The sequence below is a fragment of the Pseudomonas sp. GW821-FHT04D07 genome, from assembly GCF_059420225.1.
In genome coordinates this window covers 137,960-194,918 of sequence record NZ_JBWKTH010000009.1, presented here as the reverse complement: position 1 = coordinate 194,918, position 56,959 = coordinate 137,960, and the positions used below count along the sequence as shown (strand labels likewise).

The following is a 56,959-nucleotide window of genomic DNA, read 5'->3' as shown; positions in this document are numbered from 1 at the left end:
GCATTGTTGGCAATGAAATCCTCGCGGGTAGCCCCGGAAAACTTGAACTCCTGGGCCAAGCCAAACAGGCTGCGCAATACATGCCCGCCCGTATTGATCCAGCGTTCCATATCCCGACGGCCCATCAAAGCCGTGTGGTGAGCCTGCAGCAACCGGCGAACGATGTTGTCGTAGTCGATCAGCAGGTACACGGCCAAGAAACCCAACTGGGTGTTGATGTAGAGCGGCACCGTGACGGGGAGAACATTGAGGTTGTCGCCTACGCGAATGGCAGTGGGCAGACAGCCCATCAGCTCATCCAGTTGATCCTTAATCAGGGTCAAGGCGTCTTTCGAGTCCTTGAGCTTCTCGTGGATACGGATCATCCAGAAGTCGGCATAGGGGTCATCCCGCTCGGCTCCACGTTTGATCTTGTTCATCAAGCCGACGAAACCGTTGAGGCTGATGATGCCGCTCTTCTCTTCACCAGCGGGTCTGCCTTGCCAAATGCGGGCAGCGTAGTGAGTGTGAAGCGTCAGCTCCATGGCACTGCGCAAAGGACCGAGAGTGAGTGGAAATGGATTGGACATGGAAGACTCCTGATAGCTTGAGGTCAGGGCATCAGTGTCATCAGGAACAGGCGAGACGTCAGTCGACAAACAGGTTTACGGACCATTCGTTTTAGCGGGCGAAGAGCGAGAAAAAACGCTGAAAAAAACAGGAATGACGCAAGCGAGCCACCTACTGAACCGGCTGAAAATACAGTAGCGCCCTGCCAGTATGATTCCAGTGGAATCACCTGGAGAACGCCCCCTCAGCCACTCTGCCCCCACTTGCCAGGATGAACGAGGTGGACTTACCCCTACCAGACCGGACACCAACTCCCCGTTAAATTGACGCTCAAGACCATCGCCAGGTTTAGCGTTGGCTCACGCACAGTCATCAGCATGGCCACCTCCAGAACGGAGCGTATGTCCCGTAGGTTATGCAGCTCGCCATTTTTGATGTTGTCCAATACTTGAAAGATGACTGCCAGATTCAAAGGGAGCACCTGTACCTTCACCATTCCATGGTTATCAAATGACCTGACTCACAGGCCGATCTTCCTGTCGTTCAATAAGGCGCCGAGCCAAGCGTATGACCCGGAACAGCTTGATCAAGGCGGCATCGCTGAGACGCTCAGCTCTCGATGCCGGTTGATCGCCAAGCGGCAAACCGCCCAGTAGTAATTGCCCGAGCTTGACCGCAAATCGGTCACTGGGCATTTCTAAGGGCAACGCCAGATTAACGTTGCCCCTGAGTGGTCCTGGCCCTGACGCCAGTCCACAACCGTCGCTCAACCCCTCCAAGAGATTGAGGAGAATGCACGCCTGAGGCGTGAGCCCCTCTGGTGCGACAGTAAACGAATCATTGCCCCAGTCCACCGGACGGACACACCGAAAACCGATGCCCTGGTCGCTCGCGCAGAAAGACTCAGGCGCCAGTGCCACCTCATCGGCGATGTCCTGCACCAAACTAAAAATCTCCTGGCGCAAACCCTCAGGATCATCGACAACGCCTTGGAGCTCATCACAGTCCATCACCCCATCGGATTCATCCACCTGCACCGCAACGAACGGTTCGGGGATAGGCTCGACATCGGCTATCGCATCACCTTCGTCGCTGACCTGCAGAAGCCCGATCACATCAGTGGACGGCAGCTGTTGCGGTATGGTCGAGCCTATATGGCTCTGAAGAGCTGTAGGCTGCTCCTCTGCAGCGAGCGTGAACGGAAGCCCACCAGGGAGCTCCGGCTCGCCCAAAGGCTCAGGCGGAACCAATTCGCCAACCCTCACGGGATTGTCCGACGCCAGCCCCCCTGACGGCCCAGGAACCTGGTCAGTGACCAACCCTACCTGCCCGGGCATCAACGGAGGCGGTAACGTAGGAGACGCCAGGGGGAGCCCCAACGAATGCTGTTGCGGTACCTGCCGTTCAGGTTCGAGGAAGTCCAGTTTTAGCGTGTTGTAATCCTGTCCCAGCAACTGCCCCATCTTGTGCAGCAACTCATCCTGGAAACGCTCGTAGTTGAAGTTCCCCTGGTCAAACAGGGCGAGGGTTTCCTTGAACAGTGGCCCATGATCCATTGGTTGAAACGCTGCCCTCGCGTGCTTCAACCAGGCTCTTTCACTCGAACGGCGCAGCGCGGCCAGCTTTTCGATCTGGGGCTTACCCAAGCCTGCATACAACGTATTGGGAATGGCCGGCAGCAAATAGCGCACCGTGTCCTGCATCTTGCTGATGTGGGACTGCGAAACCGGGTAACCATCGGCCATGAGACGTTTGGCCAACTCACGCTGGGAAAGCGACGCCTCCAGCTCCTGTTCATAGAACGCCTTCAGTCGCTCCACACCCAGCGCCCGCTCGATAAAGGTCAGCCCACCGTGCAGATCGCTCTCCGTCAAGTGCCCTGCCAGGGCAACGATTTCCCCCCGGGCCGGCCAGGGGCGAAAGAAGCAGTGAATACGAAAGAACTGCTCGTCTCGGGTTTCCTGCCAGAGGTCATTGAGAATCGCCAACCGCGTATTACCGCCGTTGCGGATGATGAAGTGTGCCTCTTCTGGCCGACGGGTGATGGGCGGTGGTGCATCCAAACCACGGCTGAGGATCGAGGCCCGTATCTCGTCATACAGTGGGTTGCGACTCACCCTAGGGTCGTATTCATAGGCCCGCAGCTCGTCCAACGTCACAATCATCGGGGTGTCGACAACGGGATCAGGTAATCGCGCTGTCATCGCCCTCTCCTTGTCGCCCCTCAACGTCCTCGAAAGCCTCTGCCAAGTCTTCAAGATCGGATTGAGACTCATAACTGTACCCCTCGAGCTGAATACGCAGTACCTCAACCCCTCCCCAGCCCTCCAGGCGACAAGCCAGCTCGTACAAAAAATCACGGCGGTCCAACAACTCTCTGCTGAGCTGGAACAGCACCGTGCAGGTGCCATCGAGACGCTCATCAAGACCCAAATCCATTTGTGCATTCTCCCTGTTGTAGCGATCGCCCACAGCGCCGACCGCCCTTCTACTTCGCCTTGTCGATGCGATGACTCAGCCATCCCACCGAACTTTCCTCCTGCAAGATCCGAATCCGCACCCACCGCGAATGAGTGCCATCGCGCGCCTCATCGGATCCATTTCGTAATGGCGCTTTAGATTTTTAGTTCATTTCCTCAGGGTTCTCTGTCAGTAAAGGCACCTCATCAAAAGGGAAAAACAAGCACACACGGTGGGACGCTCACTTATATATCCGTTCCTTTGAGGGGAATGTCGCTGCGGTCACTGACGCGAAAAAGCAACACAACACCCGCCTGCACCTCAGGCGCTGACGTTTGATGCAGTGCAATCCCGGGCCTCACGGGCACAAGACTCGGACGTGCACAACCCACCTGGCTATCCTGATGCCCGAGGTTGCTACAGGCGACTTCATGGATGATGTGGTTGCGTGAAACGTGATGAGTCCCGCCACTGCACAATGCCGATCAATACAATCTGAACTACGAGGTCATGAGCAGTGAGAGTTGCAATTGCGTTGTTGTTGAGCCTGCTACCGGTTCTGGTTCAGGCGACAGAGATCGGCGAACGCCTGGCCCCCTGGACCTTGCTTGATCAATATGACCGGCCCTACAGCCTGGATGAGAGCACCCAGATTCTGCTGGTCGCCCGCACGATGGACGGCGCAAAGCTGGTCAAGGCCGCCTTACAGGACAAGCCCAAAGGTTTCCTGGAGGCGCGGCATAGCGTATTCGTGGCCGATATCCAGCGCATGCCTGCTTTGGTCAGCAAACTCTTCGCCATCCCCGCCATGCGTGACTACAACTACCGCGTTTTGCTCGACCGCGAAAACCGCGTGGCGCCCCGTTACCCAGGCGCTGAGGAGAAGGTACTGTGGTTGCAGTTGGACAATGGCCGGCTGGTTGCACAACACGAATTCGCCAGCGCCGCCGACTTGCGCACAGCACTGGATACCGTGGCAAATCCATAATGGCTTGCACGCATTGAAGGCCATGCTGTTAGAACTGAAGACCCACAACACCGCAGACGACAGCGACATGGGCAGCATCGGGCTGGAGGTGTTTATCGTTCGTGAAATCGCCAGGCCCCATGGTAGTGATGTAACGGTCAGCTCGGATGCGCTGGGCGGCACGGCCTGCGATATCCACTCTCCGATCATCAGCCCATCGCCCTGACCCCTTCACAACCTTCCTACACTCTCTCTATTGAGCCGCGCTTGATCGGCGGCCTAAACTCGCCGGCCCTCCCACGAGAGATCCCCCATGACAGCACCTGCCTCCCCCGCAGCCGGGTCGGACCACCGCTGGCTCGCCTTGATCGTCCTGTGCCTCGGGGTGCTGATGATCGTGCTCGACACCACCATCGTTAACGTCGCGCTGCCTTCGATCCAGACCGACCTGCACTTCACGCAAACCTCCCTGGCCTGGGTGGTGAACGCCTATATGCTGACCTTCGGCGGCTTCCTGCTGTTGGGTGGTCGGCTAGGCGACCTCTACGGCCATCGACGCCTGTTCCTGCTCGGCATCGCGTTCTTCACCCTCGCCTCGCTGGCCTGTGGCCTGGCCCACAACCAGGAAACACTGATCTGGGCCCGAGCCTTTCAAGGCCTGGCCGCCGCCGTGGTGACCGCCGTGGCCCTGTCGCTGATCATGGACCTGTTCAGCGAACCGGCCGACCGGGCCAAGGCCATGGGCGTCTACGGTTTCGTCTGCGCCGGTGGCGGCAGCCTGGGCGCCCTGCTCGGCGGCGTGCTCACCAGCACCTTGAGCTGGCACTGGATCTTCCTGGTCAACCTGCCGATCGGCGTGGTGGTCATCGCGCTGTCCCTGCGCCTGCTCTCGAAAACCCTCAACCAGCATCCGTCCCGCAACCTCGATGTGGCCGGTGCCCTCAGTGTGACCGCCTCACTGATGCTGGCGGTCTACGCCATCGTCAATGGCAACGAGATGGGCTGGACCTCGCTACGCACGCTCACCCAATTGTTGATCGCCGTCGGCCTGCTGCTGCTCTTTCTGGTCATCGAGACCCGGGTGAAAGCGCCGCTGATGCCCCTGCGCCTGTTCCGCCTGCGCAACCTGGCCATCGCCAATATCATCGGCATGCTCTGGGCCGCCGCGATGTTTGCCTGGTTCTTTCTGTCGGCGCTGTACATGCAGTTGGTGCTGGGCTACACGCCCTGGGAGGTGGGGCTCGCGTTCCTGCCCGCGAACCTGATCATGGCGGTCTTTTCCCTGGGGATCTCGGCCAGGCTGGTGATGCGTTTCGGCATTCGCCTGCCACTGGCGGTCGGGCTGGCCCTGGCGACCCTCGGCCTGCTGCTGTTCGCCCAGGCGCCGGTCGATGGCCATTTCCTCCATCACGTCCTTCCGGGCATGCTGTTGCTGGGACTGGGCGCAGGTATCGCGTTCAATCCACTGCTGCTGGCGGCGATGAACGATGTCGCACCGTCTGAATCAGGACTGGCCTCCGGCGTGGTCAACACCGCCTTCATGATGGGCGGCGCGCTGGGGCTGGCGGCACTGGCCAGCCTGGCCGCGGCGCGCACCGAACTGCACCTCGCAGCGGGCGTGCCGGCGCTGTCAGCTCTCAACGACGGGTATCAGAGCGCCTTTCTGGTGGGCGCGGTGTTTGCCGCACTGGGTGCAGGCCTTGCCGCGACAATGATGCGCAGCAAGACCGGTGAACACCTCGACGGTGTCGAGGCCTAGCTCGCGGCCTGCCGTTCAAGCCGATCGATATCGGCCATGAATCTCTCCGCCGGCAAGGGGTGCCCCAGCAAGTAGCCTTGCAGGGAGTCGCACCCCAGGCGGGTGAGAAAGCTCTGCTGCATATCGGTTTCCACCCCTTCGGCGACGATCCGCAACCCCAGCGCCTGCCCCAGGGCGACAATCGCCGAGACGATCGCCGCGTCGTCGCTGTCATGCTCCAGGTCGCGGACAAAGCCGCGGTCGATCTTCAGCTCGTTGGCTGGAAGGCGCTTGAGGTACATCAGGCTCGAATAGCCGGTACCGAAGTCATCGATGGACAGGTCCACGCCCATGTCCGAGAGTTTCTGCAGCACCGCCATGCTCGCATCGGCGTCACTCATGGCGGTGGTTTCGGTGATTTCCAGGGTCAGGCTGTTGGCCGGCAACTGATGCCGCTCCAGAGCACTGGCAACGCTGTCGACCAGGCCCACATGGCAAAACTGCAGGGCTGAGAGATTCACCGCGATCCGCCAATGCTGGTAACCCTGCTCATACCACAGGCGCATTTGTCGGCACGCCTCGTTCAGTACCCATTCACCGATGGGGATGATCAGACCGGTCTTTTCCGCCAGGGTGATGAACTTGTCCGGCAGCAGCAGCCCCTCCTCCGGGTGCTCCCAGCGCAACAGCGCTTCGGCGCCGACCGGGGTGCCCTTGAGGGCATCGAACTTGGGTTGGTAATACAGGCGGAATTGCTCCTGTTCCAGGGCCTGGCGCAGGTCCTGCAGCAGTTGAAGCTGTTTGAGTGCGTTGTTGTTCATCGATACGTCGAAGAAGCTGTGGCCGTTCTTGCCGGCGCCCTTGGCGTGATACATCGCCGCATCGGCGTTCATCAGCAATTCCTCGGCGGTCTGGCCGTTACCCGGGTAGAGCACGATACCGAGGCTCGCGGAGATCAACAGGTCGTGGTTGGCCACCCGGAAAGGCCGGGAGATCAGGCTGACCTGACGCGACGCCACTTGCAGCGCATCGTCCGGCTCGGCCAGTTGCACCAGCAGCACAAACTCATCACCGCCAATACGCGCCAGGGTGTCCTGGCTGCGCAGGTCATCACGCAGACGAAGGGCGACTTCACGCAGCAATTGATCGCCCATGTGGTGACCGAACGCATCGTTGACCGGCTTGAAACCGTCCAGATCGATGAACATCAGCGCAAAGCAGCCGCCATCGGCCGTGGCCTTGTGCATCGCCTGGTCGATACGGTCCGCCAGCAGCACCCGGTTCGGCAAGCCGGTCAAGGTATCGTGCAATGCCAACTGGACGAGCTCCTGATTCGCCTGGCTCAGCGAGTTGGCCAGCACGGCGGTCCGGGCCTCGAGCCGCGCATCGAGCAGCGAGGTCAACAGCGCGATGGACAGCACCGCCAGGCTGGTCACCAGCACCAGATTGTCCAGGCCCGTGCCGGACAACCCGCTGCCCACCGCCCCGCAGAAACTACCCTCGCTGAAGTTGGCGGCCGCCATGCCGGTGTAGTGCATGCCGACAATCGCCAGGCCCATGATCACCGCGGCGCCGCTGCGGGCCAGGCGCACATAGGGGGTGTTGCGCCGCAGGCGAAAGGCGATCCACAAGGCCGCGGCGGAAGCGACCACGGCAATCACCAGCGAGGCGCCGAACAGGGTCGGGTCGTAATCGATGCCGGGCTGCATCCTCAGCGCCGCCATGCCGCAGTAATGCATGGCGCTGATGCCGGCCCCCATGACCAGAGCACCCAAAGCCAATTGGGCCATCGGTAGGCGGGGCTGGCTGACCAGCCACAGGGCAAAGCCGCTGGAAAGAATCGCGATCAACAGCGACAGGAATGTGAGTGGCCCGTCGTAGGCCAAGGCAATGGGCAGTTTGAACGCTAGCATGCCGATAAAGTGCATGGACCAGATGCCCACGCCCATGGCCAGGGCACCGCCGGCCATCCACAGGGACACCGCCCGACCGCGTGCCGTGGCAATGCGCCCGGTCAAGTCCAACGCGGTATAAGAGGCCAGGATCGCCACACAGAGGGAAATAAAGACCAGCACGGGAGAATAGCTACCAATGAGCATGACGAGTCTCTGAAACATCGAGTCGGGAAAGCCCCGGACTCGGTGAAAAAACGGCGGATTGTACCTGCTTCCCTGCGAGTGCGCGGTGGAGTATTGGCTACTGGCCATTATTCAGGAGGACCCGCTCGCCGTACAGGTCAATACCCCTGGAAGACCGACCAACGGCATGCTTTATGGGTGATGGCAGGTCCGACCGCAACGATATTATTTACCGTGCCGGTCGCTTCACCGATGATAGTCGATCATGGGGGGAGTCGCTCCGGCCTTCAGGCTCGATCAAGCCCCCTCTCCGGGAAATTCACGTTTGACCCGGTCGATATAACGCGCCACCGCCGGAGCTTTTTCGAAGCGTCGATATATCAGCGACAACCAGGAACTCGCCGCGCAACCATGGATCGGCCGATACAGCACATTCGGCAGGTTCACATGGCCGATCACCGACTCGGGCACCACCGCCACGCCCTGGCCCAGGGACACCGCCGCGATCACCGCCACCAGCCCTCCGGGCTGTGGCCCCAGCTTCGGCGCATAACCGCCCTGGGCGGCGACCTGCAGGGTACCGCTGATCTGCTCCGGGAGAATAAAGGTTTCGTTCTGCAAATGTTCGGCGCCGATCTGTTTCAAGCGGCACAACCAGGCATCGTCCGCCACGGCCAGCACAAACCCCTCGGCATTCAGGCGCACCGCGTCCACGCCCTCGGGCAAGGACATCGGCGAGCGCACGTAACCGATATCGAAACGGCCCTCGGCGATCAGTCCCGGCAACACCGCCATCGGGCTTTCCCGCACCGCCAGACTGACCTCGGCGAACTCCCGGCTGAAGGCCTTGACCTGACGCTGCAACACCCCGGAGTACACCGCCGACGCCACATAACCGAGTTCGATATGCCCCACCTCACCACGCCCGGCCCGCTGCGCATTGCGCTGGGCGAACTCGAACTGACGCACCGTCGCCTCGGCTTCCGGCAGCAGCGCCGCACCGGCTTCCGTGAGAGTGACTTCGCGCTGCCCGCGCAAAAACAGCCGGGTGCCGAGGGCCGCCTCCATGTCCTGGATCTGTCGACTCAGGGTCGGCGGCGCGATATCCAGCTGCTCGGCGGCACGGGTGAAATTGCGATGCCGGGCCACCGCCAGGAAATAACGGAAATGACGAATCTCCATACAAGCATTAGCTCAAAGGTAATGAAGTGCTGAAGCCCACCTAACAAAGCCACGCGCGACCCACGATAAGCTGCTTCTACCGCCACAGTAGAGAGCTTGCAGCATGCCCGTCAAATCCATTAACCCTTTGCCATATGCTTGCCTGAGCCTGCCGCTGGTGGCAACAGCCGATTCATCCCCCTGCATTGCCCACAAGGCAATCCTGGATCTGGAGCTGGCCCGCACGCGGTTCAAGGACGCCATCGCCGCCCTGCCGTCGCAGGCCCAGCCATGAGCCGGGCCAGCCCGCGCGTGACGCTGCTGACCGCCTCCGGCGTCTGCTCGCTGATTGTCCTCGACACCAACATCGTCGCCGTCACCCTGCCGAGCATTGCCCGTGACCTGGGGGCCAACTTCGCCGATATCGAATGGGTCGTCAGTGCCTACATGCTGGCCTTCGCCGCCCTGCTGCTACCGGCAGGGAACATCGCCGACCGCTTCGGCCGGCGCAAAACCCTGCTCTGGGGCCTGACCCTGTTCATCCTCGCCTCGCTGGGTTGCGGCGCGGCCCCCGACAGCCTGTTCCTCGATATCGCCCGCGCCATCAAGGGCATCGGCGCCGCGCTGCTGCTGACCTCCGCCCTCGCCTCCATCGGCCATGTCTTTCACGATGAGGCCGAGCGGGCCAAGGCCTGGGCATTCTGGGGCGCCTGCATGGGCGTGGCGATGACCGCCGCGCCAACGCTTGGCGGGTTGATTACCCAGTACCTGGGCTGGCGCTGGACCTTCTACCTCAACCTGCCGGTGGGCCTGTTGTTGATGGCGATGGTCCGTCACGCCGTGCCGGAGTCCCGGGACAGCCAGGCGGCGCGCCTCGATCCCTGGGGCAGCCTGGCCTTCAGCGGCGCGCTGCTGTGCCTGATCTGGGGTTTGATCGAAGCCAATCGCATCGGCTGGAACAACCCGCTGACCTACGCCCGACTGTTGGGTGGCGCCGCGCTGCTGGGACTGTTCGTGTTCGTCGAGCGGATACAGCAACGGCCGATGGTCGACCTGCAACTGTTCCGTCACCCGCGCTTTATCGGTGCCCTGCTGGGGATGTTCGCCTATGCCGGCTGCGCCCAGGTGATGATGACCCTGCTGCCGTTCTACCTGCAAAACGGCCTGGGCTTTTCCGCCGTGACTTCAGGCCTGGGCATGCTGCCGTTCGCCCTGGCCATGCTGATCTGCCCGCGCATCGGTATTCACCTGGCCTCACGCTTTGCCCCGGCGACAATGATGGCAAGCGGCCTGACCCTGGTCGGTTGCGGCAACCTGCTCAGTGCATGGGCGGTCGGCAGTGGCGCCTATCTGCCGTTCGCCCTGGCAATTACCGTGACCGGTGCCGGCGCCGGGCTGCTCAACGGCGACACCCAGAAGAACATCATGGCCTGCGTGCCGCGGGAACGAGCCGGCATGGCTTCGGGCATGAGCACCACCATGCGCTTCAGCGCGATCATGCTGACCATTGGTGTGTTGGGGGCCTTGCTGGCCAGCCATACCGAGCAATTGCTCCAGGCCAGCCTCGCCGCGCACGCCGCCCCCTGGCTCGATCAGGCCCAGGCGATTGCCTCGCGGGTGGTCGCCGGCGACATGCCGGCAGCCATGGCAACACTGCCGGAGTCAGCGCGCCAGATGGTCCAGCCTTTGGCTCGTGCAGCCTTTGTCGGCGGCTTTGGCACGGTGCTCTGGGTCGCGGGGTTGCTGGCATTGTCGGGGGCGTTGGTGGTGGGCAATTTGATGCGCCATCCCCTGCCGGTCAGCCGATCCTATTCATTGGCCAGGGAATAAATCCGCGCGGGGCTCGCCCTGCGCTACCAGGCCTTCGGCGACTCTTGCAGCAATGAGAATTGAAACTCGCCTACAAGGGCGGGCGCGATGGAGGCGACTGTATCGACGCCAATACCCGCTCGGTGTTTTCCGTACAACTGGTCCCTTCGGGCCGGTTGCGGATACTGTTGACGATCCCCAGCAACTGCAACTTGCTATGAGCCAGACGCGCCTGCATGGCTTCGATCTGATCGATCTTGCGCTCCAGGCTGTCGACCATGACCTCATGCCCCACCCCCCCGGTCTCGGCCACCGGCACCAACGCCCGCAGTTCCTCGAGGCTGAAACCTGCCTGTTGCGCGCACTGGATGATCGACAACGTCTGCAACACCTCGGCCGGGTACTCGCGGTAACCATTGGCCTGACGCTGTACCTTGCGAATCAATCCCTGGGCTTCGTAGAACCGGATCTTCGAAGCCGCCAGGCCGCTGCGCAGGGCCAGTTCACCGATTTTCATAAGAGGCCTCGAACGGACGCTTGACATTAAAGTTAGGTTTAAGCTTAGCCTGAACTCCCCACTACCCCGGAGTCAAGCATGTCACCCTTTCAAGCACTGCTCTTGCCCAATGGCGTACAGATCCCGAATCGCATCGCCAAGGCCGCCATGGAAGAGAACATGGCTGACCTGGATAACGCGCCCTCCGCTCAGTTGATGGAACTCTACCGTGCCTGGACCGACGGCGAGCCGGGGTTGCTGCTGACCGGCAATGTGATGATCGACCGTCGCGCCATGACCGGCCCGGGCGGCGTGGTGCTGGAAGATGAACGGCACCTGGAGAAATTTCGCCAGTGGGCCGCCATTGGTCGGGCCAAGGGCGCGCAGTTCTGGATGCAGATCAACCACCCAGGGCGCCAGACCATGGCCAACCTTGGCCAGATCGCCTGGGCACCGTCCGCCGTGGCGCTGGACCTGGGCGGGTTCTCGAAGATGTTCGCCGAACCGCGGCCCATGAGCGAAGCGGATATCGAAGAGGTGATCGGGCGCTTCGCCAACAGTGCCCGCCTCGCCGAGCAAGCAGGCTTCAGCGGTGTGCAGATCCACGCCGCTCACGGTTACCTGATCAGCCAGTTCCTCTCGCCGCTGAGCAACCAGCGCAACGACCGTTGGGGCGGCTCGCTGGAAAATCGCGCACGCTTGTTGCTGTCGGTGGTCGCGGCGGTCCGGGCAGTTGTCTCAGCGGATTTTTGCGTGGCGGTCAAACTCAACTCGGCGGACTTCCAGCGTGGCGGCTTCGACGCTGACGATGCGCGCCAAGTGATCGAATGGCTCAACGATTTGCCAGTGGACCTGGTCGAACTCTCGGGTGGCAGCTACGAGGCTCCGGCCATGCAGGGCGAAGCACGGGACGGTCGCACCTTGGCGCGGGAAGCCTATTTCATGGAGATGGCCGGCGCGCTGGCGAAGGTCGCGACCATGCCGGTGATGGTCACTGGAGGCATTCGACGCTTGCCCATCGTCGAGCAGGTGCTGGACAGCGGCATCGCCATGGCCGGTATCGGCACCGCGCTGGCCGTGGAGCCGCACCTGCCCCGGCACTGGCGCGAAGGCCGGAACAGCCATCCGCAATTGCCACCGATCCACTGGAAGAAAAAGCCGCTAGCGGCCTTGGCGAGCATGGCGGTGGTCAAGTTCCAGCTGCGGCGTTTGAGCAAGGGCCAACGCCCTCACCCCGAAGTCTCGGCGGTGTGGGCGCTGGTGCTGGATCGGCTGTTTATCGGCCGGCGGACGAAGCAGTATCGCGCGGCGATGAAACATCTCGCCACCTGACCGCACGCCCTTGGAGCCGGCTTGCTGGCGATGAGAACCGTGAGCCTTGCATCGCCCGATCAGACGCTATCGCCGGCAAACCAGCGCCTACAGGTAACGCAGCGTTATGCAGGCCCTGTACCCGGCTTCCCGGACGGGATTTCAGCGCCCGGCAAAGCGCAAGCGCGACAGCATTTTCAGATCGCCATCCTGGTAATACCCGTCGCTCCAGCTGTTGTCCGGTGACAGCGGCTGGACCTGCTTGAGCTCCAGCTTCTTCGCGTAATAGCGAAACCGGTAGTGCTCGTAGAAACGCAGAATCTCCAGGCCATAACGGTCGGCCAGATCGACATCGCCACGGATCACCAGGTAGTTCTCGTCGTTGCCGTCACTGGCCCCAACGCTGAGGTTGTGGCTGCCACTGATAATGGTCGGCGCATCCGTGGTGAAGTCGGTGACGATCGCCTTGGTATGCACCAGCAGGTTGCCCTTCTGGCCCAGCAGCCCTTCCTTGATCCAACCCTCCAGACCGGTATTGAGCAAGGCCGTGGCAACAAAATCGTCGGTACGGTCGGCGTGGATGCCCGAGATGCTGCTGGCGGTATTCTGCAGGCCGAAGCGCAACACATCGTCATGCGGCTTGCCGAGCAGGGCGTCGAGGATTTCCTGGGGCAAGGCGAAGGCCGTGGCGAACAGCACGTCCTTTTGCGCCGCGCTGATGATCTGCACGAACTCTTTCAGATCGCCCTGCCCGGTACGCGGGGAAAACCCGGCGAACAGCGGCTGGCTCGGGTCCATGGGATTATTCTGGGTAATCCACTTGCGGGTCGCCGCCACATCCGCCGGGGCCGCCCAGATTTCCTCGAAGACCTGGGTGTACTCGCTGGCCAGGCGGCTGTCATCGAGCACATGCACCACGTTGGCCTGGCGATACACGCCGTTGGCGGTGAAGTTGGTACTGCCACAGAGCACCGCTTCAGGCCGGTACTCGCCACCGGCATCGCGCTGGCTGAGAACAATGAACTTGTCGTGGAAGATATTGCTGGTGACCCGCCCGCGTTTGCTCTCGGCCGGAATCGGCGCCAGGCTCTGCTCGTTCAGGGTGGTGTCCTCATCACCGACCTTGGCGTGGTACAGCACGCGAATCCGCACACCGCGCTGCTGCGCCGCGTTCACCGCATCGACAATCGCCTTTAACTGATACTCATAGATGGCGATATCCAGGCCCCACTGCACATCCGTCGCCCGGGCGATAAAACCGAGCAGTTCTTCCAGCAGGCCGTTTTCCAACCACAGGCGCGCCGCATCGGGCCAGGCTTCGATGGGCAGGTTTTTCTGGGTACTGATCAGTTTGTCCAGGTCGGGAAACTTGCGCTCGAAACCCTGACTGGCCGCCACCGCACGGTTGAAGATCACCCGCTGGCCCTTGGGCAGACCATTGTCGGTGGTCACCGTCACCGCCAGCGATTCACCCAGTTGCGGTGCGTCGGGCGTGCCATAGGCCAGGTGCACCCGATAGTTGCAGGTGCTTCCGGGCTCGACGTTGTAGTCGGCCCAACGGAATTTCTGCAAAGGCGCCAGATTGCTCGGGGTCGCGTGGTACTGGGGGAAGGTGTGCGCCTTGCCAGGGAACGTCAGGCTGTTGAACAGGAACTCCCACGGCTGGGTGCCCTCCTGGCGTTCGATGGCAAAACCGAGCAGGCCGGCCCGCCGCGATTCGGCAAGGTCGATGGCCAGTAACACGCCACTGGTCCCGGCGTAGGCCTTGACCCGAAAATCGTCCTGGGCATTGCTCTGAAGTACGCGCATGCATCACATCCTTGGGAAGTTCGCTGAGGGGTTCGAGCGTAGCGAATTTTTATCACGCTGGGCACTTCACAGGCTGATTTGCGCCATGAAATTTTCCATCAAGCGTTTCAACCCTCGACCTTGATCAACGACAAGCGGCGAATTACCGTCTGGCTCAACCCGCTACTTGAGTGGCCTCAGTGCCCATGCGCCGAGGGATGAGTGTGAGCCTGCAATGAATCGGGTACACCGGTACGAACCAGCCCGCCCTCTTCGATCCAGGCGCGGGTTTGCTCATAGGCGCGCTGCAACAAGGCATCGGTCTGGCTGAAGTCAAAGACCGAGATCCCCAAGGGACACAAAGGTGCCACCACGTGAATACCCGCCCGGTGCGCGTAGAGTTCGATATCGCGCACCAATTGCCGCATGCTCATCAGGTTCAACGTGTGCAGCGCCAAGGCCACCAGGCCGGCGGGCGGTTGTGGGCAGGCGCAACCGAAGCCCGTCGGCACCACCACGATGCGGCTGGCCCCCAGGTCGACCGCGCTGGCAATCGGTGTATTACTCGCCACACCACCGTCGATCAACAGCTTGTCACCAATCCTCACACAAGGAAAAACCAGCGGGATCGCCGCGCTGGCCAGCAGCGCCTGCTCCACGCTGCCGCTGGACAACAGCTCTTCGGCCCCCGTCAGCAGGTTGGTGGTAACGATATGCAGCGGCAGGACCGTGTCCTCGATCCGTGCCACGGGCAAGGCGCGCTTGACCAGTCGTTCCAGCGCCGTGGCCTGCAATAGAAAGCCGCGCCGATTGAACAGCGCCCCGAGGGTGTCGAGCAACGACAAGGGAAACACATCGCCCTTGCGCAAGTTGCGCCAGAAGTCCGCCAGCTCCGCCACACCCTGCGCGGTGGGGCGCGCGGCGAAGTAGGCGCCGTTGATGGCACCGACCGAGGCGCCGATCACCAGATCGAAGCTCACCCCGGCCTCCACCAGGGCCTTGAGCATGCCCACCTGGACCGCGCCGAGGCTACCGCCGCCAGCAAGCACAAGGGCAGTTTTGACAGCGTGCATGGCAGGCCTCGCTCGTACTCAATGACGGTCATACAGGAGCATAGCTGGCGGCTTGAAACTCAACTCGATAGCCAACTAGTATTCGCCAGGACTCAATAGAACGACCAAGGTTTCTTCACCGTATCAAAAGGACAAGATCAATGAAGCTTATCGGTATGCTGGACTCTCCCTACGTGCGCCGGGTCGCCATCACCCTCAAGCACCTGGGTATTGCCTTCGAACACCAGTCGGTCTCGGTGTTTCGTGACTTCGAGCGCTTTGCGCAGATCAACCCGGTGGTCAAGGCCCCGACCCTGGTCTGCGACAGCGGTGAAGTGTTGATGGACTCCGGGCTGATTCTCGAGTATCTGGCGCTGATCGCCGGCCCTGGCCCGTCCTATGCCAACCTGGCCGAGCAAGTACGCGGGCTGCGGCTGATCGGACTGGCCCTGGCCGCCTGCGAGAAATCGGTGCAGATCGTCTACGAGAAGAACCTGCGCCCGGCAGAAAAGCAGCACGGTCCCTGGTTGGAACGGGTCACCGGCCAACTGCACGCCGCCTACACGCAAATCGAGCACGAACTGGCGCGCCAGCCGCTGCCGCAGGACGGTACGATTCGTCAGGAAGGCATCAGCCTGGCGGTTGCCTGGAGCTTCAGCAAGATGATGCTCCCCGAGCAATGTCCAGCGACACACTATCCGCACCTGGAACACTTTACCGCCTATGCCGAGCGCCTGGAGATTTTCGCCAGTACCCCGGCAACCTGATCCCCCTCGCGCTCTCCCGCAGCCGTTCATCCTGTCGGCGGTAGCGTCTACCTGACGGTCTACCGCCGCGACCGACTCCAATCATCGGACTCAAATCTGCCCCCTCCTATCGTATGAAACGGCTGTCTCCCAGAAAACCAGCAGTCAACATTTCATGCGCCAAATAGCTGAAAAACGTTTGCTTATAAACGCCAACACTCAGCCTCTTCCGAAAATCAACAACCCGGCTTGTATAGACCTCGTTTTTATCTAAACTTCAGGCCTTCAAATCCGTACCTTTCTCTAACCCAAGGCACAACAATGAAGTACTGGAAAGACCAATTATTACGAGACCTGCCTTATATCAAGGACACTGAAACACTATTCGCGGTGACAGAAACCCTGATTCAGCAACTTGGTTTTGAGCACTACGCTTACACCTTCTACCCATCACCCTCGCCCTTGTACGGCGCTGCCCAATCACACAACAACTATCCCCCCGCCTGGAACACGCTCTATCAACAACGTTATTTCCAGGCGATAGATCCGATTACCCTGCACGGCCAAAATTCATTGCTCCCCCTGCTCTGGTCGGACGAAGCTTTTCTCAAGCAACCCGACTTTAGAGCGCAACAAAAAAACCATGGCCTGATACACGGGCTGTCCCAATCCACCCATGACGCCCGCAGTCGAAAAAGCATTCTAAGTGTCGCGCGAGCGACCCCGGCACTTTCACTTGAAGAGTTCCATGAAAAATCGAACCATGCCATCTGGTTGTGCAATTTATTGCACATCATCATGACTGACCTACAATCGCCTATCGACAGCCCCCACAAACTCTCACCCCGAGAAATCGAGGTGCTCAGATGGTCCGCCCTCGGAAAGACAGTGGGGCAAATCGCTCAACTGCTTCAGTTGAGCGAGCGTACGGTGAATTTCCACATTGGCACCGCCATCAGGAAGCTAGGGGCTGCCAACAAGACCGCCGCGGTAGCGAGGGCAGCCCTGTACGGGCTGATTTGAAAGCCTTCACGGACCGTCACTCAAGCGCATCGAGCATCACCCATCCCAACACCCGCCCGCACACTTCAACGATCGGCGGCGAAGCCTCCACCAGGGTATTATTGTTTTTTGATGTATTGGCGTCGCTGTAGCGATGTAGACCCAGACTCCCATTCGGTTCAGGATAAAGGTAGTCTACCCGCTGTACGCCATCCAACATAAACACACACACGGTTTTTTCTTCAATCTTCGTCAGCGAAGGTTCAAAAGCAACAAGCGCTCCTCCTGGAACTCTCCCGCCCATATTATCGCCGACCATACGCACCCAACAGACAGGCGCACTCTTTACTTCGGTTCTCCAGGACACTTTGTCACAAACGACCTGATCGACCGGCTGTTTTTTATCGACCCGCTCCGGGTACTTGAGCCCCCGCCCCTCACGCAGCCAGCGAACATTGACCGACAACAAAGCGGCAATCGCTTCTTGCCGCCGCAACGGCACCCCCCGATTAAACCAATTATTCACATGCTGGGCCTTAACACCACAATAGAGTGCGAAATCCGTTGCCGTCAAATGACACTCTTTGAGAAGCGCTCTCAGACGCGCCCCTGATCCTACCTCCACATCCATTTGACGATGAGGCATTAACAATGAGAGATCCATTCAGTCACATTCCTTGCCAAACATCGTGTGAAAGTTACCACGCCGTTGATTTTATCGACCAAACAGAAACAATTACTAAAACTTATCCGGTTTAAAACGTTTAATCAGAGAAGGGTCATTCCCGGAAAATCAACCCGACCACCCTGACTTCGATTGACCTGGAAAACACCTCCCGCCTGAGAGGACGGCCGATTCAGCGGCGCCAGAACGCCCGATCGCGGCTAAGGTTTCAATTGATCGGTCAGGACTCGGCCCATTCGAAAAGCCGTAGTGGCAAACTGGCATTTCGACAAAACTCGACAATACTTGGTCGCGTTCCGAATCCTCAGTCACTCTCCTCGAAATGGAGTTCGCCATGAAGTCGCAAGAACTGGAACTTGACGTGGCCGTGGTCGGTGGTGGTGTCTCAGGCTGCTACAGCGCCTGGCGTCTGCAACAGGTCCATGGCGATACGCAGAACATTGCCCTGTTCGAATACGGTGAGCGAATCGGCGGACGCCTGTTCAGTATCCATCTGCCGGGGCTGCCCAATGTGGTCGCCGAGGTCGGCGGCATGCGCTACATCCCGGGGCCCGACGGCCATGTGGTCGTCGACAGCCTGGTCAAGCACCTCAAGCTGCCCAGCCAGGATTTCCCCATGGGCGCGCCCAAGCCGGTCTACTCGAAGAACAACTTGTTTTATCTGCGCGGCAAGCGCTTTCGCTATCGCGACTTCGTCGAAGCCCCGGAGAAGATCCCCTACGACCTGGCCTGGTCCGAGCGCGGCTTCTGCCCCGAGGACCTGCAGGTCAAAGTGATGAACTACGTGTACCCGGGCTTCGACAAGCTCAGCCTGTGCCAGCAGATGCAGGTCACGGTGTTCGGCAAGGAAATCTGGCGGTACGGTTTCTGGGACCTGCTCTACCGGGTGATGAGCAACGAGGGTTACCAGTTCATGAAAGACGCCGGCGGTTATGACGCCAACGTCGCCAATGCCAGCGCCGTGACCCAACTGCCGGCCACCGAATACAAGGACACCACCGAGTTCCTGACCCTGAGCAAAGGTTTCCAGAGCCTGCCCCTGACCCTCGCGGCGAAGTTCGCCAAGCTGCCGGGACAATTGCCGGGCAAGCAACGGGTGCACATGAACCAGCGGCTGACCGCCATCAACTACGCCAAGGACACCGACTTCCCCTACCGCCTGCACTTCCAGGCCACCACCACGGTGGACGGCAGCACCCACGACATCGGCGGCCAGTCCGTGGTCAAGGCGAAGAAAATCATCCTGGCCATGCCACGCCGTTCCCTGGAACTGATCGACTCGCCGTTCTTCAGCGACCCGTGGCTCAAGGACAATCTCGGTTCGGTGCTGGTGCAATCGGCCTTCAAGCTCTTCCTCGCCTATGAGCAGCCCTGGTGGCGCGCGCTCGGACTGGTGGCCGGGCGCTCGGTCACCGACCTGCCAGTGCGGCAGATCTACTACATGGGCACCGAATGCGAACAGAAAGGTGGCGAATCGACGCTCAACTCGTTGCTGATGGCCTCCTACAACGACATCGGCACCGTACCGTTCTGGAAAGGCCTGGAAGGCGGTGCGCCATTCGTTGGCCACACGCCCAGCAACCTGGCCGGGCTGCTCAAGAGCGAGCCGGTGGTGCCCAGGACCCAGTTCACCGTCAGCGATGAAATGGTCCGGGTGGCACAGATGCAGGTCACCCAGGTCCACGACCAGGTGGAACTGCCGCGCCCCTACTCGGCGGTCTATCACGCCTGGGATGCCGACCCGTACGGCGGCGGCTGGCATGAATGGAAGGCCAATTACCGACTCGACCAGATCATCTGCCGCATGCGCCGGCCGGTGGAAAATCAGCAGATCCATATCGTTGGCGAGGCCTACTCTTATGGCCAGGGCTGGGTCGAAGGCGCCCTGACCGTGGCCGAGTCGACACTCCAGGACTTCTTCGGGCTCAAGCGTCCGACCTGGTTATCCAAGCACTACGCCCTGCTACCGGTGCCGACACCCGACGGCTGTACCCTGCAACCGGGCCAGCGTCCGGCCTGCAAGGACTGCGCAGACACCCTCAATGAAGTGACTCAATTTGCCTATAAGGGGATCGACCATGGCAATACGTAGAGACTTTACTGTCGCTGACTACCTGCTGGCGCGGCTCCTTCAACTGGGGGTCCGCAAGGTGTTCCAGGTCCCCGGCGATTATGTGTCGGGATTCATGGACGCCCTGGAAAAATCCACCGATATCCAGCCGGTCGGCGAAGTCAATGAAATGAGTGCCGCCTACGCTGCCGACGGCTACGCCCGCTATGCCGGAATCGGCGCCGTGTCGCTGCAATACGGTGTCGGCACCTTCAGCGCGGTGAATGCCATTGCCGGCGCCTATGTCGAGCGCAACCCGGTGGTGGTCATCAGTGCCAGTCCGTCGGCGAAAAACCGCCAGATCATCTGGTCCGCGGACGTCCTGTTCCACCACTCCACCGGCGACCTGGAAGTTGGGCGCAAGGTGTTCGAGAACATCACCGTCGCCTGCGAACTGCTGGACGACAGCCGCACCGCACCGGCCCTGATCGATCGGGCGCTGGTCGCCGCCATCAGCCAGCGCCGGCCGATCTACCTGGAAGCCTGGCAAAACGTCTGGGGTGAACCCTGCGAGGAACCTGTCGGCGAACTGTCTGCCGTGCCGGCCGCCTGCGATCTGCTGTCGCTGGACGCCGCGGTCGAGACCTCGGTGCAACGCCTGCGCGAAGCGAAAAAACCGTTGATCATGCTCGGTATCGAGATCGCCCGTTTCGGTTTGCAAAAGCAAGCGCTGCACCTGATCGAAGCCAGCGGCCTGTCATTCACCACCTCATTGGAAGCCAAGACCGTTGTCGACGAAAACCACCCGCAATTCATCGGCACCTATGCGGGCACCGCCTCACGCCTGTGGACCCAGGAGCTGGTGGACCAGACCGACTGCATCCTGGCCATCGGGGTTATCTTCACCGACGACTACCTGCAATTGCTGAAAAAGGATTTCGGCCAGATCATCCTGGTCAACGCCCAGTTGGCCCGCACCGGGCTGCAGTATTACCCCCATGTTCCGCTGCCGCAGTACCTGACCGCGCTGACCAGCGCACTGGGCCTGGACGACGATTTCCCACTGCCCTTGCGGCCACGCGAGCCCCTCTCGCCACTACTCAGGACCAGCGCCAACGACACGCCCCTGAGTTATGAGCGGTTCCTCGACACCCTGAGCGATTTTGCCCGGGAGCAACGCCTGTGGGACAACAGCGCGCTGATCCTCGGCGAAAGCTCGGCGCTGTACGCCGCCAGTAATATCATGGGCATGCCGGAGAACAGCTTTGTCGCCGATGCCATCTGGGGTTCCCTTGGTCATGAGACCGGTTGCGCCCTGGGCGTGGCCATGGGCGGCCAGCGTCGGCCTCTGGTGGTCGCCGGCGACGGCGGTTTTATGATGATGTGTCAGTCGCTGTCGACCCTGGTGCGCAATCGCGTGAACGCTGTGGTGTTCGTCATGAGCAACGAGGTCTACGCCATCGAGCAGGCTTTCGTGAATATCAATGCGTTCAAGGAACATGGCGAGTTCGCGCCGTTCGACATCCTGCCCAGTTGGGATTACCTGGCCCTGGCCCAGGGCTTCGGCGCCAAGGGCTACAAGGTTTCGACCCTGGGTGAGTTGCGCGAACTGCTGCTCAAACTGCTGGTGATCGACGAGACCGTACTGGTCCAGGTGGTCATCCCGCAAAAAAACCTGGCGCCGCAGATCGAACGACTCGCATCCTGAAAGGAGCAATCATTACATGGCTGTATTGCGTCTTGCTGTCGCTGCCCTGCTGCTTACCGGCCTGTCCGTGGCCCAGGCCCATACCCACGGAGCCGAAACGGCCGAAGGTCCGAAGCGTTTCACCCCGGTCTCGCCCGACACCCCGTACCTCGAAGTCCTGCACCAATGCGTCAGCCAGAAAGACACCGACCAGGGCCAGTTGCTCTCGGGCCTGGGCGGCACACGCTACCCCATGGTCAGCCTGAAGGACGCCGATCAGGTCGAGGCGTTTTATAGCCAGGGCATCGCCCTGCAATACGGCTTCAACTTCTCCGAAGCGATCCGTGCTTTCTACCAGGCCAGCCGGTTCGACGAGGGCTCGGCCATGCCCTATTGGGGCATCGCCCTGTCGGCCAACTCCAATATCAACAGCGACGCCACCCCTGGTTGCGACCAGCTTGCCTATCGCTCGGCGCAGATCGCCCTGGAACACGCCAATGCCCGCTTCAAGGACCCGGCCGCCAAGGCCGCTTTCAGCGAACGACAATTGCAGCGTGAAGTCGATTACGCCAAGGCGTTCCTGAGCGCCTACACCCTCAAGGACGGCAAGGTCAGCCTCGACGACAAAGGTAAACAGCACTACGCCGACGCCATGAAAGAACTGTCGCAGACCTATTTCGACGACCTCGATGCCGCCACCCTCTACGCCGACGCGCTGCTCAATCTCACCCCCTGGAAGTGGTGGGATGGCGAAGCCGCGGTCTCCGATCAGGTCCACCCGACGCCAGCAGCCTATGAAGCGCTGCAAGTGCTCAACCGCGTGCTGGTGCAGGACAAGCTGCACACCGGCGCCAATCACTTCTATATTCATGCCATCGAGGAGTCGCCGTTCCCCGACAGCGGGCTGCCCATGGCCAATCGCTTCCGCGACCAGAACCCGGCCATCGGCCATCTGGTGCACATGGCCTCGCACATCTACCAGCGTACCGGCAATAACGCCCTGGCCAGCATCGCCAACTACACGGCGGTCTCGGTGGATCGCGCCTACGCCCATCAGGTCGACCCGCAGAGCCCCTACCCGCTGCACTACCTGGGCCACAACATTCACTTCCTGATCTGGACCCTGTCCATCGAGGGTCGCCAGAACGAAGCCATGAACATGGCCGAGGAACTGGTGGAAAACACCACGCAGTATTCGGCCCTGGCGTTTCTCTGCCAGCAGTACCCCGGCGAGATCCGCACCAAGTCCGACTATTTCTATGCCGTGCCCTATTACTTCGCCGTGCGCTTTCAGGACTGGGCCGCGCTGGAGCGTATCGAACCGAAGATCGAGCAGGGCTTGAAGGCCATCAACGACACCTGCACCCAGGCCGACAAGGATTGGCAGCCACTGACCGCGCCGTACACCCGGGTCATGGCCGCCTATGCCAAGGCCTATCGACAACTGGCCCGGGACGGGCTGGACAACGCGGCGAGCAACGATGCGCTCAAGGGCTATTGGCAGGCGGTGACGGACACCTTGAAAGCCACACCGGATCTGAACTACGGCAACAATAAGGCGACGGAATTGTTCCGCATCGCCAATCTGATCCTGCTGAACAAGGCCCAGGACAGCAGCCATGGCAAGCTTGATCTGGCGTCATTGCGGGAAACCGCCGCGAAGGTATTCGGCAAGGATCCGTCACAGGCCTTGGCCACCGATCTCAAGTCACTCCAGGGCGATAACCAGGAGCAGATCATCGCCGCCTGGCGCAAGGCGGTCGCCATCCAGGATGCCCTGAACTATAACGAGCCACCGGACTGGTATTACACCCTGCGCGAATCCCTGGGCTACGCATTGTTGGCCCAGGGCAAGGCGGCCGAAGCGGAAAGGGTTTTCCGTGAAGACCTGGCGGGCAATCGCCTCAGCGGTCGTTCGCTCAACGGGCTGAAGCTCAGCTTGCAACTGCAGCCGGACAAGAAGGTCCCGGCGCTGCTCGACGAACAGCTGCACAGCGCCTGGCGCAACGCGACCATCAGCGCCGCGCCGTCAGGCTTCACCACACAATAATTGCTCACACCGTTCTGTAATTGGAGCAGGGCTTGCCCGCGAAGCTTTTGGCGCCATCAAGGGCCTCTTCGCTGGCAAGCCAGGCTCCTGCAAGGGACCGGGCTCTACGATAGTTTGCGGTGAAACACGGACCTATGTAGGAGCTGGCTTGCCGGCGATGACGGCAGTGAATCCACTATCGCCATCGCTGCCAAGCCCGGAACCCGGCTTAGCCCGGCATGCACTGGAAGTCGCCGGTCTCGGCGACTTGCTTGCCATGGGAATCCATCAGCCGCGCGTTGATTTCCTGACCCAGGCTCGACTCCACCAACTGGTAGTGCTCGCCGGCCTTGAACTGGTTGTAGCTGACTTCGCCCGAGCAGTCCTGCTGGTTGCCATCGCCCCAGGGCGTCTCCACCAACATCACGTCCAGTTTGTGCGCACCGGGTGGCACTTCGAAGAAACGCCCGTCATTGATTTTCCGGCCATCGACCTTCTCGGCAAGCATGTCGCTCGGCGCCTCATCTTGCAGACCGATCCAGGCCTCGCTCGGATCCGCCTTCGGCATCGGGCCGGCACATGCGGAGAGCAGAAAAGCCAGGCCCAGGGTTGGAATCAGCATCAAGGGTTTGAATGTCATGGTGTTCTACCTTAAAGATGAAAAAGTCTGTCAGCGGTTAAATGCAGGAAAACTTCCTGGACTGGGCCACCGTCACGCCGTGGTCGTTCACCAGCTCGGCGCCCACATCGACGCCGGATCCCGACTCCACCAGGTGATAGCGCTTGCCAGCCTTGAACTGGTCGTATTCCACCTGGCCGGTGCACTCGGGCTGCTCGGTATTACCGTTGGCGCCCTGGACCAGGAGCACTTTCAGATCGTGCTTGCCCGGCGCCACTTCAAAGTAGCGGCCGTCGTCGACGCGCTTGCCATCCACACGCTCTGCCAGCAGGTCATCGCTCGACGCCTGTCCCAGGCCGATCCAGGCTTCGCTCGGATCAGCCTTGGGCACCGGCGCCGCACAGGCGGACAGCAGGCAAACCAGTCCAAGGGTCGAAATCAGCATCAGCGGCTTAAGTGTCATTGAATGAATTCCTCTCATATTCAAGTGCTATATCGCTGGACGGAAAACCCGTCTAATCGAGGCCAAGAGTGGTGAAATAGAGGCGTTTGTACAAATGAACACACATGAAGGGATTTTCAGTACTTATCTAAAAGATCCTTCATGTTGGTGAAAGCCAAACGTTAAGTTCCAGACGCAAGACTGCCGGTGTTTGCAATTCCACTCCCCGGAGGTTCAGGCATGCTCGGGCTGGTAAAGACCGCACTGCTCAAGCCCTACACGTTTATCGTGTTGGCGATATTCATCTGTATCATCGGGCCGCTGGCGGCCCTGCGTACCCCCACCGACGTGTTTCCCGACATCGGTATCCCGGTGGTCGCGGTGGTCTGGCAATACACCGGCCTGTCCCCCGAGGACATGGCTGGCCGGGTGATCTACACCTACGAACGCTCCCTGAGCTCCACGGTCAACGACATCGAACATATCGAGTCGCAATCGCTGCCGGGCATGGGCATCGTCAAGATCTTCTTTCAGCCGGGTGTGGACATCCGCACCGCCAACGCCCAGGTGACCGCGGTCTCGCAGACCGTACTCAAACAGATGCCGCCGGGGATCACCCCGCCGCTGATCCTCAACTACAGCGCCTCGACGGTGCCGATCCTGCAGATGGCGTTTTCCAGCCCGACGCTGTCGGAAGCGAAGATCCGCGACCTGGTGCAGAACAACATCCGCCTGCCGCTGACCGCCGTTCCAGGCCTGGCGATTCCAACCCCGATGGGCGGCAAACAACGCCAGATCACCCTCGACCTCGATCCCCAGGCGCTGGCCGCCAAGGGCCTCTCGGCGCAGGATGTGGGCAATGCCCTGGCCGCGCAGAACCAGATCATTCCGGTGGGTACCGCCAAACTCGGCCCCTACGAATACACCGTGCTGTTGAACAACAGCCCGAAAATCATCGAAGAACTCAACGACCTGCCGATCAAGACCGTCGACGGCGCCCTGATCACCATCGGCCAGGTGGCCCACGTGCGTGACGGCTCGCCGCCGCAAACCAACATCGTGCGGGTCGACGGCCGACGCGCGGTGCTGATGCCAGCGATGAAGAACGGCAACATCTCCACCCTGTCGATCGTCGACGGCATCCGCAACATGCTGCCGCTGATCAACGAAACCCTGCCGCCGGAGCTCAAGACCTCGCTGCTCGGCGACGCCTCGGTGTTCGTCAAGCAGTCGGTGGGCAGCGTCGCCCGCGAAGGCATCATCGCCGCGCTGCTCACCAGTGCGATGATCCTGCTGTTCCTCGGCAGCTGGCGTTCGACCCTGATCATCGCCGCCTCGATTCCGCTGGCAGTCCTCTCGGCCATCGCCCTGCTGGCCGCCACCGGCCAGACCCTCAACGTCATGACCCTGGGTGGTCTGGCGCTGGCGGTGGGGATCCTGGTGGACGATGCGACGGTGACCATCGAGAACATCAACTGGCACCTGGAACAGGGCAAGGCGGTCAACGACGCGATCCTCGACGGCGCGAAACAGATCGTCGGCCCGGCCTTTGTCTCGCTGCTGTGTATCTGCATCGTGTTCGTGCCGATGTTCATGCTCCAGGGCATCGCCGGCTTCCTGTTCCGGCCGATGGCGCTGGCGGTGATCTTCGCCATGGCCAGCTCCTTTATCCTCTCGCGGACCCTGGTACCGACCCTGGCGATGTTCCTGCTCAAGCCCCATGTGGTCGAGGGCGGTAGCGGTCATCATCCCGAGGATGAATTCATCAACCATCACGAAGGCGAACAGCACCGCAAGCCACGCAATCGCCTGCTGCAAGGCGTGCTGAATTTCCAGCAGGGTTTCGAGCGCGGCTTTTCCACGGTGCGCGACGTCTACCACGGCCTGCTGCAACTCGCGCTGGGTTGCCGCAAGCGTTTCCTGCTGGGTTTCCTGGCCTGCGTGCTGGCGTCCTTCAGCCTGCTGCCGAGCCTGGGCGAAGACTTCTTCCCCGCCACCGACGCCGGTGCCCTGGCCCTGCACGTACGCCTGCCACTGGGTACGCGAATCGAAGAAAGCGCCGCCACCTTCGACCGTATCGAAGCGCGGATCCGCGAGGTGATTCCCGCCGAGGAACTGGACAACATCGTCGACAACATCGGTATTCCATTGAGCGGTATCGACATGGCCTATAGCAGCAGCGGCACCATCGGCCCGCAGGACGGCGATATCCAGGTCACCCTCAAGGCCGATCACCAGCCCACCGCCGACTATGTGAAAAAGCTGCGCACGGCCTTGTCGGAAAGCTTCCCCGGCAGCCAGTTCGCGTTCCTCCCGGCAGACATCAGCAGCCAGATCCTCAACTTCGGCGCACCGGCCCCGCTGGACGTGAAAATCTCCGGACGCAGCGCCGAGGAAAACCGCGTCTTCGCCCTGGAACTGCAACGACGCCTGCAACATGTACCGGGGATCGCCGACCTGCGGATCCAGCAATCGGTCGGCTACCCGTCGCTGGAGGTGAAGGTTGACCGCATGCGCGCCAAAGGCCTGGGCATTACCGAGCGTGACGTCACCAACAGCATGGTCGCCTCGTTGGCGGGCAGCTCCCAGGTGGCACCGACCTTCTGGCTCAACCCGGCCAACGGCGTGTCCTATGGCGTGGTCGCGGCTACCCCGCAATACCGCCTGGACAGCCTGCCGTCACTGGAAGCGCTGCCGGTCACCGGCAGCAACGGCCAGTCGCAGATCCTTGGTGGCCTGGCGACCATCAATCGGGTGCAGAGCCCGGCGGTGGTCACCCACTACAACATCCAGCCGACCCTGGACATCTACGCCAGCGTGCAAGGCCGCGACCTCGGCGCGGTGGCCCATGACATCCAGAAGATCCTCGACGAGGCCTCGTCCTTGCGGCCCAAGGGCGCGATTGTCAGCCTGCACGGCCAGATCGACGCCCTGCATGAAGCCTTTGGCGGCCTGAGCTTCGGCCTGCTCGGCGCGGTGGTGCTGATCTACCTGCTGATCGTGGTCAACTTCCAGTCCTGGGTCGATCCGTTCGTGATCATCACCGCCCTGCCCGCGGCCCTGGCCGGAATCGTCTGGATGCTGTTCCTGAGCGGCACCTCGCTGTCGGTGCCGGCCCTGACCGGGGCCATCCTGTGCATGGGCGTGGCCACCGCCAACTCGATCCTGGTGGTGAGCTTCTGCCGCGAGCGCCTGGCCGAACACGGCGATGCCCTGAAGGCCGCTCTGGAAGCCGGCTATACCCGTTTCCGCCCGGTCTGCATGACCGCCCTGGCGATGATCATCGGCATGTTGCCGCTGGCCCTTTCCGAAGAACAGAACGCCCCTCTCGGACGCGCCGTAATCGGCGGTCTGATCCTGGCGACCACTGCCACCCTGCTGTTCGTCCCCGTGGTGTTCAGCCTGGTGCATGGCCGCCAACCTATTCGCGCCGTAGCTGGAGAACACACCCATGACTGATCGCAAACCCTCGAGCAAACGCCTGCTCTACATGGGCATCGGCGGGCTGACCCTGGCCGCCTTGCTGGTCGCCAACGGGATTGCCGCGCGAACCCGCCATGAAAAAGCCGTGACCGCCTGGACCGAAACCGCCGCCGTGCCCATGGTCAGTGTCTTCAAGCCGGCACAGAACGCCGCCGGCGATACCCTGCGCCTGCCGGCCCACCTGGAAGCCTGGAGCAAGGCACCGATCCATGCACGGGTCAGCGGCTACCTGAAAGACTGGAAAACCGACATCGGCAGCCAGGTCCAGGCCGGCCAGATACTCGCCGAAATCGACAGCCCGGACCTCGACCAACAGGTCGCCCAGGCCCACGCCCACCTGGTGCAGGAACAGGCCAATGCGCGCCTGGCCGAGACCACCGCCAGCCGTTGGCAGAACCTGGTGGCGACCCATTCGGTGTCGCGCCAGGAAGCCGATGAAAAAAGCTCCAACGCCGCCGCGGCCAAGGCCAATGTCGAAGCCGCCGCCGCCGACTACGCGCGGCTGTCGGCCCTGGAAGCCTACAAGATCATTCGCGCGCCCTTCGCCGGCACCATCACCGCCCGCAACACCGATATCGGCCAGTTGATCAAGGCCGACAACGACAGCGATCCGGAGCTCTTCGACATTGCCGACACCCATCAGCTGCGGCTCTACGTGCCCATCCCGCAGAACTACGCCAGCGTGATCCGTCCCGGTCTCGAGGTGAAACTGACGGTACCGGAACATCCGGGCCAACAGTTCAACGCCAAACTGCTGGGCAACTCCACCGCGATCGACTCACGCTCCGGCACCCTGCTGGCGCAGTTCGTCGCCGAGAACCCGGACAACGTCCTGCTGCCGGGCGACTACGCCGAGGCGACCCTGCCGATCCCGGCAGACACCCATGGCGTCAGCATTCCGGCCAGCGCCCTGATCTTCCGGGCCCAGGGCACCCAGGTGGCCGTGTTGGACACCCAGTCCCATGTGCATCTGCGCGACATCCACATCGGCCTGGACCTGGGCGAGCGCCTGGTCATCGACCAGGGCCTGAAACCCGCCGACACCGTGATCGACAACCCGCCGGACGCCCTGCGCGAAGGCGACCCGGTCAAACTCGCCGAAGCCGGAGGCCAACATGTCCCCAAGGCTTAAGCGCAGCGCCTGGCTCTTGATCGCGACCTTGCAGGGCTGCTCCCTGGCACCGACCTACCAGCCGCCGCAACTCGACTTGCCGCAGCACTATCGCGAGCAGACCAGCGACGGTCCGTGGCACCTGGCACAACCGGGCGACCACTTGTCACAACAATGGTGGTCGCTGTTCCACGACGCGCCTCTCAACGACCTGCAACAGCGCCTGCTCAAGGCCAACCCGGACCTGGCCGCCGCCCTGGCGCACTATGACGGCGCCCAGGCCTACGCGAGCCAGCTGCACGCTGGGCTGTTCCCGCAGATCAGTGCCAGTGCGCAACCCCTGCGTCAGCGCCAATCGGACAATCGCCCGTTGCGCGGCAGCACCCAGCCGGCGGTGTACAACAGCAATACCGCGGGCTTTGCGCTGAACTTCGACCTCGACCTGTGGGGGCGGATTCGCAACCAGGTGGCCGCTGGCGACGCTCAGGCCCAGGCCTCCGGCGACGACCTGGCGGTGGCGCGCCTGAGCCTGCAACAGCAGTTGGCGACCTTGTATGTCCAGCTCAATGGCCTCGATGCCCAGAGCCGGATTCTCACCAGTTCCCTGGAGGACTACACCCAGGCGCTGCAACTGACCCGTGATCGCTACCAGGGCCAGATTGCCTCGGAACTTGACCTGACCCGCGCCCAGAGCCAACTGGCCGAGGCGCAGGCGCAGCTGGACGAAGTGCACGGCCAACGCAACCTGGCCGAACACGCGATTGCCGAATTGGTGGGCGAACCGGCCAGCGACTTCCAGTTGCCGCCGACCCAGGCGATCCTGACGATTCCCAAGGTGCCCGGCGCCCTGCCCAGCGGCCTGCTGCAACGTCGCCCAGATATCGCCGCGGCGGAACGCCGGGTGTTTGCCGCCAATGCCGGAATCGGCGTAGCCAAGGCCGCCTGGTACCCGGACTTCAGCCTGACCGGCCTGCTCGGCGGCCAGACCCAGGGCAGCGGCAGCCTGCTGTCGACGGGCAATCGTTATTGGGCACTTGGGCCGCTGGTCAACCTACCGATTTTCGACGGCGGTCGCCTCGATGCCCAGGAGCATCAGGCCAAGGCCGAGTTCGACGAGGCCTCGGCCCATTACCGCGGCCAGGTCCTGCGCGCGGTGCGCGAAGTCGAGGACAACCTGGCGCAACTGCGCGACTTGCAGCGCGAGGCCGAGGATGAGCAGGCAGCGGTGAATGCCGCGCAGAACACCCAGACCCTGGCGATGAACAGCTACCAGGCCGGGGCGGTGAACTACCTGGACGTGGTGACGGCGCAAACGGCGGCATTGCAGACGCAGCGGCAGTTGCAGGCGCTGCAGACCCGCCAGTTGCAGGCCAGTATCGGCCTGATGACCGCCTTGGGTGGCGGTTGGAGCGCCGAGGGCTGAAGGCCCCGTTCCCAGGCTGAACACGCGCCCTTGTAGGATCCGGCTTGCTGGCTCCTACAGGTTTCGCGGTGCACGTGAGACTCCGTTCCCGAGTGCGCAACTTTTGCCCCATCCCTGGCGTTAAAAACGCCTCCTCCCAACCCACAATACCCGCCACACAAGGCGTCCAACCCAGCAGGCAACTTCCTGCCCGCCCATGTGCAATACCTTGCGCAGTTTTCCAGAAAAAACACTCTAAAATCCTAGAACACTTCGAGAAACATCAAATAACTTACTGTTTTTAAACAATAAATAAAAACAGGCACAACTCTTGATCTGTAGACCTGCGAACCCATCGAGTTTCCCTTGATGGCAAACAGCACCTCTTTGGACAAGGAATTCATTCATGCCAACACCAGCCTACCTGACCCTGCAAGGCACCAAGCAAGGCCTGATCACCGCGGGTACCTTTACCCAGGACTCGGTCGGAAACATCTACCAGGAGGGTCATGAAGACCAGATCCTGGTCCAGGGTTTCGCCCACGACGTCACCATTCCCCGCGACCCGCAGTCCGGGCAACCGACCGGCCAGCGTGTGCACCAACCGCTGATGATCAGCAAGGTCTTCGACAAGTCCTCGCCGCTGATTTTCAGCGCCCTGACCAGCGGGGAAAAACTGACCAAATGCCGTCTGGAGTGGTACCGCACCTCCTCCTCCGGCACCCAGGAGCACTATTTCACTATCGAACTGGAAGACGCCATCGTCGTCGACGTGAAATCGCGCATGCCCAACTGCCAGGACCCGAACCAGGCGCATTTCACCCATCTGGAAGACGTGTTCTTCAGCTACCGCAAGATCACCTGGACCCACGAAGTGGCGGGCACCTCCGCCTTCGATGACTGGCGCTCCCCGGTGATCTGATTGCCCTTTGGCGCCGTTCGGCCTGGCCGACGGCGCCTTCCACCGTTCCCTCAAACCTTTTGGCACGCCGCGGCTTCGGCCTTGGCGAAGGGTTCGTACGGCCCTGATTTCACGCCAAAGCGTTTTCCAAGGAGGAATCCATGCCAGCGCCGGCCAATCAACCTCGCTTCAGCCTGATGATCGAGGACTTCGAACACTCGCTGCAGGTCGCCGCCTTCAGCGGCCGTGAAGCCCTTAACCAGTCCTTCAGCTTCGATCTGGAGCTGGTGGGCGAGCGGGATCTCGATCTGCAAAGCCTACTGCACAAGCAAGCCTTTCTCAGACTCTGCCCCTCGGGCGCGGGTATCCACGGGCAGCTCTATCGTGTCGCCCAGGGTGCACGTGGCCGGCGCCTGACGCATTACCAGGTCTGCCTGCGCCCACGCCTTGCCGACCTCGAACATCGCATCAACCAACGCATCTTCCAGCACCTCAGTACTCCGCAAATCATCGCGCAGGTGCTGCACGACCATGGCCTGTTCAGCAATCACTACCGCTTCCATCTCAGTGGCCACTACCCGGCGCGGGAATACTGCGTGCAATACCGGGAGTCCGACCTGCACTTCATCCAGCGCCTGTGCGAGGAAGAAGGGCTGCATTTTCACTTCCAGCATGACCCCGGCAGCCACACCCTGGTGTTCGGCGACGACCAGGCGTTTTTCCCCACACAAGCGCCTCGGCGTTATCAAACGGACGGTGGCCTGGCAGCCCCGACCACGGTTATCAAGCACTTCAACGTGCGCCTGGAAACCCGCAGCAGCGGCGTCGCACGGCGGGATTACGACTTCGCGAATCCCGGTCGCCCGCTTGAACAGATCAGGCGCGGCGAACAGCTGCCAGATCTGGAGGACTACGCATTCCCAACGCGCGGTATCGACCCGCAGCACGGCAAACAACGGGCGCAACGAGCCCTGGAGAGACACCGCTGCACATTCCGTCAGGCCCAGGGCCAAAGCGATATTCCGACCCTGTCGAGCGGCCATCTGCTGACACTCACCGAGCACCCGCACACCGCCTGGAATGCCCTCTGGCTGTTGACCGAAATCAACCACGAAGGCCGGCAACCGCAAGTCCTGGAAGAGCTCGCCGACATTGCCGACAAGGCGGACGGCTTCCGGCAGGGCTATCGAAACAGCTTCCGTGCCCTGCCCGCCGACGCACCTTTTCGCCCCACGCCGGGCCATCTGAAACCACGCATCGATGGCAGCCAGACCGCCGTGGTCACGGGCCCGCCGGGCGAGGAAATCCATTGCGATGCCCATGGCCGGATCAAGGTGCAGTTTCACTGGGATCGGGCCGCGACCCAGAGCGATTCCAGCAGTGGCTGGCTGAGGGTCGCCTCGGCCTGGGCCGGAAACGGCCATGGCGCAGTGAGTATCCCCCGTGTCGGCATGGAAGTGCTGGTGAGCTTTCTCGAGGGCGACCCGGATCAGCCGCTGATTACCGGTTGCTTGCACCACGCCCGCAATCGACCGCCCCACGAACTGCCGGCGCACAAGACCCGGAGCGTCTTTAAAACCCTCAGTTCACCCGGTGGCGGCGGCTTCAACGAGCTGCGTATCGAGGACCGCAAGGGCCAGGAGCAGATCTACCTGCATGCCCAGCGTGACTGGCAACAGATGGTCGAACACGACCAGTTCATCCAGGTCGGTCATGAGCGTCACGACAGCGTGACCGCCAACAGCTACCGCGAACTCAAGGCCGATGAGCATCGCACCACCCTGGCCGATCGCAAGACCGATATACGCGCCGACGATCACCTGAATATCGGCCAGAGCCGGCATGTACGGCTCGGCAACAGCTATCTCCTCCAGGCCGCTGAGGAGATCCACCTCAAAAGTGGTGCCCGGGTGGTGATCGAAGCCGGCAGCGAACTGACCCTCAAGGTCGGTGGCAGCTTTATCAGGATCGATGGCGGCGGTATTACCCTGAGCCCGGAACCGAACACAGACGCTGGGGCGACGCCGGGTGTCGGCACCCGGGTTGCCGCCCTGCTGCCCGGTCTGTTCCAGGCCGTTGAGCGCCCTCTCCCCACGGCGCCTTTGTCCATGGCGCAACTGACCACCCTGCTACGTGGCGCGGCGTTCTGCGAAGAGTGCGAAAAGTGCAAGGCAGGTGTCTGTGAGCGCTGACCTCCTGACACCCGAGCGCTGGCTGGCCCAGGTCCCGCTTGCCCCTCACGAGCGCCTCTACCTGGTACTCAGCGACGCCAGCGAGGCCAAGCCGCTGGCCGCCTTGCGCAGGATCGGCAGCCCGCTGGCGCCCCTGCCGATCTGGAGGGACACACCTTATGCCGATTGGTTTGAGGTGATGCCTCATCTCCTCGAACTCACGGCACAAAGCCCGTTTCTGTCGTGGATTGCCGACACCGGCTACCAGGATTGGGGCTGGCTTGCGGTGTCGTCGAACACCCCGGAACAGCTCATGGCGCACCTGCGCGGGCTGACCCAGGTGAAGCTGCCGACGGGCAACCCGGTGTTCTTTCGTTTCTGGGACGGCCGCCAATGGCTACCGACCCTCGACTTTCTCCGCGCCGAGGCTGGTGAACTGCTGCCGGGCCTGAGTCGCTACCTCATCAATGGCCAGGCGCGAACGCTCGCCACCGCGATCAGGCGCGAAGCCAGGACCTTTCCCTGGTGGGAGGTTCCGCCGTTGCTGCTGGAACACCTGTCCGGGGCGAGCCCCGAAACCCTGATCGACAACAGCCTGCAGTGGCTGAGCGAAGACCACCCGGCGCTGTATGACGCCGTGCCCATCCCCCATCTGCGACACAAGATCGCCCGTTTCCTGGAGCGTTCGGCGCCCGGCCCGAGCCGGCAGGGTGCCCTGCTCACCTACCTCACCCGGGAACTGACGGTCGGGGAGTTTCTGGCCAGGGAGGCCAACCGATGAATCGCATCGACTACATCGAAACACAACTCGACGGCTTCAAGGACAGCCTGACGCTCTATCACCAGCAGACCCGCAGCTGGTATGCCCAAGCGCTGGACCAGGTCAGCCATGCGGCGGACCTGCCTTCACTGCTGGGCATGGACCGGGTCATCCGCTTCGGCGACAGCCGCAAGGTCGTCGGTCTCCAGGACCGCGACTTCCTGTCCAACGTTGCACAGTGCCCCGCCAGCGGCGTGCTGAGCATCGAGAGTCTGTTCGAGTCGGTCCATGAGATTCCAGTGGGCGACCTGCTGGTCGACGTCATCCCCGTCGACGGTGGTCCTTCGACCTCGATCCTACTCGACGCTCAGGGCAAGGGTAGCTTCCAGGGCCAGCCAGGTCAGTTCTATCGGGTGCGGGTACAGGGCGGCGTCACCCCCGAGCAGGTCGACGCCCTGTTCGCCGCCTACGCGGACCTGACCCGGGACCTGGAAACCTGGTTGCGGCGCGAATGGAGTGGCTTCAAACCGCAATGGTCATCACAGACCACCTCGACGGCACTACTGGCCGTCGGTGAAGGTCTGGCCAGCGGCAGTTGGGAAGCGATCAAGGGTGTCTGGGAAGGGATCGAGCTGCTGTTCGACATCCTCAAGGATCCCCTCGCCTATGTCGACCGTCTGGGCAGCAGTGCCCAGGCGTTGGCCGACCTCGCGCGACGGGCCCCGGCCGTGATGGAAAAGGCCCTGTTGCTGGCCAGCGACGAAGCCGCGCTCTTTCTGCTGTTACGCAGCGCCGCGATCTGGCTCGCGGCGCTGCCGCCGAGCCAGCTGGCCGGGGACACCGCGCATGTCGTGGCGAGCCCCCTGGTCTCCGTGCTGATCGACTTGCTTCTGGGGTTGGTGCTTACCGTCGCGGCGGCGGGCGCTGGCGTTGCCTATCTGGCGCTGCGCCTGAAGAAGTACGGCAGCCAAATGGTGGAAGCCGGCACCCGGTTCATCCAGGGCCTCTTCAGCCTGCTCGATAACTTCATGGGTTATGTCGGTCGTTACAAGGCCGTGGCGGCTCGAGGTGTGGCGGGCACGCAGAAACAGGGCGTCCTGCAAATGCGCTGGGACGGGCGCAAGAACGCCACGCTGCGCCAGACCGAACACCTCGACGACGTTCCTCGGCAAGCCAGCAATCCCAATGGCCAGAGCGCCGAACGCGCGGACAAGACCCAGACCCACGGTTGCCCGGTGTCGATGGTCACCGGCGAAGAACTGCTGACCCTGGTCGATGGCGAGCTGGACGGGCCGCTGTCGTTTTCCTGGAGCCGGCTGTATCGCACCAGTGCCGTTGAAACCCGCCAGGGCCTCGGTCCGGGCTGGAGCCATGGGTTGGCCCACAGCCTGAGGTTCGACGACGACGAGGTTATCTGGACCGACCAGGAAAACCGCTCCATACGCTTCCCTCGCCCCAGTACCCAACGGCCGGCCATCCACAACAGCCTGAGCGAAGCGGCGATCTACCTGGGCGATGCGCCCGATGAACTGATCCTGACCCAGGCCGGCGACACGCCCTGGTTCTATCACTTCAGGTACGACCGCCACGGCGCCCGGCTGTTCTCCCTCAGTGACCGATATGGCAATCGGCTGAGCATCAGCCATGACGCCGAAGGCCGTATCCAGCGCCTGGACAACGGCCTCGGACGCGCCCTGCTGTTGCGTTACGACCGTAGCCGTATCGTCGCGATCGAGTACCAGCAGGAACAGGCCGCCACTTATCTCGCCGAGGGCTGGCAGACGTTGCGCACGCTGGTGCGCTATCGCTACGACGACCAGGGTCGCCTGATCGAAGCCGCCAATGCCGTCGACGAGTGCGAGCGCTATGCCTATGACGAACATCACGTCATTCGCGAACGTCAGTTGGCCGGCGGAGCCGCGTTCTACTGGGAGTGGCAAGGCGTGGGCAAGCTGGCCCGCTGCGTACGCCACTGGGCCAGTTTTGCGCAGATGGACAGCCGCTACACCTGGGACGACGACGGCAGTGTTACCGCCCATCACATCGATGGTAGCGAAGAAATCTTTGCCCACGATGAGCGGGCGCGGCTGATCCGCAAGGTCGATGCCGATGGCGCCGAGCAACACAAGGCCTATGACGCCCAAGGTCGTCTGATTGCCGAAAAGGACGCCCTGGGCGCTGTCACCGAATATCGCTACAGCGACGCCGGCCGGCTGCTGGCCGTTATTCCGCCCGAAGACGAGCCGACCTTCTACGAGTATCACAACGGTCACCTGTGCAACGTGCAACGTGGCCCGGCGCGCTGGAAATATGCGCGCAATCCCCAGGGCGATATCACCCGCTCCACCGACCCTTCTGGCCACGTCACCGAGTATGAATACGGCCGCCGGGGCCTGCTGAGCGAGATCCGTCATCCGGATGGCAGCCGACACACCCTCACCTGGGACCGACTCGGCCATCTGCTGGAGGAACGACTGCCCGACGGCAGCCTGCTGAAATACGGCTACGACGAGCAAGGCCGACAAACCAGCCGCCAGGCAGCGGACGGCGCCATCACCCACTACACGTGGGACGCCATTGGCCGCCTGACCCAGGTTGAAATGCCCGGCGGGGCCAGGCGCCGCTTCAGCTACAACGCCTACGGCAAGATCACTGCCGAGACCGATGAGCTGGGACGGGTGACCCGTTATGAATACGCGGACGACTTGCACCAGGTCAGTCGTCGCCTCAACCCCGACGGCAGCCAACTGCGCTATCGCTATGACAATGCCCGGCTGCTGCTCAGCGAAATCGAAAACGAGCGTGGCGAGCATTACCGTCTCGACTATTACGCCAATGGCCTGATCCGCGAGGAAACCGGCTTCGACGGGCGGCGCACCGGCTACACCTACGACCTTAACGGCCACCTGCTGGAGAAAAAAGAGTTCGGCGACGACGGCAGTGAGCTCGTCACCGCCTACCAGCGCGACAGCGCCGGACGCCTGCTGCTCAAGAACCTCGCCGATGGTAGCAAGGTCCACTATCACTACGATGGACTGGGCCGTCTGGTCAGTGTCGATGACGGACACTGGCCGCTGACCTACGGCTACGACAACCAGGACCACCTGACCAGCGAGCACCAGGGCTGGGCAACCCAGCGCTATCGCTACGATGCCGTAGGCCAGTTGATTCACTGCCGTTTGCCGGACGGCAACCTGATCGATTATCGCTACCTGCCGGGTGGTCGATTGATCGGCGTCGACCTCAATGGCCGACACCTGACCCGCCACCGCTTCGAAGCCGGACGCGAGCGCCTGCGCCAACAGGGCCAACTGCTCAGCCATTACCGTTACGACGAACAAGGGCGGCTGCTGAAACACAGCCTCAGCCAGGACAATAGCGGGCGTTACCAGCGTTTCTACGCCTATGAAGCCAACGGCAATCTGGCGAGTATCGACGACAGCCGCCACGGCCTGCGCCGTTACCAGTACGACCCGCTGGATCGACTGAGCGAAGTCCGTGGCGATCCTTGCGAACGTTTCGTTCACGACCCCGCCGGCAACCTGCTGGGCGACAGTCCGCGCATGGCGCGCACCCGTGGTAATCGCCTGCTGTTCCGCGGTCATAGCCATTTCGACTACGACGCCTTTGGCAACCTGATCCGTGAACGCAACGGAACCGAGCCACAGCTCGTTACCGAATACCGTTATGACTGTCAGCACCGACTGACCGGCGTCAGCCTGCCGGATGGCGGCACGGTCAGCTACCGCTACGACGCCTTTGGCCGGCGGATTGCCAAGACCTGCGCGGGCCGGACCACCGAATACCTCTGGCAAGGTGATCGGCTGATTGCCGAAAGCGGCCCGGCGCATTACCGCAGCTACCTGTACGAACCGGACAGCTTTCGGCCCCTGGCCCTGCTCAATGGCGAGGGGCCGGAGCAGGTCGAGGCGTTCCATTACCAACTCGACCACCTGGGTACACCCCAGGAGCTGACGGACGAAGCCGGCAATATCCGCTGGGCGGCGCGCTACCACGCCTATGGCCGGATAGCCCACCTCGATCGAGCGGATATCGACAACCCGCTGCGTTTCCAGGGCCAGTATTTCGATACAGAAACCGGCTTACACTACAACCGGCATCGCTACTACAATCCCGAAACCGGCCGCTACCTCACCCCCGACCCGATCAAACTGGCCGGCGGGCTGAACAGCTACCAGTACGCGCCCAACCCTACGGGGTGGGTGGATCCGTTGGGGTTGAGTTGTGACTGTCCTGGTGAGGGGAACCAAAAGTCCACAAATAATTTAACAAAAACCACAGTAAACATAGGTGAGCCTGGAGTTCCCGAAACATCGACAACTCCTCCCGCTAGGGGCTATGTAAAGGAGGTCTTTGCCAACAAGGCAATTAAACCTCAAGATGTGACAACCGAGTGGGAACACTTCCTAGGAGAACCACCATATACAAATATCAACCCTCGAACAGGAGTCCTAGATCAGGATCGGCTAGTCTCATCCGATGGCCTACGCAGTATTCGATACGGGTCCCATGAAATGAATAGCAAACCAAGCAAGCATCATTACCATGAGGAAACCTGGACCCTCGAAAAATCAAAAAACGTGATGAATGTCGACAACACTGCGATTAGAATTCAATTTCAGGCTCCTAAAAAATGAAAATAAAAGTAATAAAAATTCTGCCCCACGACGGAGCACTAAAAAAGATTTCATTTTCTACGTCAGCCGGCTGCGGCATAGCTTTGTGGGCTGATGAGTTGCTTAAGGAAAACGATGAATATGACGTAGAGTTCGACATAGGTGACGACCTCATATGGGGCACCAGCATAAACCCGACTATTGAAAAAAAAGACAAATTTGAAATTTTCGGTGACACCACCAAAATCACCGCGAACATAATATCAAACGAAGAAAACAGCCTTGCTCTAGAAATACAGCAGTCCATAATACTAATAGAAGCCAACTCCTCACCGCTTCCACTACCACAGAGAGTTGAACTATCGGCAAAACACATCACTCTTTACCCAATTGCATTCTAGGCATGCTGCTGGCAAGCAGCCCGCCAGCACCATTTCCACGCAGGGCTGAATTATCAGTAAAAACACCTCACCTTTTACTCAATTGAACACCAAACACATTGAACATCATAAAAATCATAATACTTATCAACAATAAAAAGCAGATAGCAACTTTAGTATGCGACACCAAAACAACATCCATGAAACTCATCATAAATAGCACCCCAGAAGAAACCTACATCGCCGACGATTTCTATGAATGCCTCGGAAAAATCAGAAAAGAACATCAAAATATAACTTTTCTCTGCAAGGGCTCAAAAATAAATGTTCGCCCATCGAGCATGTCATCACAAATGCCCCTTGGAATAAAAGCGTATGAATTGACACTAGGAAAACCGTCTTCACCAAAAGATTTAGTAGACATTTTTGACTACGAGGAAAACGACCTCACCAACAGCCGAGAAGAACAGGAAGCCTTCTATATGAAATGGCGCGAGACACCAAAATCTTGAAATTTAAAATCGATGATATTTTATTTTTCGGTCACAAAAACAAGAAAATATAACTGCAACTAATTTGGCACCAGAAAAGACTCCTCAGCAAAAATCCCGATGACTGCTCACCGGGACCACACATCAACTACAAACCAAAATCTCAACACGCACAAGCAACCCCTAACTCCCGTTGCAGCACCTGCTCACCTGCCAGGCCGAAGCCCTCATCCAGCCATCCCATCACCCCGCCCATCATCTCCTTCACCGGATACTCGAGCGCAGCCAGTTTCACCGCCGCACGGTGGGCGCCGTTGCAATGCGGGCCCGCGCAATAGACCACAAACAAGGTATCGCGCGGGTATTGCGCCAGGTACTCGGCGGTCATCAACCGATGGGGCATATTGATCGCCCCGGGCACATGCCCCTGTGCAAAGGCCGACTCACCCCGCACATCCACCAGCACGAAATCCAGCGCGCCATCCTGCTGGCTGGCATGCACGTCGGAACAATCAGTTTCCAAGGTCAGGCGGAGACTGAAATGCTTCAAGGCAATCGCCGAATGGGCGGCAGGGATACGACGAACCAGGCTTACCATGGTGTGGGTGCTCCAATCAGTGGGGGTGAAAGGACTTTATCCAGTTCATCATTATCGCTACAGTGGCGCACAAGACACTTACTGGTAAGTTTCCGCCATATGAATTCCTTTCCCGGTCTGGTCGCGATCCTGGCATACGATGGCCTCTGCACTTTCGAATTCGGCATCGCCGTGGAGATCTTCGGCTTGCCGCGCCCTGAGTTCGACTTTCCCTGGTATGAGCACCGTATCGTCGGTGTCGATCCCGGACCGATGCGGGCCATGGGCGGTATCCAGGTGCTGACCGACGGAGGGTTGGAACAACTTGAAGACGCACGAACCCTCATCGTTCCCGGCTGGCGCAGCCGTACCGAGCCACCTCCTGCGCAACTCATCGAGGCCTTGCAACAGGCTCATGCCCGAGGTGCGCGGATCGTTTCCATTTGTTCGGGGGTGTTCGTACTGGCTGCAGCCGGCCTGTTGAATGGCCGACAGGCGACCACCCATTGGCGTTACACAGAAGAACTCGCCGAGCGCTTCCCTGCTATCGAGGTGAATCCCGATGTGTTGTATGTCGACGCTGGGCAAATCATCACCTCAGCTGGCAGCGCGGCCGGTATCGATGCCTGCCTGCATCTGGTCGCTCGTGACTTCGGCACCCAGGTAGCCAATACCGTGGCCCGGCGACTGGTCATGTCGCCTCAGCGCACCGGTGGCCAGGCGCAATTCATTCCGGCGCCGGTCGGTCGTACGCCACGCAATGATCTGTCACGGGTCATGCAATGGGCCCGGGAACGCCTGCATGAACCGCTGGAGGTCCGCCAACTCGCCAGCCAAGCCGCCATGAGCGAGCGTACCTTCCTGCGACGCTTCAGCGAGGCAACCGGCATCACCCCCAAAGCCTGGTTGCAACACGAACGACTGGCCAGAGCCCGAGAATTACTGGAAAGTGGCAATGAAAGCAGCGACCGTATCGCCGAACAATGCGGTTATCGCTCCGTCGAAAGCTTTCGGGTTGCGTTTCGCAGCCTGGTCGGTTTGCCACCTTCGGTTTATCGCGAACGCTTCGGGCAAGCACACAGACATTGAAGACCAGTGAGGCACCTCCCCCATGGATACCCAGAACTTGATGTACGCAGGCCCCTTGATCTCCCTCGCCCTGCTCTGGGCCGTCGCGGTGGTCACGCCAGGCCCCAATTTTTTCACCACCGCCCAGCTCGCCGCCGGTAACTCGCGCAAGCATGGCGTGGTCTGCGCACTGGGTGTCGCCACCGGGACTATTCTCTGGGGCCTGGCCGGCGGGTTGGGGATCAAGTCGCTGTTTACCGCCGCACCATCGCTGTACCTGGCACTGAAGATCGCCGGTGGCGCTTACCTGATCTACCTCGGCATCAAGCTGTTCGTGCGCAAACAACCCACCAATCCCGGCCAGCAACCCACACTCCACGAACCCAAACGCAGCCTGCTCTCGGCCTATAGCCGAGGCCTGCTGGGCAATATGACCAACCCCAAGTCCGCACTGTTCGTCGCGACCATCTTCGCCACCACCATGCCCAGTTCCCCACCCGCCCCGCTGCTGGCCATGGCCGTCGCGATCATGAGCGGTCTGTCCTTCTGCTGGTACACCAGCGTGGCCCTGGTGTTTGCCAGTACACGGATGTCAGCCTTCTACAGCCGCTGCCGCAAAGGCCTGGATCGCTTTGCCGGGACTTGCTACCTGCTGTTCGGCGCTCATCTGATGGCGAATCGCTGAGTCAAGGACGCAGGATTTCACCGTCCACCGCGTCGCCGATTTTCAAGAAGTGCCCGCCGGCCACGTGGTGCAAGGTACGCAACTCATCGTGCCCCGCAAAATGCCAGCGCCCTTCGCTAAATACCCGCGAATCAGCCTGGGCTGAAATAACTTCGGCCAGGAACAGATCGTACTGCTCATGATTATGCGGCTCCGGCAGCAAGCGGCACTCCAACCAGGCAACACAGCCCTCCAGCATTGGCGCATCGATCTTCTCGCCCTTGAAGGTTTCCAGGCCATAGGCATCGAACTTGTCACGGCTATGACTCTGGGTCAGCTCAAGGCCGGAGGTTGTGCCGACGGTTTGCACGACATCGGCCTGGGCCACACAAGGCACGTTGACCACGAAGGTCCCCGAGGCTTCCAGCAAACGCCGTGTCCAGGTGGACTTGTCGATCACCACTGCAATCTTCGGCGGGTCGAAATCCAGAGGCATGGCCCAGGCCGCCGCCATGATATTGCGCTGGCCATCGTGAGCAGCGCTGACCAGCACCGTAGGACCGTGATTGAGCAGGCGATAGGCTTTGGACAAGGGCACGGCAAGACGATGGACGGCGGACATAAGCAATGTTTCCTGACAAAAATACAAAAGGAACATCCTAGGGGAGCACACCAGGGAAACACAGCCCCCCTCGGCCAAAGAAACTGCATCGTTTCGTGTCTGCCGCTGCCTGAACAATTCAACCGCAAGAGTCGGAGTGTTCGCGCTCGGCGGCCTTTCTAGACTGCACGCCTTACCGGATACGCCTGGAGGCAGTCTCATGCACACCCGAATACAATCACTGGATTGGCCGGCGATCCGTCGCGACCTGGACCAGCAAGGCAATGCCCTGTTGCCCAATCTGCTAAACCCCGAAGAATGCCTGGAACTCGCCGCCCTGTACCCGCGCAAAGAGTCTTTCCGCTCCCGGGTCGTCATGGCCCGCCACGGTTTCGGTCAGGGTGAATACCAATACTTCGCCTACCCGCTCCCGGCGCTGGTTCAACAGTTGCGCACCACGCTCTACCCACCTCTGGCAACGATTGCCAATGACTGGAACGAGCGCATGCATATAGCCGGATCGTTTCCCGAGACACACCAGGCCCTGCTCCAGCGTTGTCATGACGCCGGCCAGCAACGCCCCACGCCCTTGCTGCTGCAGTACGCAGCCGGCGACTACAACTGCCTGCACCAGGACCTGTACGGCGAACAGGTGTTTCCATTGCAAGTCGCCATCTTGCTGTCCCAACCGGGAGAAGACTTCAGCGGTGGCGAGTTCGTCCTCACCGAGCAACGTCCGCGCATGCAGAGCCGTCCCCAGGTGGTCCCGCTGAAACAGGGCGATGCGGTGATCTTTGCCGTATCCCAACGCCCGGTGCACGGCACGCGAGGGTTCTATCGCGTGAATATGCGCCACGGCGTCAGCCGGGTGAACTCAGGCCAACGGCATACCCTGGGCATCATCTTTCATGACGCCACCTGACATCTCATCCACTAGCAGTAGAATTCAACCGCAAGACTCGGAGTTTTCCCGTCTCGCCACCCGCATAAGCTGAGCGAGAACTGAATCTTCCGACAGGAGAACACCATGAAAACTTCGCTCCAGGGACAACCCGTGGAAAATGATCCGCGCTGGCAAGCGGTACTGGCGCGAGACGCCAGCGCCGATGGGAGCTTCGTCTACGGCGTCAGGACCACAGGTGTGTATTGCCGCCCGAGCAGTGGCGCGCGTCGGCCCAATCCGGAAAATGTCGAATTCTTCGAGACCTCCGAGCAAGCTGAGGCCGCCGGTTACCGGCCAAGCCGGCGGGCCGCCGCCGACCAGACCTCGATCAATGAGCAACACGTGGCCCTGGTGACTCGGGCCTGTCAGCTTATCGATGCGTCTGAAACCTCGCCCTCGCTCAATCCCCTGGCCGAACAACTGGGGCTGAGCCCCTTCCACTTCCATCGGGTCTTCAAGGCCGTCACCGGTCTGACGCCCAAGGCCTACGCGACGGCCCACCGCGCCGGCAAACTACGGGCGCAGCTGGCACGCGGCGGCTCGGTCACCGAGGCCTTGTACGAAGCCGGGTTCAACGCCAGTAGCCGCTTCTACGAAGCGTCCGATGGCGTTCTGGGCATGAAACCCAGCGACTATCGCGCCGGCGGCACCAACACCGATATTCGCTTCGCCATCGGCCAGTGCTCGCTGGGGGCGATCCTGGTGGCCCAGAGTGATCGAGGTGTCTGCGCGATCCTGCTCGGTGATGATCCGGATGTGCTGGCCAAGGACCTGCAGGACAAATTCCCACAGGCCCATTTCATCGGCGGCGACACCGATTTCGAGCAACTGATCGCCAAGGTAGTGGGCTTTATCGAAGCCCCGGCCATTGGCCTGGATCTGCCGCTGGACCTGCGCGGCACGGCCTTTCAGGAACGGGTCTGGCAGGCATTGCGCAACATCCCGGTGGGCAGTACCGCGAGTTATGCCGATATCGCGCAGATGATCGGTGCGCCGAAATCCTTCCGCGCCGTGGCTCAGGCCTGTGGCGCCAACTGCCTGGCCGTGGCGATTCCCTGTCATCGGGTGGTGCGCAGCGACGGTAACCTCTCAGGGTATCGCTGGGGCGTCGAGCGCAAACGGCAGTTGCTTGATCGGGAGGCACACTAGTTCGCAACCATACAGGGTGTGCGGCGCCCCCTCAGGTAACACGGTGTGTTGAACCGCCTGGGACCCAACGCGGCCTCGGAAATCAATCGCATGGTGGTCTGGCTGTGCCTGCCAGCATGGCTGTTCAAGGCCACGGCGACCTGGGAACAGATCCGGCACCCGGGCTTTGTCCTGGCCTTTACCCTCAGCACCTTGGCGATGTTTGTCCTGACCTTGTTGCTGCGTTGGCGCAAGGCCGGGCATTTCGCCGACGCAAGCATCGATGCCCTCAGCGCGTCCTACGCCAATACCGGCTATATCGGGATTCCGTTATGCGTGATGGTGCTCGGTCAGAATGGCCTGGAACCGGCGCTCTCGGTGGTGTCGAGCACCATCTTGTTTTCCACGCTGGGATCACTGGTGACGCTGTCGATCTGTCTGTACGTGATCGGCAACTGAGGTCCTAATCCCCGGACGCCACATCCTGCGCCAATAGCCACTTGCGCGTGTCACTGAGCAGCTCATCGGCCAACAGTGGGTCATCACAGACCCGCGCCAGCACCATGGCACCGACCATCGCAGCCCAACTGCCAGTGGCGGCGCGGCGCTTTTCCTCGGCCGTGGCACCGGGCATATGCTGGCCCAAGCGCTCGATCTGACGACGAATGCTCCCGGTCATCTGCGCCCGTGCCTCGGGGGCCTGGCGGCTGGTTTCCGATGCCAACCCGGCCATCGGACAGCCGCCGGCACAGTCCTTCAGGTGCGCGGCACTCAGATACTGCGTGACATAAGCAGTCAGGTCGGCGCCCGCCGGCACCGCCGTCGAAAACACATGGGCCAGGGACTGAGCCACGAGATCGTCCTTCGAGGCGAAATACCCGTAGAAGCCGCCATGGGTCAGCCCGGCCGCCTTCATCACCTCCGACACCGTGACCGCCTCATAACCCTTGGCCCGAAACAGCCGACCGGCGGCTTCAAGGATATTGCGCCGGTTCTCTGCCACCTGCTCGCGACTGACCTTCATTGGAAACCTCCGCTAATAGGCTTGACAGTATACATGACAGCCATCATATTTGTTAAACATGACAATTGTCATGAATAAATCAACCCGCTGAGGATTACCGTCATGACAGTCAAACCCACCGTTCTGATCACCGGCGCTTCCACCGGTATCGGTGCCGTTTATGCCGACCGCTTCGCCAAGCGCGGTCATGCTCTGGTGCTGGTGGCCCGGGATAAAGCGCGCATGGACAGCCTGGCCGAACGGCTGCGGCGGGAAACCGGGGTTTCGGTGGATGTGCTCCAGGCCGACCTGACCAACGCCGCTGATCTGGCCCGTATCGAGGCGCGGGTTCGCGACGATGCGACTATCGGCATTCTGATCAATAACGCAGGGATGGCCGGAGCCGGGACTTTCCTGGAACAGACACCGGATGCGGTGAGCCAGGTCATCAACCTCAACATCACCGCCCTCGCCCGCCTGACCAGTGCCATCACGCCACGCCTGGTCCAGGCCGGCACGGGCTCGATCATCAACATCGCCTCGGTGGTGGGCCTGGCGCCGGAACTGCAGATGGCGGTCTATGGGGCGACCAAGTCCTTTGTGCTGTTCTTCAGCCAAGGGCTGAATATCGAACTCGGCGCCAAGGGTTTGTATGTGCAGGCCGTCCTCCCGGCCGCCACCCGCACCGAAATCTGGGAGCGCTCGGGCAAACGGATCGAGGATCTGTCGGCGGTCATGGAAGTCGATGACCTGGTGGATGCGGCGCTGGTGGGCTTTGATCGTCGTGAAACCGTGACCATTCCACCGCTGCCCGATGAAGGTCAGTGGCAAGCCTTGGAAGCCGCTCGCCTGGCAATGCTGCCGAACTACCTGCAGGTGCTGCCGGCGGCGCGTTATCGCAATGGCGTCTGAGGTCAATGTCTCTGCGCAATAGAGAGCGTTTTGACCCTGACCCGGCCACTGCGGCCAACACGCTCATTGCAGGAGCCAGCTTGCTGGCGATGAGGCCCGCAAGCCTTGCACCGCTCTTGCTGACGTCATCGCCAGCAAGCTGGCTCCTACAGTGCGGCGTCAAACCTGAACCTGGTGAACTGCGGCTCCTGCAACATCAGCGCACCAGCACCCGCTTGAAACCCAGCGTCCAGCCCTGCTGCATCCCCGCCGCGGCCAGCAGGATGGCAATCACCCCGAGCCACTGCACCAACACCAACTGATGACCGAAGGCGAACCAGTCGACGAAGATCGCCGCAATCGGGTAGATAAAGGACAACGCCCCGGTCATCGCCGTTGGCAGTTTCTGGATCGCACCGTACAACAGCACATACATCACGCCGGTATGGACCAGCCCCAAGGTCAGCAGGCTACCCCAGGCACTCACCTGTTGCGGGAACGCCGAAATATGCGCCCAGGGCGCCAGTAACAACACCCCGGTGCAGACCTGGACCAGGGCAATCAGGTGCGGTGGCGTGCCCGTCAGGCGTTTGATGATCAGAGCGGCAATGGCGTACAACAACGCCGCCCCCAACGCCAGGCCGATGCCCAGCAGATACTCGCCACCGTGCTCTCCCGGCTGCCCGTGGGCACTGACAATCGCCAGCATCCCGACAAAGGCCAGGCCCAACCAGAACAGTTTCTGCGCAGTGATCTTCTCGCCGAGAAACAGCGCCGCCAGGCCCACCAGCATAAACGGCTGGACGTTGTAGACCGCCGTGCCGATGGCAATCGAAGCCCGGGAATAGGAGGCGAACAGCAGTACCCAGTTACCGACGATCGCCATGCCACTGAGCACCGCCAGCAGGAAGGTGGTGCGGGTCAGGATGCCCGGGCGCAGAAAGCCCATGACGGCGCAGATCAGCAGCAAGGTCAGGGCCCCGAACAGGCAGCGCCAGAACACCACGTCCAGCACCGGCTGGCCGGACACCAGCACGAACCAGCCGATGGTCCCCGAGATCAACATGGCCGCGACCATTTCCAGCGAGCCGCTATGCAGTGATGTATTCATGAGTGAGTTCCTGTGAATAGGCCCTTGGCAGAGGGCAAAAGTATGCCAAGTCGCCTGCACGCTTCACCAGTAGCAGAAATAGGCTAGACTCTGCTTTCGCCTTTCTTATCAAGGCAATTTTAATGATTGACCTAACGAGGCAGCCATGACCGACGAAATCGACCACTTGTTGATCAGCGCCCTGATGAGCGACTCGCGCAGCTCGCTCAAGGCCCTGGCGCAGGTCAGCGGCCTGTCTTCCCCCAGCGTCGCGGAACGCTTGCGCCGGCTGGAAGAGCGTGGCGTGATCAAGGGCTACACCGTCGATGTAGAACCCAAATCGTTCGGCTACCTGTTGCAGGCCATCGTGCGTATTCGCCCCCTGCCCGGCCAGTTGCAGGAAGTCGAGCGGCAGATCCAGGCGATTCCCCAGTTCACCGAATGCGACAAGGTGACCGGCGACGATTGTTTTATCGCTCGCCTGCATGTGCGCGACATGGAGCAACTCGATACGCTGCTGGACCGGCTCAACCACCATGCCGAAACCAATACCGCGATCGTCAAGAAGACACCGATCAAGCGCCGCTTGCCGCCGATGACTTGAAATAACCGGCCCGGCGCCGTCGCGAAAAAGCAGACCCAGGCCCCGGGAAATGCGCCGTCAAGCAGGTCGCCCGACGTGCGTGAGCCGGCGACGGTACAGGGTCGGCACGCTATAAGAAGTCGCCCACACCCTGATAGGCCGAAACCTTCAACATACGTGGGGTCCAGCGGCTGGCGAAGGCCTGCGTCTGGGTTATCATTCACCCATCATCTTTCATCCACCGGATACCCTCCCCATGCCCACTCTTACCCAAGCCGTCCCCGACCGAGGCTGGTCGCTCTGGTGGAAACCGCTGCTGTTTCTCGCCGTCGCCGCCATCGGCCTGTACTACGTCAAGTGGTCGCCCTACTACGCCAAGGCCTTCGTTGCCGCCGACAGCCACAGCATCGGCGCCTCGATCATCAACGACAATCCGGCCTCGCCGGTCGCCGCTGCGCTGGCCTATGCCCAGGTGTATTTCCTGGCGATCTGGAAAGCCGCGGTGCTGGCGGTGATTCTCGGCTCGCTGTTGCAAGTACTGATTCCCCGCGACTGGTTGCTGCGCCTGTTCGGTCGCGCCGGTTTCGCCTCGACCCTGCGCGGCGGACTGTTCGCCCTGCCCGGCATGATGTGTTCGTGCTGCGCGGCACCGGTGGCCGCCGGGATGCGTCGGCAGAATGTCTCGGTGGGCGCGGCGCTGGCGTTCTGGATCGCCAACCCGGTGCTCAACCCGGCAACCCTGGTGTTCATGGGCTTCGTACTGGGCTGGGGTTTCACCGCGATCCGACTGGTAGCGGGCCTGGTGCTGGTGCTGGGGGTTTCACTGGCGGCACAACGGGTGGCTCGCCCGGAAATCCTGCCGGAAGCGGCGGTGGAAGCCGTGGTCGATGCCAGCAGTGCGGACCAGCGCAGCTTCATGGCGCGCTGGGGCAAGACCCTGTGGCAACTGTTCTGGACCACCATCCCGATCTATATCCTGGCGGTGTTGTTGCTCGGCGCGGCGCGGGTCTGGCTGTTTCCTCACGTAGATGGCGCCATGGGCAACAGCCTGCTGTGGCTGGTGCCGCTGGCAGTGATCGGGACCTTGTTCGTGATTCCGACAGCGGCTGAAATTCCCATCGTGCAGACCATGATGACCCTGGGCCTGGGCACCGCGCCGGCGGTGGCGCTGCTGATGACCCTGCCGAGCATCAGCCTGCCGTCGCTGCTGATGCTGCGCAAGGAATTCGACGCCAAGGTGCTGGTGACCGTGGCGGTGTTGACAACGCTGGTGGGTGTGCTCAGCGGGCTGGTGGCCATGCTGGTCTTGTAAAAAACGCCGCGAAACCCTGTAGGAGCGTCGACCGACCGTTCCTACAGGCTCCGTGGGTTTCCAGAAATTTGGCAGGTGCCTATTCAACCCTGTTGGCGGCGGCTCCTGAGATACTCCAGCACCGCCGCCTGCTCCCCGGAAAACTCGATCCTTTCGCCTTTGCTTTCACGCTGGAAGGCGTACATCGGGTCGTAATATTCGTTCAGCAAACCTTCGATCCAGCCCCGGTGCAGATCCACCGCGCCGCTGCCTTCCTGTGCCTCCAGCGCCGCCTGCATCAAGGCCTTCAGCCGCTGGTGCCGCTCGCCACCAAGGCGCTTGTGGATGTTGTCCAGGCTGCCCAGCAGGCGCTCGGCAAACAACTGGAAACCCTGTTCGGCATACACGCCGACAAATTCCGCGCAAAGCTCAACCACATAGTCGCGCAAGATGCGCTCGACCCGGCTTTCCAGGCTGTCCTCCAGCCAGACCACGGGAAACCGTTGCATCCCCTGGTACAGCACCAATGGCAAGGCACAACGCCCCACCATGCGGCTTTCATCTTCCAGCACAAAGGACTCGATGCCCCGCTCCTGCTTCTTCAGCAGGTCCACAGCCAGGCGGTTTTCAAAGTCGATATTCGACGGCTGGCCGGTGGCGCGTTTGCCAAAGCTGGAGCCACGATGGTTGGCGTGGCCTTCCAGGTCCAAGCTGTTTTCCAATTGGACGATCACATCGGTCTTGCCCGTGCCGGTCATGCCCCCGAGCAAGACGAAGTCGGCCTGGGCCACGGCCTGCTCGACGGTTTGCAGCAGAAAGCTGCGCATGGCCTTGTAGCCACCGCCCACCCGCGGAAAATCGATCCCCGCCTCAAAGAGCCACTGCTGGACAATCTGCGAGCGCAGCCCGCCACGGAAGCAATACAACACGCCGTCGGGATGGGCGCGGGTGAAATCGATCCAGGCCTGCAACCGGGCCGCCTTGATCTCGCCGGAAACCAACTGGTGCCCGAGGACGATGGCGGCCTGCTGGCCGTGCTGCTTGTAGCAAGTCCCCACCCGTTGCCGTTCGAGGTCGGTCATCAGCGGTAGGTTGACCACCCCGGGAAAGGAACCCTTGTCGAACTCGACAGGCGCCCGGGTATCCATCATCGGTGTGTCATTGAGAAACAAACGGCGGTAGTCGGTGATATCAACGGACATCAATACACCTCTACCGCGTGGCTCTGTCGCGCCACCAGTTGGCCAATGGGCTCCAGACTCAGGCCCAGTTCGGCGGCCACGGCGAGGAACTCGGCCTCGCCTTCGGCGTTGACCGCCACCAGCAATCCACCACTGGTCTGCGGGTCGCAAAGCACGCGCTTGTGCAACTCGCGCAGGGGGCCGACCTTGCTGGCGTAGCTGTCGTAATTGCGCAGGGTGCCGCCGGGAACGCAGCCCTGGTCCAGGTAATACTCGACCATCGGCAGGCGCGGCACCTGTTCGTAGACAATACGCGCGGTCAGGCCACTACCATCGGCCATTTCCACCAGGTGACCCAGCAGACCGAAGCCGGTGACGTCGGTCATCGCGGTTACGCCCGCCAGCTTACCGAAACGACTGCCGGGTTTGTTCAGGGTACACATCCAGTCCCGGGCCACGCCCAGGTCTTCGCTGCGCAACTTGCCTTTCTTTTCCGCGGTGGTGAGCACGCCGATACCCAGGGGTTTGGTCAGGTACAGCTTGCAGTCGGCGGTCGCGGTGTCGTTGCGCTTCATATGGCGTTTCTCCACCAGACCGGTCACCGCCAGACCGAAAATCGGCTCGGGGGCGTCGATGGAGTGGCCGCCGGCCAAGGGGATCCCCGCCGCGTCGCACACCGCACGACCGCCGCGAATCACTTCACGGGCGATTTCCGGGGCCAGCACGTTCACCGGCCAGCCAAGAATGGCGATGGCCATGATCGGATCGCCGCCCATGGCGTAGATATCGCTGATAGCGTTGGTGGCGGCAATCCGGCCAAAATCGAAGGGGTCGTCGACGATCGGCATGAAAAAGTCGGTGGTGGAGACCACTCCGCGCTCTTCATCGATGGCATACACCGCGGCATCGTCGCGCGAGGCATTGCCGACCCAGAGTTTCGGGTCGAGGTTCTGCGCGCCACTGCCGGCCAGGATGACTTCCAGCACCTGGGGCGAGATCTTGCAGCCGCAGCCGGCGCCGTGGCTGTACTGGGTCAGACGAATCGGTTCGCTCATCGGTACACCTCAATCCGTTTCAAATTCGTCGAGTTTAACAGACCCACCGGCACCCGGCCCGGATCAGGCAGGGCTCAGTGCGCCTGCGACCACCAGTGTGCTTCCCCCGCCAGTTGGCACGGAGGTGGAGATCGAGGGAGGTCGAGTGAAGGATTGAACGGCGTTTTCCTTTACCATCTGCTCACTTCGCACGGTAAAGGGAGCAGCAGGCCATATGGATCAGCACACAGCAATGACCGACTGGGTCCGACGGGCCCCACAATCCAGTCCGCTGGAGCGCATTGAAGCGTTCTTTGCCGGCCATGGCTTCACCCCTCATCGTCATGACACCTACGCTATCGGCCGCACGTTGTCCGGCGTGCAGAGTTTCAAATATCGCGGTAGCCAGCGCCATAGCCTGCCCGGCGGCACCCTGGTATTGCACCCGGATGAGGTTCACGACGGCGAGGCCGGGACGCGGGATGGCTTCAAGTACCGCATGGTCTACGTGCAACCCTCCTTGATCCAGTCGGCGCTGGGCGGGCAGCCCCTGCCTTTTGTTCCAGGCGGCATCAGCGACGATCCGCGCCTGCGCCGGGCCACCGAAGCTCTGCTGCAGGGCATGGATAACGCCCTCGATCCACTGGAGGAGGAAGACGCGCTATTCGACCTGGCCCAGACCCTGAATACGCTCAGCGGCGCACCCCGGCAGCAGCGCAGCTTCGATTACCAGGCGGCGGAACGGGCCAGGGAGTACATCCACAGCGCCCTCGATCGCACGGTCAGCCTCGATGAGCTGGCCGAACACAGCGGGCGCGATCGCTGGAACCTGTCACGTGATTTCCGAATGCTGTTCGGCACCAGTCCTTATCGCTACCTGAGTATGCGCCGCCTGGACCTCGTCAGATCCCTGCTGGTTCAGGGTCGATCACTCGCCGAAGCCGCATTGATCGCCGGCTTTACCGACCAGAGCCACATGACCCGCCAGTTCGGCAAAACCTTCGGCCTGTCGCCGGGACGCTGGCTGACCATGCAGAGCCTGCACAATCGTACAAGCGGTCGACGCTGAAGCGCAGCTAGGCTGGGTCTTGAATCATTCCCTCAGAGATCTGGCCCATGAATACTCCGCACCTCCCTTCGCCCATCAATTTCGCGCAGAAACTTGCTCTGTTCGATGACAAGTGGAAACCCAGGGTGATCGCCGAAATGAACGACTATCAGTTCAAGGTGGTGAAGATCGAAGGCGATTTCGTCTGGCATTCCCATGCCGACACTGATGAGACATTCATCATCCTGGAAGGCGTGCTGCGCATCGACTTTCGCGACCGCCAGGTGCATCTGGCGGCCGGCGAAATGCTGGTGGTGCCCAAGGGCGTCGAACACAAGCCGTTCGCCGAGCGCGAGGTCAGGATGCTGTTGATCGAACCACGCGGGGTGGTCAATACCGGGGACGAAGGTGGGGAAATGACGGCGAGTAATGACGTCTGGGTCTGAGATGCCTGTAGATCCGAGAGCGCCACAAAACCTGTAGGAGCCGGCTTGCTGGCGCCTACAGGGGATCGCGTTCCGCCCGTAGACAGAACGCGCATCGAATCAAGCCGACAACGAATAGATCAACGCCGAAATCGCCACCAAGCCCACCAGCGTGACGAACACGTTGGACATCTGCCCCGAGTACTGCCGCATTGCCGGCACCCGCCGAATCGCGTACATCGGCATCAGGAACAGCAGCGCCGCGATGATCGGCCCGCCGAGGGTCTCGATCATGCCGAGAATGCTCGGGTTCAAGGTCGCCACCAGCCAGCAGACCACCAGCATGAAGGCCGCCGTCATCCGGTCCAGGGCCTTGGCGCCCGGCTTGCGGCCACTCTTGGCGACCAAGCCCTTGAGGCCCTCGCTGGCCCCGATGTAGTGTCCCAGGAAGGACTTGGAAATGGCCACGAAAGCAATCAACGGTGCCGCGAAGGCGATGGTCGGGTTGCTGAAGTGGTTGGCCAGGTACGACAGGATCGACAGGTTCTGCGCCTTGGCTTCGGCCAACTGCGCCGGCGACAGGGTCAGCACGCAACTGAAGACGAAGAACATCACCATCACCACCATCAACAGGTGGGCCCGCGACAGGATCTGCGTACTGCGCTCCTCGGCGTGGGCGCCATAACGGCGCTTCTGGTCAACCGCGAAGGCCGAGATGATCGGCGAATGGTTGAAGGAGAACACCATCACCGGAATCGCCAGCCACAAGGTGTGCAGCAAGGCCGACGGCTCGGGCGGGTTGCCGGCCGTGGTGAGGATGCCGCCGTTCCAGTGCGGGACCAGGTAAACCGCCAGGAACAGCAAGGCGACGATAAACGGATACACCATCAGGCTCATGGCCTTGACGATCACCTGCTCGCCGCAACGCACCACCACCAGCAGGCCGAGGATCAGCATCAGCGACAGCAGTGCCCGGGGCGGCGGCACCAGGTGCAACTGGTGCTCAAGGAAACTGCCGACGGTATTGGTCAGGGCCACGCTGTAGATCAGAAGGATCGGGAAGATCGCAAAGAAATACAGCAAGGTGATCAGTGCCCCGGCCTTGATCCCGAAATGCTCTTCCACCACTTCGGTGATGTCCGCGCCCTCGCGCCCGGAGAGCACGAAACGGGTCAGGCCACGGTGGGCGTAGAAGGTCATGGGGAACGCCAGCACCGCCAGGACCAGCAACGGCCAGAAGCCGCCCAGCCCCGCGTTGATCGGCAGGAACAAGGTGCCCGCGCCGATGGCCGTGCCAAACAGGCCCAGCATCCAGGTGGTGTCTTGGCGGTTCCAGTTGCTCAGTGCAACGGGGGCCGATTCATAGCGTTCGTCGACGCTGTTGGCCTGGTCATTCATCCGGTCGAATCTCCGTTAGCCGGTCATTACCACGCGACCGGGGCGGATAAAAAGCATGTCACTGGCAGCGCCCCGGCCATAAGAGGGGCGCGATTGTCCGGGATTAAGCTTAAGAAGCAAAGGGTTAGCTGAGTAACGGTCGATTGCTCGCGCAGTTTTATCAGCCATCGCCCACGGAGTATTGATACACTGTAACAATCAATTCCAGACTCTCGATCAGTGCCTTCCCATGACCTCTGTGCAATGTCGTGCCTGTTTTACCGTCCTTCTCCTGCTCCTGGGCAGTTCGTCGGCCCTGGCTGACGATCTGATCATCACCTGGCCCGGCGACTGGGAGGTGCAGACCCTGCCCCCGGCCCAGAACGCGGCGGGCGAAGTGATCAGCGGCCTGCGCCAGCGCGCGGTGAAGAACGATGCCAATGGCGACCCGTTGATGGTCATGGAGTTGACCGAATCGGCGCTCAATCCCGGTCATGAAGTCAACCTCCCCGGGGTGTTGCTGGAGATGCGCAAGGCGGTCCAGAAGAACTTTGTCGAGCGCGGTTTCATGAGTGTCTGCAACCGCATTCACGACAGCACGCTGGGCGGCATGGCCGCGGTGGAAACCACCTGCACCATCACCCAGAACGGCGCTCACGTGATGACCCAGACCCTGGTGGCCGCGGCCCGCGATGGCAAGGCCTACTCCTTGCTCTATGCCGGTTCCGCGGACGGCTACAAGAGCGTCGAGCCGGTGGTCAACGGCATCCGCGCGAGTTTGCGCCTGCAGCCCTGATATCCCCCTGTGGGCCGGCTTGCCGGCGATGGCGGTCGAACAGGCATGCAAGATTCACCGGCCTCATCGCCAGCAAGTCAGTTCCTACAAAGATAGTGTGGCCCCTCTATCCGACCAGGAATCCCCGGGCCATGCCACTGGCGGCAATCACGATCAGCATGATCAGCAGCGCTTCGATATGGCTGATCCGGGCGAATAGCCGGGCGCGACCGATATCGATGACCGCGCCCTTCTTCTGGGCGATACGCCATTTGATCAAGTTGATCATCGGCGCCAGCTCCAGCAGCAGGATAATCACGAACAAGGTCAGCTTGAGGTGGAACAGCGGCTGGTGCAGGTAGTAATCCGTGCCTTTCTCGAAACCAGCGAAAGCCCGCAGGCCACCCGTCACCAGCAGGACCCCGGCGCTGATGCCCCAGAGGTTGTCCCAGATAAACACCTGCCGCAGCTCGGCCGGGCTGGTGCCGGTGAGGCGGCGTAAAGCCCCGCCACGTCCGAATACCGCCGCCAGGGCGATACCAAACGCCAGAAGATGAAGTGCGGCCAGGGACCAGTGAGCGAACATCGGGTTGTCTCCTTGAATGAGCAAGACAGTTGTAGCTCAAGCCGCCGATATTTGCGCAGGGATCTGGCCCCCTGGGAATGGACCGTTTGGAATGAGACCTGTAGGAGCCGGCTGGCTGGCGATGAGGCCAGTGAGCCTTGCATCGCCTGATCGGCCGCCATCGCCAGCCAGCCGGCGCCTACAGGTTTGTGGCGTTTTCAAGTCCCCACGACAACGCGTGCAACAACCTCAAGGCAGCAGGATCACCTTGTCACTGCCGCCCTGATTAACCTCGGCATAACGCGCCAGGCCCTCGGACAGCGGCGACTCCAGCAACCCTGTCGGCAGTTCCAGCAAGCCCTCGTCAAAGAAGCGCCCGAACTGCTCGAGCATCCGCGCGCAGGCCTCGGTGCCATACAGCAGCGAGTTGATCCCAACCACCGAACCGCCCTTGCGATACAGCGCCAGGGCCGGCAACTGCACATGACCGTCTACCGGTGCGGCGATGATCGCGATCCGGCCGAAGGGCGCCAGGGCCGTCACGGCCGCTGGCAGCCAGAAACCCGTGGTGTCGAAGATCACATCGGCGCCACCGGGAAAGACGCCGTTGACCGAAGCCGCCAGGTCTTCCGGCTGGTCCAGTTGAATGGCGTCAAAACCCTTGTCCCGCAGCGCCTTGACCTGCTCCGCGCGCCGTACCGCGCCCAACA

Annotated in this window: 50 protein-coding genes and 1 pseudogene (2 of these 51 cut by a window edge); 31 read left to right on the top strand and 20 right to left on the bottom strand. The window is 61.4% G+C overall.

The features are described from left to right. The 3 genes from AC07T0_RS14225 to AC07T0_RS14215 form a co-directional block, all read right to left on the bottom strand. Positions 1-569 carry the 5' portion of a PFL_4669 family integrating conjugative element protein gene (locus AC07T0_RS14225; RefSeq protein WP_495001779.1) on the bottom strand. It extends 271 nt beyond the left edge of the window, so the window shows 569 of its 840 coding nt (coding positions 1-569); it begins with the start codon at positions 567-569; its stop codon lies off the left edge, out of view. A 486-nt stretch (positions 570-1,055) separates the two neighbouring features. Further along, complete coding sequence (locus tag AC07T0_RS14220) at positions 1,056-2,753, bottom strand: ParB family protein (RefSeq protein ID WP_495001778.1); 1,698 nt, start codon at positions 2,751-2,753, stop codon at positions 1,056-1,058. Then, on the bottom strand, positions 2,734-2,988 hold the full coding sequence (locus AC07T0_RS14215) for a hypothetical protein (protein WP_495001777.1): 255 nt from the start codon (positions 2,986-2,988) through the stop codon (positions 2,734-2,736). The genes AC07T0_RS14220 and AC07T0_RS14215 overlap by 20 nt, the downstream gene beginning before the upstream one ends. 538 nt (positions 2,989-3,526) lie before the next feature. Here AC07T0_RS14215 and AC07T0_RS14210 point away from each other — a divergent pair. From AC07T0_RS14210 to AC07T0_RS14200, 3 genes are all read left to right on the top strand, one after another. Then, entirely contained in the window at positions 3,527-3,997 is a 471-nt protein-coding gene (locus AC07T0_RS14210) for an FAD/FMN-containing dehydrogenase (protein WP_495001776.1), read from the top strand. Between the two features lie 22 nt (positions 3,998-4,019). Beyond that, positions 4,020-4,202, top strand: coding sequence for an ATP-binding protein (locus tag AC07T0_RS14205; protein WP_495001775.1), 183 nt, complete (start codon positions 4,020-4,022; stop codon positions 4,200-4,202). A gap of 87 nt (positions 4,203-4,289) precedes the next feature. Beyond that, positions 4,290-5,735 carry a DHA2 family efflux MFS transporter permease subunit gene (locus AC07T0_RS14200; protein WP_495001774.1) on the top strand — a complete coding sequence of 482 codons (1,446 nt, stop codon included), beginning with the start codon at positions 4,290-4,292 and terminating at the stop codon, positions 5,733-5,735. Here the strand turns inward: AC07T0_RS14200 and AC07T0_RS14195 are convergent. Further along, the gene (locus tag AC07T0_RS14195) at positions 5,732-7,813 is read right to left on the bottom strand and encodes a putative bifunctional diguanylate cyclase/phosphodiesterase (protein ID WP_495001773.1); all 2,082 of its coding nucleotides are present in this window, start codon (positions 7,811-7,813) and stop codon (positions 5,732-5,734) included. The genes AC07T0_RS14200 and AC07T0_RS14195 overlap by 4 nt on opposite strands. Positions 7,814-8,089: 276 nt before the next feature. Beyond that, entirely contained in the window at positions 8,090-8,974 is an 885-nt protein-coding gene (locus tag AC07T0_RS14190; protein WP_495001772.1) for a LysR family transcriptional regulator, read from the bottom strand. A gap of 103 nt (positions 8,975-9,077) precedes the next feature. On the opposite strand from AC07T0_RS14190, the gene AC07T0_RS14185 reads away from it, so the two are divergent. Continuing rightward, positions 9,078-9,248: a hypothetical protein gene (locus AC07T0_RS14185; RefSeq protein ID WP_495001771.1), complete on the top strand. Its 171-nt coding sequence runs from the start codon at positions 9,078-9,080 to the stop codon at positions 9,246-9,248. Continuing rightward, a complete protein-coding gene (locus AC07T0_RS14180) occupies positions 9,245-10,783 on the top strand; it encodes an MFS transporter (RefSeq protein WP_495001770.1) in 1,539 nt (512 codons plus the stop codon). The genes AC07T0_RS14185 and AC07T0_RS14180 overlap by 4 nt, the downstream gene beginning before the upstream one ends. A 70-nt stretch (positions 10,784-10,853) precedes the next feature. On the opposite strand, the gene AC07T0_RS14175 is transcribed toward AC07T0_RS14180, so the two are convergent. After that, on the bottom strand, positions 10,854-11,279 hold the full coding sequence (locus AC07T0_RS14175) for a MerR family transcriptional regulator (RefSeq protein WP_495001769.1): 426 nt from the start codon (positions 11,277-11,279) through the stop codon (positions 10,854-10,856). A gap of 78 nt (positions 11,280-11,357) precedes the next feature. Here AC07T0_RS14175 and AC07T0_RS14170 point away from each other — a divergent pair, with 78 nt between their 5' ends. After that, a complete protein-coding gene (locus tag AC07T0_RS14170) occupies positions 11,358-12,590 on the top strand; it encodes an NADH:flavin oxidoreductase/NADH oxidase family protein (protein ID WP_495001768.1) in 1,233 nt (410 codons plus the stop codon). A 141-nt stretch (positions 12,591-12,731) separates the two neighbouring features. Here the strand turns inward: AC07T0_RS14170 and AC07T0_RS14165 are convergent, their stop codons facing one another. Both AC07T0_RS14165 and AC07T0_RS14160 read right to left on the bottom strand, forming a co-directional pair. Then, entirely contained in the window at positions 12,732-14,378 is a 1,647-nt protein-coding gene (locus AC07T0_RS14165; RefSeq protein WP_495001767.1) for a phospholipase D-like domain-containing protein, read from the bottom strand. Positions 14,379-14,554: 176 nt separating this feature from the next. After that, positions 14,555-15,430, bottom strand: a complete 876-nt coding sequence (locus AC07T0_RS14160; protein ID WP_495001766.1) for a patatin-like phospholipase family protein — start codon at positions 15,428-15,430, stop codon at positions 14,555-14,557. 140 nt (positions 15,431-15,570) lie between these two features. Between AC07T0_RS14160 and AC07T0_RS14155 the strand changes: the two genes are divergently transcribed. Then, complete coding sequence (locus AC07T0_RS14155) at positions 15,571-16,176, top strand: glutathione S-transferase (RefSeq protein WP_495001765.1); 606 nt, start codon at positions 15,571-15,573, stop codon at positions 16,174-16,176. A gap of 300 nt (positions 16,177-16,476) precedes the next feature. Continuing rightward, the gene (locus AC07T0_RS14150) at positions 16,477-17,178 is read left to right on the top strand and encodes a helix-turn-helix transcriptional regulator (protein WP_495001764.1); all 702 of its coding nucleotides are present in this window, start codon (positions 16,477-16,479) and stop codon (positions 17,176-17,178) included. A gap of 16 nt (positions 17,179-17,194) precedes the next feature. On the opposite strand, the gene AC07T0_RS14145 is transcribed toward AC07T0_RS14150, so the two are convergent. Beyond that, positions 17,195-17,821, bottom strand: a complete 627-nt coding sequence (locus AC07T0_RS14145; protein ID WP_495001763.1) for a hypothetical protein — start codon at positions 17,819-17,821, stop codon at positions 17,195-17,197. A 355-nt stretch (positions 17,822-18,176) separates the two neighbouring features. Between AC07T0_RS14145 and AC07T0_RS14140 the strand changes: the two genes are divergently transcribed. From AC07T0_RS14140 to AC07T0_RS14130, 3 genes are read left to right on the top strand one after another with little or no spacing between them, the layout of a single operon-like run. Next, positions 18,177-19,934, top strand: coding sequence for a flavin monoamine oxidase family protein (locus AC07T0_RS14140; RefSeq protein ID WP_495001762.1), 1,758 nt, complete (start codon positions 18,177-18,179; stop codon positions 19,932-19,934). After that, on the top strand, positions 19,921-21,600 hold the full coding sequence (locus tag AC07T0_RS14135) for an alpha-keto acid decarboxylase family protein (protein ID WP_495001761.1): 1,680 nt from the start codon (positions 19,921-19,923) through the stop codon (positions 21,598-21,600). The genes AC07T0_RS14140 and AC07T0_RS14135 overlap by 14 nt, the downstream gene beginning before the upstream one ends. 16 nt (positions 21,601-21,616) lie before the next feature. Beyond that, positions 21,617-23,629 carry a hypothetical protein gene (locus tag AC07T0_RS14130; RefSeq protein WP_495001760.1) on the top strand — a complete coding sequence of 671 codons (2,013 nt, stop codon included), beginning with the start codon at positions 21,617-21,619 and terminating at the stop codon, positions 23,627-23,629. Between the two features lie 208 nt (positions 23,630-23,837). On the opposite strand, the gene AC07T0_RS14125 is transcribed toward AC07T0_RS14130, so the two are convergent. Together AC07T0_RS14125 and AC07T0_RS14120 are read right to left on the bottom strand one after the other, a co-directional pair. After that, on the bottom strand, positions 23,838-24,248 hold the full coding sequence (locus AC07T0_RS14125; RefSeq protein WP_495001759.1) for a PA0061/PA0062 family lipoprotein: 411 nt from the start codon (positions 24,246-24,248) through the stop codon (positions 23,838-23,840). A gap of 37 nt (positions 24,249-24,285) precedes the next feature. Continuing rightward, positions 24,286-24,690 carry a PA0061/PA0062 family lipoprotein gene (locus tag AC07T0_RS14120; protein ID WP_495001758.1) on the bottom strand — a complete coding sequence of 135 codons (405 nt, stop codon included), beginning with the start codon at positions 24,688-24,690 and terminating at the stop codon, positions 24,286-24,288. 219 nt (positions 24,691-24,909) lie between these two features. Between AC07T0_RS14120 and AC07T0_RS14115 the strand changes: the two genes are divergently transcribed. The 9 genes from AC07T0_RS14115 (at position 24,910) to AC07T0_RS14075 (ending at position 40,026) form a co-directional block, all read left to right on the top strand. Then, a complete protein-coding gene (locus AC07T0_RS14115; protein ID WP_495001757.1) occupies positions 24,910-28,128 on the top strand; it encodes an efflux RND transporter permease subunit in 3,219 nt (1,072 codons plus the stop codon). After that, positions 28,121-29,284: an efflux RND transporter periplasmic adaptor subunit gene (locus tag AC07T0_RS14110; protein ID WP_495001756.1), complete on the top strand. Its 1,164-nt coding sequence runs from the start codon at positions 28,121-28,123 to the stop codon at positions 29,282-29,284. The genes AC07T0_RS14115 and AC07T0_RS14110 overlap by 8 nt, the downstream gene beginning before the upstream one ends. Then, positions 29,268-30,686, top strand: coding sequence for an efflux transporter outer membrane subunit (locus AC07T0_RS14105; protein ID WP_495001755.1), 1,419 nt, complete (start codon positions 29,268-29,270; stop codon positions 30,684-30,686). The genes AC07T0_RS14110 and AC07T0_RS14105 overlap by 17 nt, the downstream gene beginning before the upstream one ends. 385 nt (positions 30,687-31,071) lie before the next feature. Then, the gene (locus tag AC07T0_RS14100; protein WP_495001754.1) at positions 31,072-31,587 is read left to right on the top strand and encodes an Hcp family type VI secretion system effector; all 516 of its coding nucleotides are present in this window, start codon (positions 31,072-31,074) and stop codon (positions 31,585-31,587) included. 140 nt (positions 31,588-31,727) lie between these two features. After that, the gene (locus tag AC07T0_RS14095) at positions 31,728-33,758 is read left to right on the top strand and encodes a type VI secretion system Vgr family protein (RefSeq protein WP_495001753.1); all 2,031 of its coding nucleotides are present in this window, start codon (positions 31,728-31,730) and stop codon (positions 33,756-33,758) included. Beyond that, entirely contained in the window at positions 33,748-34,518 is a 771-nt protein-coding gene (locus AC07T0_RS14090) for a DUF4123 domain-containing protein (protein ID WP_495001752.1), read from the top strand. The genes AC07T0_RS14095 and AC07T0_RS14090 overlap by 11 nt, the downstream gene beginning before the upstream one ends. Continuing rightward, positions 34,515-39,155, top strand: coding sequence for an RHS repeat-associated core domain-containing protein (locus tag AC07T0_RS14085; protein WP_495001751.1), 4,641 nt, complete (start codon positions 34,515-34,517; stop codon positions 39,153-39,155). Before AC07T0_RS14090 ends, AC07T0_RS14085 begins: the two co-directional genes overlap by 4 nt. Further along, entirely contained in the window at positions 39,152-39,535 is a 384-nt protein-coding gene (locus AC07T0_RS14080) for a hypothetical protein (RefSeq protein WP_495001750.1), read from the top strand. Before AC07T0_RS14085 ends, AC07T0_RS14080 begins: the two co-directional genes overlap by 4 nt. A gap of 179 nt (positions 39,536-39,714) precedes the next feature. Then, entirely contained in the window at positions 39,715-40,026 is a 312-nt protein-coding gene (locus AC07T0_RS14075) for a hypothetical protein (RefSeq protein ID WP_495001749.1), read from the top strand. 142 nt (positions 40,027-40,168) lie between these two features. Here AC07T0_RS14075 and AC07T0_RS14070 read toward each other — a convergent pair whose 3' ends face one another. Next, positions 40,169-40,603 carry a rhodanese-like domain-containing protein gene (locus tag AC07T0_RS14070; protein ID WP_495001748.1) on the bottom strand — a complete coding sequence of 145 codons (435 nt, stop codon included), beginning with the start codon at positions 40,601-40,603 and terminating at the stop codon, positions 40,169-40,171. A gap of 99 nt (positions 40,604-40,702) precedes the next feature. On the opposite strand from AC07T0_RS14070, the gene ftrA reads away from it, so the two are divergent. Both ftrA and AC07T0_RS14060 read left to right on the top strand, forming a co-directional pair. Beyond that, a complete protein-coding gene (gene ftrA / locus AC07T0_RS14065; RefSeq protein WP_495001747.1) occupies positions 40,703-41,671 on the top strand; it encodes a transcriptional regulator FtrA in 969 nt (322 codons plus the stop codon). A gap of 22 nt (positions 41,672-41,693) precedes the next feature. Next, positions 41,694-42,335 carry a LysE family translocator gene (locus tag AC07T0_RS14060; protein WP_495001746.1) on the top strand — a complete coding sequence of 214 codons (642 nt, stop codon included), beginning with the start codon at positions 41,694-41,696 and terminating at the stop codon, positions 42,333-42,335. Position 42,336: 1 nt separating this feature from the next. Here the strand turns inward: AC07T0_RS14060 and AC07T0_RS14055 are convergent, their stop codons facing one another. Beyond that, positions 42,337-42,936, bottom strand: coding sequence for a flavin reductase family protein (locus tag AC07T0_RS14055; RefSeq protein ID WP_495001745.1), 600 nt, complete (start codon positions 42,934-42,936; stop codon positions 42,337-42,339). Between the two features lie 199 nt (positions 42,937-43,135). Between AC07T0_RS14055 and AC07T0_RS14050 the strand changes: the two genes are divergently transcribed. From AC07T0_RS14050 to AC07T0_RS14040, 3 genes and pseudogenes are all read left to right on the top strand, one after another. Next, positions 43,136-43,837, top strand: a complete 702-nt coding sequence (locus AC07T0_RS14050) for a 2OG-Fe(II) oxygenase (RefSeq protein WP_495001744.1) — start codon at positions 43,136-43,138, stop codon at positions 43,835-43,837. A gap of 105 nt (positions 43,838-43,942) precedes the next feature. Next, positions 43,943-45,007: a bifunctional DNA-binding transcriptional regulator/O6-methylguanine-DNA methyltransferase Ada gene (gene ada, locus AC07T0_RS14045; RefSeq protein WP_495001743.1), complete on the top strand. Its 1,065-nt coding sequence runs from the start codon at positions 43,943-43,945 to the stop codon at positions 45,005-45,007. A gap of 51 nt (positions 45,008-45,058) precedes the next feature. Next, positions 45,059-45,421, top strand: a pseudogene (locus AC07T0_RS14040) (AEC family transporter); the annotation flags it as partial. Positions 45,422-45,449: 28 nt separating this feature from the next. On the opposite strand, the gene AC07T0_RS14035 reads toward AC07T0_RS14040, so the two are convergent. Further along, complete coding sequence (locus AC07T0_RS14035; protein WP_495001742.1) at positions 45,450-46,010, bottom strand: TetR/AcrR family transcriptional regulator; 561 nt, start codon at positions 46,008-46,010, stop codon at positions 45,450-45,452. Positions 46,011-46,112: 102 nt separating this feature from the next. On the opposite strand from AC07T0_RS14035, the gene AC07T0_RS14030 reads away from it, so the two are divergent. Continuing rightward, positions 46,113-46,901, top strand: coding sequence for an SDR family NAD(P)-dependent oxidoreductase (locus AC07T0_RS14030; RefSeq protein ID WP_495001741.1), 789 nt, complete (start codon positions 46,113-46,115; stop codon positions 46,899-46,901). A gap of 196 nt (positions 46,902-47,097) precedes the next feature. Here AC07T0_RS14030 and AC07T0_RS14025 read toward each other — a convergent pair whose 3' ends face one another. Continuing rightward, positions 47,098-47,991: a DMT family transporter gene (locus AC07T0_RS14025; RefSeq protein ID WP_495001740.1), complete on the bottom strand. Its 894-nt coding sequence runs from the start codon at positions 47,989-47,991 to the stop codon at positions 47,098-47,100. A 145-nt stretch (positions 47,992-48,136) separates the two neighbouring features. Between AC07T0_RS14025 and AC07T0_RS14020 the strand changes: the two genes are divergently transcribed. Further along, the gene (locus AC07T0_RS14020; RefSeq protein ID WP_177097263.1) at positions 48,137-48,574 is read left to right on the top strand and encodes an Lrp/AsnC family transcriptional regulator; all 438 of its coding nucleotides are present in this window, start codon (positions 48,137-48,139) and stop codon (positions 48,572-48,574) included. Positions 48,575-48,809: 235 nt separating this feature from the next. Next, positions 48,810-49,865 (top strand): permease, encoded by a 1,056-nt coding sequence (locus tag AC07T0_RS14015; protein ID WP_495001739.1) that lies wholly within the window; start codon positions 48,810-48,812, stop codon positions 49,863-49,865. Between the two features lie 83 nt (positions 49,866-49,948). Here the strand turns inward: AC07T0_RS14015 and mnmH are convergent, their stop codons facing one another. Beyond that, the gene (gene mnmH, locus AC07T0_RS14010) at positions 49,949-51,046 is read right to left on the bottom strand and encodes a tRNA 2-selenouridine(34) synthase MnmH (RefSeq protein WP_495001738.1); all 1,098 of its coding nucleotides are present in this window, start codon (positions 51,044-51,046) and stop codon (positions 49,949-49,951) included. Beyond that, positions 51,046-52,080, bottom strand: a complete 1,035-nt coding sequence (selD, locus tag AC07T0_RS14005) for a selenide, water dikinase SelD (protein WP_495001737.1) — start codon at positions 52,078-52,080, stop codon at positions 51,046-51,048. Before selD ends, mnmH begins: the two co-directional genes overlap by 1 nt. A 214-nt stretch (positions 52,081-52,294) precedes the next feature. Between selD and AC07T0_RS14000 the strand changes: the two genes are divergently transcribed. Both AC07T0_RS14000 and AC07T0_RS13995 read left to right on the top strand, forming a co-directional pair. Beyond that, complete coding sequence (locus tag AC07T0_RS14000) at positions 52,295-53,128, top strand: AraC family transcriptional regulator (protein ID WP_495001736.1); 834 nt, start codon at positions 52,295-52,297, stop codon at positions 53,126-53,128. Positions 53,129-53,175: 47 nt separating this feature from the next. Next, entirely contained in the window at positions 53,176-53,553 is a 378-nt protein-coding gene (locus AC07T0_RS13995; protein ID WP_495001735.1) for a cupin domain-containing protein, read from the top strand. A gap of 99 nt (positions 53,554-53,652) precedes the next feature. Here AC07T0_RS13995 and AC07T0_RS13990 read toward each other — a convergent pair whose 3' ends face one another. After that, positions 53,653-54,930: a serine/threonine transporter gene (locus AC07T0_RS13990; protein ID WP_495001734.1), complete on the bottom strand. Its 1,278-nt coding sequence runs from the start codon at positions 54,928-54,930 to the stop codon at positions 53,653-53,655. Between the two features lie 229 nt (positions 54,931-55,159). Here AC07T0_RS13990 and AC07T0_RS13985 point away from each other — a divergent pair, with 229 nt between their 5' ends. Beyond that, on the top strand, positions 55,160-55,705 hold the full coding sequence (locus AC07T0_RS13985) for a DUF4946 domain-containing protein (protein ID WP_495001733.1): 546 nt from the start codon (positions 55,160-55,162) through the stop codon (positions 55,703-55,705). 106 nt (positions 55,706-55,811) lie between these two features. Here the strand turns inward: AC07T0_RS13985 and AC07T0_RS13980 are convergent, their stop codons facing one another. Further along, positions 55,812-56,270: a DUF2214 family protein gene (locus tag AC07T0_RS13980; RefSeq protein WP_495001732.1), complete on the bottom strand. Its 459-nt coding sequence runs from the start codon at positions 56,268-56,270 to the stop codon at positions 55,812-55,814. Positions 56,271-56,498: 228 nt separating this feature from the next. Next, positions 56,499-56,959, bottom strand: partial view of a quinone oxidoreductase family protein gene (locus AC07T0_RS13975; RefSeq protein WP_495001731.1) — the end only. The gene runs 499 nt beyond the window's last position; 461 of the gene's 960 nt are visible here — the last part of the coding sequence; its start codon lies beyond the right edge, outside the window; the stop codon is at positions 56,499-56,501.

Excerpts from the sequence above, each read along its gene's own strand:
- AC07T0_RS14165 (WP_495001767.1), bottom strand. The coding sequence starts at position 14,378 with ATGCGCGTACTTCAGAGCAATGCCCAGGACGATTTTCGGGTCAAGGCC.
- AC07T0_RS14185 (WP_495001771.1), top strand. The coding sequence starts at position 9,078 with ATGCCCGTCAAATCCATTAACCCTTTGCCATATGCTTGCCTGAGCCTG.
- AC07T0_RS14080 (WP_495001750.1), top strand. The coding sequence starts at position 39,152 with ATGAAAATAAAAGTAATAAAAATTCTGCCCCACGACGGAGCACTAAAA.
- AC07T0_RS14055 (WP_495001745.1), bottom strand. The coding sequence starts at position 42,936 with ATGTCCGCCGTCCATCGTCTTGCCGTGCCCTTGTCCAAAGCCTATCGC.
- AC07T0_RS14180 (WP_495001770.1), top strand. The coding sequence starts at position 9,245 with ATGAGCCGGGCCAGCCCGCGCGTGACGCTGCTGACCGCCTCCGGCGTC.
- AC07T0_RS14160 (WP_495001766.1), bottom strand. The coding sequence starts at position 15,430 with ATGCACGCTGTCAAAACTGCCCTTGTGCTTGCTGGCGGCGGTAGCCTC.
- AC07T0_RS14110 (WP_495001756.1), top strand. The coding sequence starts at position 28,121 with ATGACTGATCGCAAACCCTCGAGCAAACGCCTGCTCTACATGGGCATC.
- AC07T0_RS14220 (WP_495001778.1), bottom strand. The coding sequence starts at position 2,753 with ATGACAGCGCGATTACCTGATCCCGTTGTCGACACCCCGATGATTGTG.
- selD (WP_495001737.1), bottom strand. The coding sequence starts at position 52,080 with ATGAGCGAACCGATTCGTCTGACCCAGTACAGCCACGGCGCCGGCTGC.
- ftrA (WP_495001747.1), top strand. The coding sequence starts at position 40,703 with ATGAATTCCTTTCCCGGTCTGGTCGCGATCCTGGCATACGATGGCCTC.
- AC07T0_RS14030 (WP_495001741.1), top strand. The coding sequence starts at position 46,113 with ATGACAGTCAAACCCACCGTTCTGATCACCGGCGCTTCCACCGGTATC.
- AC07T0_RS14075 (WP_495001749.1), top strand. The coding sequence starts at position 39,715 with ATGAAACTCATCATAAATAGCACCCCAGAAGAAACCTACATCGCCGAC.
- AC07T0_RS14145 (WP_495001763.1), bottom strand. The coding sequence starts at position 17,821 with ATGGATCTCTCATTGTTAATGCCTCATCGTCAAATGGATGTGGAGGTA.
- AC07T0_RS13985 (WP_495001733.1), top strand. The coding sequence starts at position 55,160 with ATGACCTCTGTGCAATGTCGTGCCTGTTTTACCGTCCTTCTCCTGCTC.
- AC07T0_RS14190 (WP_495001772.1), bottom strand. The coding sequence starts at position 8,974 with ATGGAGATTCGTCATTTCCGTTATTTCCTGGCGGTGGCCCGGCATCGC.
- AC07T0_RS14150 (WP_495001764.1), top strand. The coding sequence starts at position 16,477 with ATGAAGTACTGGAAAGACCAATTATTACGAGACCTGCCTTATATCAAG.
- AC07T0_RS14135 (WP_495001761.1), top strand. The coding sequence starts at position 19,921 with ATGGCAATACGTAGAGACTTTACTGTCGCTGACTACCTGCTGGCGCGG.
- AC07T0_RS14125 (WP_495001759.1), bottom strand. The coding sequence starts at position 24,248 with ATGACATTCAAACCCTTGATGCTGATTCCAACCCTGGGCCTGGCTTTT.
- AC07T0_RS14195 (WP_495001773.1), bottom strand. The coding sequence starts at position 7,813 with ATGCTCATTGGTAGCTATTCTCCCGTGCTGGTCTTTATTTCCCTCTGT.
- AC07T0_RS14105 (WP_495001755.1), top strand. The coding sequence starts at position 29,268 with ATGTCCCCAAGGCTTAAGCGCAGCGCCTGGCTCTTGATCGCGACCTTG.
- AC07T0_RS14175 (WP_495001769.1), bottom strand. The coding sequence starts at position 11,279 with ATGAAAATCGGTGAACTGGCCCTGCGCAGCGGCCTGGCGGCTTCGAAG.
- AC07T0_RS14035 (WP_495001742.1), bottom strand. The coding sequence starts at position 46,010 with ATGAAGGTCAGTCGCGAGCAGGTGGCAGAGAACCGGCGCAATATCCTT.
- AC07T0_RS14140 (WP_495001762.1), top strand. The coding sequence starts at position 18,177 with ATGAAGTCGCAAGAACTGGAACTTGACGTGGCCGTGGTCGGTGGTGGT.
- AC07T0_RS14020 (WP_177097263.1), top strand. The coding sequence starts at position 48,137 with ATGACCGACGAAATCGACCACTTGTTGATCAGCGCCCTGATGAGCGAC.
- AC07T0_RS13990 (WP_495001734.1), bottom strand. The coding sequence starts at position 54,930 with ATGAATGACCAGGCCAACAGCGTCGACGAACGCTATGAATCGGCCCCC.
- ada (WP_495001743.1), top strand. The coding sequence starts at position 43,943 with ATGAAAACTTCGCTCCAGGGACAACCCGTGGAAAATGATCCGCGCTGG.
- AC07T0_RS14170 (WP_495001768.1), top strand. The coding sequence starts at position 11,358 with ATGTCACCCTTTCAAGCACTGCTCTTGCCCAATGGCGTACAGATCCCG.
- AC07T0_RS14085 (WP_495001751.1), top strand. The coding sequence starts at position 34,515 with ATGAATCGCATCGACTACATCGAAACACAACTCGACGGCTTCAAGGAC.
- AC07T0_RS14050 (WP_495001744.1), top strand. The coding sequence starts at position 43,136 with ATGCACACCCGAATACAATCACTGGATTGGCCGGCGATCCGTCGCGAC.
- AC07T0_RS13995 (WP_495001735.1), top strand. The coding sequence starts at position 53,176 with ATGAATACTCCGCACCTCCCTTCGCCCATCAATTTCGCGCAGAAACTT.
- AC07T0_RS14200 (WP_495001774.1), top strand. The coding sequence starts at position 4,290 with ATGACAGCACCTGCCTCCCCCGCAGCCGGGTCGGACCACCGCTGGCTC.
- AC07T0_RS14215 (WP_495001777.1), bottom strand. The coding sequence starts at position 2,988 with ATGGATTTGGGTCTTGATGAGCGTCTCGATGGCACCTGCACGGTGCTG.
- AC07T0_RS14025 (WP_495001740.1), bottom strand. The coding sequence starts at position 47,991 with ATGAATACATCACTGCATAGCGGCTCGCTGGAAATGGTCGCGGCCATG.
- AC07T0_RS14115 (WP_495001757.1), top strand. The coding sequence starts at position 24,910 with ATGCTCGGGCTGGTAAAGACCGCACTGCTCAAGCCCTACACGTTTATC.
- mnmH (WP_495001738.1), bottom strand. The coding sequence starts at position 51,046 with ATGTCCGTTGATATCACCGACTACCGCCGTTTGTTTCTCAATGACACA.
- AC07T0_RS14070 (WP_495001748.1), bottom strand. The coding sequence starts at position 40,603 with ATGGTAAGCCTGGTTCGTCGTATCCCTGCCGCCCATTCGGCGATTGCC.
- AC07T0_RS14015 (WP_495001739.1), top strand. The coding sequence starts at position 48,810 with ATGCCCACTCTTACCCAAGCCGTCCCCGACCGAGGCTGGTCGCTCTGG.
- AC07T0_RS14095 (WP_495001753.1), top strand. The coding sequence starts at position 31,728 with ATGCCAGCGCCGGCCAATCAACCTCGCTTCAGCCTGATGATCGAGGAC.
- AC07T0_RS14000 (WP_495001736.1), top strand. The coding sequence starts at position 52,295 with ATGGATCAGCACACAGCAATGACCGACTGGGTCCGACGGGCCCCACAA.
- AC07T0_RS13980 (WP_495001732.1), bottom strand. The coding sequence starts at position 56,270 with ATGTTCGCTCACTGGTCCCTGGCCGCACTTCATCTTCTGGCGTTTGGT.
- AC07T0_RS14100 (WP_495001754.1), top strand. The coding sequence starts at position 31,072 with ATGCCAACACCAGCCTACCTGACCCTGCAAGGCACCAAGCAAGGCCTG.
- AC07T0_RS14205 (WP_495001775.1), top strand. The coding sequence starts at position 4,020 with ATGCTGTTAGAACTGAAGACCCACAACACCGCAGACGACAGCGACATG.
- AC07T0_RS14060 (WP_495001746.1), top strand. The coding sequence starts at position 41,694 with ATGGATACCCAGAACTTGATGTACGCAGGCCCCTTGATCTCCCTCGCC.
- AC07T0_RS14130 (WP_495001760.1), top strand. The coding sequence starts at position 21,617 with ATGGCTGTATTGCGTCTTGCTGTCGCTGCCCTGCTGCTTACCGGCCTG.
- AC07T0_RS14155 (WP_495001765.1), top strand. The coding sequence starts at position 15,571 with ATGAAGCTTATCGGTATGCTGGACTCTCCCTACGTGCGCCGGGTCGCC.
- AC07T0_RS14120 (WP_495001758.1), bottom strand. The coding sequence starts at position 24,690 with ATGACACTTAAGCCGCTGATGCTGATTTCGACCCTTGGACTGGTTTGC.